The organism is Plantactinospora solaniradicis (assembly GCF_042658085.1).
Classification (GTDB): domain Bacteria; phylum Actinomycetota; class Actinomycetes; order Mycobacteriales; family Micromonosporaceae; genus Plantactinospora; species Plantactinospora solaniradicis.
The window spans coordinates 249,292-306,962 of record NZ_JBHSPR010000007.1 but is presented as its reverse complement, the minus strand read 5'-3'; the positions used below and the strand labels follow the sequence as shown (position 1 = coordinate 306,962).

The following is a 57,671-nucleotide window of genomic DNA, read 5'->3' as shown; positions in this document are numbered from 1 at the left end:
CTTGGTCGCGTCGGAGATCCCGCCCGTGATGTCCATCAGCTGGCCGGCCTTGACCATCGCGGCCATCTTGCCGCCGCCGCGCTGCATGAACACGTCAGGGGCGTCCCCGGAGTTCAGGGCGGTCTGCAGCTTGCCGTCCAGGTCCTCGTTCTGGATCGACTGAATCTCGATCTTCACGTTCGGGTTGGCGGCCTCGAAGTCGGCGACCGTCTTGTCCCAGAAGGCCTTGCCGGGACCCGTCGTCGCGTTGTGCCAGAAGCTCATCGTGACCTTGCCGCCGCTGGAGCCCCCGTCTCCTGAGTCCCCACCACAGGCGGCCGTTCCCAGAACACCCGTCGCCAGGACTACCGACACAGCGAGTAGTTTTCTTGCCCTCATCAACCTGTCCTCTCTGCCGAGTGCGCCCAGACGAACTCCTCTGGCGAACGGGAACGCCGGACCCGTTCATCCATCGTGGACGCGAGGGCTGCTGTCCCCTCTTTGTCGACGGGCCCCGTCCAGCGGCCGGGCTCACAGCCACTCGCGGCCGTCACCTCGACCATCGGACGTCACATCACCTGGCTATCGACGGCCAAAGACTTGCAGACCGATCCGAAAAATACAAGACACGTTTCTGAAACTTCCAGGACCCGAGGGAGTCGACCGTCGTTCCACCATCGGTGGTGCGGAATGCCAGCTCCGTCGCCTCCACCGGGGTGAACTTGACTACCCCACAGACCACCTCCTCGCGCCCGTCCGCGAGCGTCTGGTTCTGGCTCCTCCGAGAAGCAGGTGGATGACCGACTATCGGGTTGTGGCCGGCAAGGCCACGGCGTTCGTATCGGAGAAGTTCCGGAAGTTACGGTTTCGTGTGGGTGACGATGCGTGAGGTGGTGGTCGACCCTGCGACACTGGCGGCAGTCGCGCTGGCGTTCCGGGCCGCCGGCGTACGGCGAACGCCTGTGGGTTGGTGGCCATGACTTCTAAGCGTGGTGGCGGAACTACTGGCCGTGCTCACCGACGGGAAGTTCGAGGTGACCCTTGCGGATTCACGCGGTGTTGATGAGTTGGCCGGCGCGTTCGGGCTCGTCTACCTGTACGTAGTGTCGCGCGTCGAGTAGGTGCAGGTCCGCTTTGGGGAACAGTTCCGCGAAGCGCAGTGCGACCCGGCTGTTGAGATTCCGGTCCCGTGCGCCGAAGACGATCCGTACGGGTGGTGTGAACCGGCGCAGGTCCGGGATCCGGCTGCGCCTGCGCAGTAGTGTGCCGAGCAGGTCCTCGTTGAGGCGCCAGAACGCGGGCTGGGTGGGTGGGAAGTCTCGTACCATCTGCGGGACCAGTTCGCGGCGTACCTCGGGATCGCTGATGAATGTGCCGACCTGCCAGCTGTACAGCCGGCTTTGCACTGCGGGGCGACGGTGGGCCAGGGCGCGGGCGATGGTGCGCACTCCGGGGCGGAGAAGAGGGCGATCGCCGTTGGAAGGCGCAGAGCGGGAATCCATTGGTAGTACGTGTTGAGCAGCACCAGCGCCGCGATCCGGTCGGGATGGCGCAGCGCCCAGTCGATGGCGGGCGGCCCGGACGAGTCGTGCGCCACCAGGACCACCCGATCCTGGCCCAGGTGCTGCGCCACCGCGTCCAGTACCGCGGCGACGTCGAGTGTCTGGTTGTCGGCCGTATACGGGTAGCCCGCCGGCTTGTCGGAGCGGCCCCAGCCCAGAAGTCGAACCGCACCACCGGCCGCGACTCGTCCAGGTGCGGCATCAGCCGGTCGTACAGATGGAGGTTGTCGGGGAAGCCGTGCATCAACACGATGGGCACTCCGGTGCCCGGCCTCACCTCGTTGTACAGCCGATGCCCGCTACGCACCACCTGGAGCTGACTCACGGTCACCAGGCGACCGTAACAGCGGCATCGCGCGTGGTAAGGGCAGTCGCCGCAGATTGCCGGACGAGTGTATGCCGCAGCGATCATGTTGCTTTCCAGACCAGATCCGGCAAAGCCGTGGCTTGAGCGCTATGAGACAGCAGGCCGTGTTGTTCGTAGCTACGGTGAGCGGCGGCCCACGGAGGCGCTGTCACGACCACAGGAGATGCCACCCATGACGCACCCACAGACCAAGGTCCACCGCATGTTCGAGCTCGTCGAACCGATCGCCACGGTCACCTTCTCCGAGGTGCCGAACGAGGCGTTCCTGGCCATCGGCATGCGCAACTACTGGGACGGATACTTCGCGGGCCGGGCCGCGCCGCTGGGGCTGGCACCGGCCGCGGTGGTGCACGCGGTCTTCTACAACTTCGCCGACGGCGAGGTGGCGCGCCACATCCCGTGGGTGTGGGGGAGGACCACCCCGCAGGAGGCGATCGCGGTGCGCGAGCGGGGCAGCGCCGCCGCGCTGCGGCAGATGATCGGGCAGCTCGCCGACTCTCTCGATCTGGTGCGGGTCGCCGACCTCGCCACCCGAGCAGCGGTCAGCGCGCCGACCGAGGGCCGAGCGCTGTACGCCGGACTCCGGGCGCTCGACGTGCCCGCGGAGCCGGTGGCCAGGCTTTGGCACGCGGCGACGCTGCTGCGAGAGCACCGTGGGGACGGCCATAACGCCGCCCTCCTCGCCCACGGCATCGGCGGCACCGAGGCCCATGTCCTCCTCGCTCTGTCCCTCGGAATGCGGGCGGAGGAGTTCGGCCGGATCCACCACCTGCCCAAGGCGCAGTTGGCCGCTGTCGTCGACGGGCTGCGCGGCCGGGGCCTCGTGAGCGCCGCCGGCGAATTCACCGACGCCGGCCGGGAGACCAGGGAACGGATCGAGGCCCTCACCGATGAGCTGGCGGCGCCGGCGTACGACGTACTCAGCGCGGACGAGCTCGACGAGCTGGTCGCGGGGCTAGAGCCGATCGCCGTCGCGGTACAGGCCGTCGACGCCTGATCGAAACCATACGGAGCACCCAGCAGACGACAACGACAGGCAACGGCGTACAGAAGGGCTGTCGACCTCGATGCCAGCGCCCTCGGCGCGGCAGATGAGCATGCACCCGGCCCACCGCCCCAAATTCCGGGCCGTCAGTGTGACAGCACATTTGCTGTACTTTGGTGCCGTACCCCGTCCGGGGTACCGAAGGTTGATCGCCTCGATTGCGGTCTGGCGTAAGGCTTCGGATATGGATAGTACGTTTTCGGCGGCACGAGATCACGAGGTCGTCGCAGCGATACCTAGGCGTACAGGTGCGGGTTTGAGGGTCGTCGGTCGCGCCCCGCATGGGAGGCTCGACGGCGCGATCTACGCTGAGTGGCCCGACGGTTGACAAGCCGTGGTGACTCGTTTTCTGGGCCCACTTGCCGCGGCACAACCTATTAGATCCGGACACCTGCGTTCGGGGTCGTTGACTACACGCAGCGACGGGCGCCTGTGATCAGCGCGCGCCTTCACAGCGTCTACGGCCGTACGAGCGACCCGGTGGATGCGCACTCGGTCGCGATGGTCGCGCTGCGCGGCCCGAACCTCGTGCCCGCGAGTGTCGATGCGGACCTGGTTGTCATGGGAATGCTGGTTGACAGTCGCGATGAGCTTGGGCCGCACACGGACTCAGGCCGTCAACCGGTTGCACCGGTTGTTGTTGGACCTTTTCCCCGGTGGGCGAAGCAGTTCCTGTCCGCGCGCCAGCCACGTGCGTTGATCGCGATCATCAGACCCAGGGACATCGTGGGCAAGACAAGACGCCGCCTCGCCGTCGAACTGATCGGTGAGTTCGAGAGCACCGACAAGAATCGCCCTGGGAATGCTCGGCGCTCCATAATGGTGGATGGCGATCGGAGGGTGGGATGAGTCGGGCCACGCGGAAGTTGCAGCGGCAGTACGAGGCGCTGACCGGGCAGGCGGAGGCGTTACGGGAGCGCGGACGGACCGCCGAGGCGTTGGCTCGGTACCGGGAGGCGCTGGAAGGCGCGGAGCGGCTCGCGGCGGCCGACGGGCGGCACACGTTCGACGTGCTTCGGCTGCGGGCGGACATCGAGGTGCAGGAGGGAATTGCGCAGCTCGCGCGGGGATGGGGAGCATCCGCGGTGCTGCACCTCGACCGGGCGGTGAACGGGCACCTGTACCTGCTGCGGGAGAGCGGGCGGCGGGCCGACGAACGTCAGCTGGCGCTCGTGCTGTCGCGGTCGCTGCTGGTCAACGCCGAAGCGCTGATGCGGTACGGCGACCCGCAGCTTGCGGCGGCGGCTGCCGATCTCGGGTTTCGGGGCTACCTCGGGCAACATCGCACCCGTGGCTGGAATGTCGCCCACATGGGGGTTCTGGCGACGAACGCGTCGGCGATTCTGGCTCGAGCCGGGCGGCTGGCGGACGCCATCGAGGCCGACGCGATCGCGGTCAAGGCGGTCGGAGAGAGAGCGGAAGGCAGCGGAACCGGCGACGATCGGCGATGCCTGGCGACCACGCTGGCCACCTGGAGCATGCATCTACTGGCGACCGGTGACACCGAGCACCGTCAGCAGGCCGCTGCCTGCCTTGCCGACGCGCGGGCGCTGGACGCGGCGGCGTCCCGGGAGGCGCAGGAGGACTGGGAACGTATCCAGGCCTCGCCGCCAGCGATCACCCTAGCGGATGCGCTGCGGGTCGCCGAGCAGGAACTCGGGCAGATCCCCGCTGACCTGCCGGCCACGTACACCGATCCGCCGACCAACGTCGTCAGTCCGTCTGGGCGCACCGACCCGCACCTCGCCGCGATCGATGCCGCCAAGCTGGCCGGGATCGCGGTCGAATTGCTGCCCCGCTCCCCAGCCGAAGGCCTGCGGATCGGGCTGGAGGGCCACTATCTGTTCGCCGCCGGGGCGCTGACCGCGCCGCTCGGCGAGCGGGCGGCAGCGGTCTGGGTCGAGCTCATCCTGGCGTGCTGCCGCGTGCTCGACGACGAGCCGGACCCCTCGGTGGCGCTGCCGCTGGCAGTGGACCTCGCGTCGCATAACATCCCACTCATCGACGCGCTGTTGCCGACGGTCGGCGACAATTCCGCGCTCGGGCGGCTGCTGCGCGACTGCGTGGACCATCACGCGCAGCTACTGGACCGTGCCGGCGACCAGGCATCGGCGGAGCAACTGCGGTTGACGGCGGCCGGCCTCGGCCCCGCCTCATAGGCGTCCCGTGAGAGCAAGTCGGCATCGCCGGTGGTGAGCGGGTAGTGAGTTGAGACTCCCCGCCGGCTGCGTGCGGCGCGCGCGGGCTTCAGACGGTGTCACCACCAAGTCGTGCGGTCGAACAAGCGACTCAGGCCACGTCGAGCTGATGTCGCCGAGCCTGGCCACGATCTCGAGCGGTGCTCCACCCTTGCAGCCGTAACAATTCCGCCGGCCGGCGCTCATTCACCATGATGACTTCATTGACGTACTCAACTCGGCAGTTCCGGACGCCGACCGACACCAGAGCCCGGTCACGAAGCGTGACGACTCCGCCTGCGCGCGGCGCGCACGGACGGCGGCCTGGGGGTGAGTTGCGATGCGCCGATTCGGGGCGCGGACCGGGCCCGGCTGAGGGTGCGGCCCCGAGCACTTGGTGAGGACCATGTGGCGCCTGTCGATTGGGTCGTTCCCGGCTCCGTCCTGCTCACCCGACGCCCCGGCGGGGAAGTCTTGGGCTATGGGATAAGGAGCCAGCGACCGCGCTGGCCGCCGCTGGCGACCTTGGCGTACGCCGCCGCCGCGTCTGTGAGCGAGACGGTGCCGGCGATGCGGAGTTCGAGCAGTCCGTCGGCAGCGAGCTGGAGCAGCTCGCCCAGTGCGGCACCGTCGGGCTGGGTGACGACTGACTTGATCTGGATCCGCCGTACGGACTCGGCCGACTGTCCGGGATAACCGACGTACACGCCACCGTCGCGCACCGCCGGGATCGCGTCGTTCTGCAGCGCGGCGGCGTCGAGCACGACGTCGTATGCCGGCCCCGGGAGTTCGTTGACGACCTGGTCGGCGCCGGCGTTGCTGACGAAGTCCACGTCGCGTGCCCGGGCGAGCCCGGTGACCCGCCAGCCGGCCCGCGCCGCCAGGGCGACGGCATATCCGCCCACGGCACCGGCCGCGCCGGTCACCAGCAGGCTCCGCCCCTCGGGCGGGCCGAGGAGATCGAGCCCCTGGCGTGCGGCGAGTGCGTTGAGCGGTATCGATGCCGTAGCCAGAGGATCGAGACCGACGGGCACGCGGGCCGCATCGGCAGCCGCGACGACAATGCTCTCGGCGTGGGCCCGGCTCGGGGCGGCGGGGTCCCGATCGAGGGCTGCTACCCGGTCGCCAATGGCGAAGCCGTCGACCTGGGCGCCGGCTTCGATGACGGTCCCGGTGAGGTCCGAGCCCAGGCCGGTCCCGCCACGCAGGCCGAACACGGCCCGGCCCCGCTCGGTTGCCAGGAAGACGTCGATCGGGTTGACGGCGGCAGCGCTGATGCGGATCCGCAGGCCCGTAGGGCCGAGCGGTGCGGGCTCGACGTCGGTGAGCACCGGCGTGTCGGCGCCGGCACGAGTGATGAGTGCGCGCATTCGGTTCCTCCTGCATTTGGTTGCCACACCACCTTCGGTGACTTACATTCTTTTGGGAAGTAGGCACTTTGGAGTGCGGTGCGCACCTGGAGGTACGTCGTGGAGGTATCCGCCCAGCAGCCGAAGCCGCAGTTCAACGCCTTCGCAGCGAGCTGCCCCAGTAGGCGCCTGCTCGATACGATCGGCGACAAGTGGGTGAGCCTGCTGATAGTCGCGCTCGGCCTGCGTGGTCCGCTGCGCTACTCCGAGCTGTCCTCGCAGATCGCCGGGGTGAGCCAGAAGATGCTCACCCAGTCCCTGCGCCGGATGGAGCGCGACGGTCTGGTGACGCGCACGCTGACGCCGTCGGTGCCCGTCCGAGTCGACTACGAACTGACCTCGCTCGGCCAATCGCTGCTCGCAGTGATGAGTCACCTCAAGGAGTGGGCCGAGGTACACATGCCCCAGGTGGAGGCGGCGCGGGCAACCTACGACGCGGCCAATCGTTGATTCGAGCCCTCTCGACGTAGCCGCCCGGTGTATCGAGGCCGCCCCAGACGAATACCAAGGGCGCCAGCGATGCGCACGTGCATCGCTGGCCGCTATGCCCTGCCCACCCTCACCGATGCCGGCCGGGACAATGTCGTCGACACCGCCCCTGGCCACGTCGCGGAGGTCTGTGGCCGGCCATCGTCCGCTCACGAAGGCACAGGTAACGCAGCTCGCGGCCATCGGCGATTGGATCGACATTGGATCATCCCCGCATGCGCGGGGAGCAGACTCGGGAGCAGTACAGGATGGTGCGGGCGGCCGGATCACCCCCGCATGCGCGGGGAGCAGGACATCACCCCGATCCAAGCGGGGACGTTGGCGGGATCACCCCCGCATACGCGGGGAGCAGATAGCGGTCCACTGGACCGCGACATTCGACCAGGGATCACCCCCGCATGCGCGGGGAGCAGGCTTCCTGAACTGCTGCGCTAAAGATCAACTCTGTCATTTTTCTTCACTTTGGCCCGCAAGGTCATCTTTCCTCGGTGCGCCCCCAGAACGTGGCGTGGCCAGCTTGGAGGCTGGGTGCAGCGTACAGGGACCCGCTCAACGCTCACGGCCGAAATCGGGTGTACATCGACTGTTAGCACCTGCATCGGGCGGACACGTCACGCCGCCCCCGCCCGGATTCTCCACACGATCCTGTTAAGTACACGCTGGTCGCTGGCGCGAGGACGAGCATTCGCGACCGATGGCGGCAGGTAGATCGCGAGCTTTGCCCACTTAAGATCCGATAGCTCAAAACAGCGAATCACGGCTTACGCCATCCGACACCGAGATCCTATGAGGACGGATGTTAGCGTCTGGTCAGAGCGACAAACCCGTGCCACTGTCCAGGGCTGAAGATCAGGACGGGTCCCTGCGGGTCCTTGCTGTCCCGTACGAGGACCCGGCCGGGGAGGTTGTCGGCCACCTCGACACAATTTGTACTGTCGCTGCGCGTCGACTTGTGCCAGTTCGGGGCGGTGTTCACGTCCATTTCTCGGCCGTCCTCATGATCAGTTCGAGGCTTTGGTTACTAGGAAGAGCGTAGTCCCGGATGGCTTCCCAAGCGCCTTCCAGGTCCGTCGTGGCATCCGGGCTCTCGACGACGCGACCCTCCAAGTGTCCTTCCAGGAAGCCGACCGACCGGCCGTCCACGGTTGCGATCGCCAGCGGGCCATCCAACCCCACGTAGGGGCCGGCGTTGAACGGAACGACCTGCACCCGCACGTTGGGATGATCAAACGCCGCCGCCAGGGCATTCAACTGGGCACGCATGATTTCTGCGTCACCGACTCGGCGGTGCAGGACCCCTTCGTCTATGACCGCGACCAACTGGCAGGGGTCGGGCCGACGATGCAGGATTTCCTGCCGACCGACCCGCGTCGCCACCATGCCGTCCACGGAGTCCGCCTGGAGGCGACGCCCTGTCAGGACAGCTCGGGCGTACGCCTCGGTCTGGAGGATGCCCGGAACTACCAGCGGGTGATAGACCCTGAGCAGGCTCGCCCGGCCCTCGTGCTCTATGAAGGGTCGGTACCAGACCGGGATGAGTTCGCCCTTCACGAACATCCGGTAGAACTGCATGAACGCAGTGCCGAATGCGCGATCGACGGCTGCCAGATAGTCCGGGAGCGCTGGCCGCTCGCCTCGTTCCACGGCGCCGACGTGCTTAGCGGAGAAGTGGATTCGCTCTCCCCACGCCTCTTGGGTCAGCCCGAGAAGCTCCCGCGTCCGGCGAAGGTCCTCTACCAGATATTGACTCGCAGACATAGGTCTTCACGTCCCCCAAATCACTCCGGTCCTCATGGTCATCTCTAATGGCTTGCCGACGGGTTTCCCGCGCCCGACCAGCATCTTCCGGCGTAATGGACCCACAGTCCAGGGTGGAATTCGGGTTCCCGTCCGGCCCCGTGACCTTCCAATCCGGACGGGATTCCTACGAGGGCGGTGCCAATGTTCGGAGCCTGGCGCCGCCCTCGTCCAATTCCGCCGACGGGAGGCATAGATCATGAAACTCTGGCGCAGAATGAAGCCCTACCACCGACGGAACTGGCGCCGGCTTTGGCGCTACTGCCGATGCGGCTATCGGTGGCGCTGCCCGGACTCAGTCGAGTTGGTGCCGATGCCCTACCAGCCACCGCCACCGCCGCCACTTTCCCGCGCGGACTACCGGGCCGCCGTCCGCGCGGCGGCCTCCGCGCCGACGCGCACGGACACACCGTCCCGCCCCAGGGCGAGCAACCGTCGCCACGCCTGGGACGGCCCCGCCCACGCCCGTCTGGCCAACGGCCGCACAGGCGGCGTGACTCCGACACCGCAGCACCGGTCCCGGCGCACTACCGCCTGGGCGTAACCCGTGATCGGGCCGCAGGAGCGCTGGTACCGGGCCGCGCGACGGGCCGCACAACGGCGTTACCCGGCTGGCCGGCACAGCCCGGCGCGGACGTACCAGTGCCAGACCTGCCAGGACCCGTGGCCGTGCGCGGCGGCCCGCCTTGCCCTGCTGATCGGCTTCAAGGGGGACCGGGTGGGGCTGATGATGTACCTCGCCTCGCACCTCGCCCGCGCACTGCAAGCGCTGCCCGACACGCATCCCGCGCTGATCGCCGGTCAACTGCTCTACTGGGTGCCCCGGCGCCGCTGATCCGCCTCATCACCCCTGGCCCGCCCCGGACCGCCTCCCGCTGGTCCGGGGCGGGCTGCTTGCGAGCATGACGGCCCGACGGAAGCTATACGTCCGATGTATCGAGGCGATCTCACCGGGTGACCTGCCGGCAGAAGGTCCAAAAAGACCGTGGACAGGGATTGACGGATGCAAGACATCCAATGTTAACTGCAAATCACAGACATGGGTCGATGGTTACCCGGAGGTCAGTACGACCTCGGGGTGGCGACCGGCCCGGTCCGTCTCGACGTCGCTCCCCGTTTCGGCGGATGGGGAGCTGTACCGGCCTCCGGGGCGCGAGACATCATCCACCGGACGATCTAGAAGGGGATCGTGTCGATGAAGATGGACACGCCGATCCGCGTCATGCTCGCCGCCCTGCTCACCGGGGGCCTCGTCGCCACCGGCCCGGCAACCCCGGCCGCAGCGGCGCCCACGGACGCAGCGTTCAATTCGAGCACCGGCGCACTGAACGTCAACTACGCCAACTACCTGTCGAAGCACGACATCGTCTACAACCGGCCCAACACCAACCCGATCCACGGGCTGACCGTCGGCAACGGCAAGACCGGCGCGATGGTGTGGAACCAGAACGGCCTGTCGATGCAGGTCTCCGGGGTGGACCTGGCGCAGCAGTCGACGTACGCGGCCGGGAACGTCAACCTGTTCAGCAACCCGCAGATGGACACCGGCTACACCACGTTCCAACAGCGCCTGTCGCTCTATGACGGCACGCTCACCACGAAGTACGACAACAACCGCACGGTGACCGTCATGGGCTCGCCCAACTCCGAGGTGATGGGCATCCACGTCGAGGACACCCGCCCCGGCGTCACCAGCATCGGCCTCGACCTGAGCCTCTGGGACCTGAACAGTGTCCAGAACATCGCCGACGTACCCAATTTGACGACCTGGCGCACCGCGAGCACCTTCGCCGACGCCACCGGGGTCGGGATCAGCCGGGGCCAGGCCGACCCGAACAACTTCGGCTACACCCTGGCCGCGACGGTCGAGGGCGCCAGCTACACCTCGCAGGTGGTGAACGGCACCCGGGTCCGCCTGAACATCACCCCGACCAGCAGCTACACCATCTGGTTCACCGCCGCGTCCCGGATCAACTCGCCGAGCCAGAACTCGGTGCAGCAGGCGAAGAACCAGCTCGCCTCGGTGAAGAGCACCGGGTACGCCAGCACGCTCAACAACTACCGCAACTGGTGGCACAACTTCTGGGCGAAGTCGTTCGTGCAGTACTCCAACTCGGCTGGCGACGCCGACTACCTGGAGAACGTCTACTACCTGGCCACCTACATGATCGCGGCTGGCGGCTTCGGCAACTATCCGCTGCACTTCATCAACGGCGTCTTCCGGGCGACCCAGGACAACTCCAAGTGGAGCAACGGCTACTGGTACTGGAACCAGCGGGACGTCTACAACTCGTTCTACGCCTCGAACCACACCGACCTGATGGCCGGGTTCAACCGGCTCTACAGCCGCAACCTCGGCGCGCTGAAGTCGTACACCACCACCCGGTACGGCAGTGACGGGCTCTGGGTGCCGGAGACGATGGGCTGGGACGGCAACGCCCGGGGCACCATCAACAGCGACTACGTCAACGACCTGTACTCGACCGGCACCGAGGCCGCGTACAACATGTACCTGCAATACCGGTACACCAACGACGAGACGTACCTGCGGAACACCGCGTACCCGTACATGCGGGAGGCGGTGAAGTTCTACGAGGACATCCTGTCCCGGGACTCGGCCGGTCGGTACTTCATGGCCAACTCGAACGCGCACGAGACGTACTGGGACGTCAAGAACGCGATCACCGACCTGGCGGCGGTCCGGCTGCTCTTCCCGCTGACCATCGCGGTGAGCCAGCAGCTCGGGCTCGACAGCGGCCTGCGGGCCAACTGGCAGAACATCGTGAACAACCTGGCGCCGTACCAGATCTCGAACGGCGCGTACCTGCCGCACGACCCGCCGTCGTCGCCGACCCGCAACGGCGAGAACGTGGCGCTGGAGCTGGTCTGGCCGTACGACCTGACCGGCATCGGCTACCCCGACTATCAGACGGCGGTCAACACCTTCAACGTCCGGCCGCACCCGTACGGCAACGTCTGGGCCAACGACCACGTGCACGCCGCCCGGCTCGGCCTCGGCGAGCAGGCGTTCCAGGGCATGCGGACGATGTTGCAGAAGTACCAGAACTACCCGAACGGGATGACCAACAACACCAACGGGGTGTTCGAGTACCTCGGCATCCACCTGGCCGCGATGAACGAGTCGCTGATGCAGTCGTACAACGACAAGATCCGGGTCTTCCCGGCGGTGCCGAACGACTCCAGCTTCGTCGGCAAGTTCACCCTGCTGGCCAAGGACGGCTTCCTGGTCAGCTCGGAGCGGGAGGCCGGCGAGATCAAGTACGTCGGCCTGCGCAGCCAGTACGGCAAGCAGGCTCGGGTGGTCAACCCGTGGGGCACCCAGCAGGTCCGGGTCCGGCGTACCTCGGACAACGCCATCCTGGCGACCAGCACGGCGGGCGAGATCACCTTCGCCACGGCGGCGAACACGGTGTACGTGCTGGAGCGCACCGCCAAGCCGCTGACCAACTACACCGGCACCACCCTCACCGGCACCGCCAACCAGGGCGTCAAGTCGCTCCGCAACACCGCGTCCACGCTCGGCCTCGGCAGCGCCGGTGGCGGCGGCGGTAACGAGTTGGTCAACAACACCATGCTGACCTACGACGCGAACTGGCACCTCACCACCGCACGCGGGTACGGCGACTACAACGACGACACCCACCACAGCACCACGGTCAACGCGGCGGCGTCGTACACCTTCACCGGCACCGGGGTGGAGTACCTGTCGGAGCGGTTCAGCGACATGGGCAACGTCGACGTCTACCTCGACAACGTGTTCCAGGCGAACGTGAACCTGAACGCCTCCGGCGCACGCCAGGCCCAGCAGGTGGTCTGGAGCCGGACCGGGCTGACCAACGGCTCGCACACGATCCGGATCGTCAACAAGACCACCTCGGTCGGCATGATCGACGCGTTGCGGATCCTGACCGGCGGCGGCAGCACGCCCGGCGGCGGCTCCAGCCTGCGGGCCCAGGCCAACAGCCAGTACGTCAGCGCGGCGAACGCCACCACGCCACTGGTCGCCAACCAGGCCAGCACCGGCGGCACGACCCAGTTCGACGTCGTCGACCTGGGCGGTGGGAACGTCGCGCTGCGCTCCCGGGCGAACGGGATGTTCGTCTGCGCCGAGAACGCGGGTGCGGCGGCCCTGGTCGCGAACCGGGCCTCGGCCGGCGCCTGGGAGACGTTCGCCCTGGTCCGGAACTCCGACAACACGGTGAGCCTGCGGGCGCAGGTCAACAGCCAGTACGTGGCCGCCGAAAACGGGGGAGTGGATCCGCTGATCGCCAATCGGCCCTCGATCGGCCCCTGGGAGAAGTTCGACCTGGCAGCCGGCTGAACCGGGGCCGGCGTCGCCCTCACCCCGGCGCCGGCCCCGGCTTCACCCCGTACTCCTCGCCCCACCCCACCCCCACCCCCGCTCGACGCAGAGGAGCAAGCCATGCGTACCCGCGCGCAGACGTTGTTCGTCGTCCTGGCCGTACTGCTGGCCGCGCTGGGAGTCGCCCCGACTCCGGCCTCGGCCGCACCGCTGACCAACGTGCTGGTGTTCAGCAAGACCGCCGGTTTCCGGCACTCGTCCATCCCGAACGGGATCGCCGCGATCCGGCAGCTCGGCACGGCCAACGGGTTCACGGTGACCGCCACCGAGGACTCCGCCGCGTTCACCACCGCCAACCTCGCGCAGTACCAGGCGGTGATCTGGCTCTCCACCACCGGCGACGTGCTGAACGCCGCCCAGCAGACGGCGTTCCAGTCGTACGTCGCGGCCGGTGGCGGATACGTCGGCATCCATGCCGCCGCCGACACCGAGTACGACTGGCCGTGGTACGGCGGGCTCGTCGGGGCGTACTTCAGCTCGCATCCGGCGACCCAGCAGGCCACCATCCGGGTCGAGGACCGGACGAACCCGTCCACGGCACACCTGCCGGCGACCTGGCCGCGTACCGACGAGTGGTACAACTACCGCACCAATCCCCGCCCCAACGTGCGGGTGCTGGCGAACCTCGACGAGTCGTCGTACAGCGGCGGCAGCATGGGCGGCGACCACCCGATCACCTGGTGCCAAGCGTACGGCGGCGGCCGGGCCTGGTACACCGGGCTCGGGCACACCGAGGCGACGTACACCGATTCGAACTTCACCCGGATGCTGCTCGGCGGGATCCAGATCGCGGCGGGTGCGGTGGCCGCGGACTGCTCGCCCCGGACGGTCGAGCCGCCAACCGGCGCCAGCAACCTGCGTGCCCGCGCCAACAACCGGTTCGTCAGCGCGGCGAACACCAGCACTCCGCTGATCGCCAACCAGACCGCGATCGGCGCCACCACCCGGTTCGACCTGATCGACCTCGGCGGCGGCAACGTGGCGCTGCGATTCCGGGCCAGCAACACGTACGTCTGCGCCGAGGCGGCCGGCGCCTCCCCGTTGATCGCCAATCGGGCCACGGCCGGCGGCTGGGAGACGTTCGCGCTGCTCCGCAACTCCGACGGCACGGTCAGCCTGCGCTCCCTGGCAAACAACCAGTACGTCGTCGCGGAGAACGGCGGTGCCGCCGCACTGATCGCCAACCGGACCACCGTCGGCGCCTGGGAGAAGTTCGACCTCGTCACCGGCTGATCCCCACGCCCCGGGCAGCCCGCTCGTAGCGCCCGCCAGGACGCGTCCTCCGGTCGTCGGCGCCGACCGGCCACCACCTGGACCACCCGGGTCGGTCGATCCTGCCCACGGGTCGACCGGCCCGGCGTACCCGCACATGCCCGCCACCCCCCAGCGGTCGGTGTCGGCCCGTGCTCGCCGGCACGGTCCGCCGACCGTCGAGAAAGGACGATCATGTACCCGCAACCCCGACGCCGAGCGCGGCTGCTCGTCGCGGTCGGCACCACGGTCGCGAGCGTGGCCCTCGCGGTCGCCGCCGCGCCGTCGGCCGCCCAGGCGGACCCGATCCCCGCCGCCGACTACCAGCAGGTGGCCCTGGCCACCGGCTCGGCCGAACTCGGCGAGGCGATGTCGCTGGCCGTGCTGCCGAACCGCTCGGTGGTGCACACCGCCCGCAACGGCACGGTCCGGGTGACCGACGCCGCCGGCAACACCAAGGTCGCCGGCAACCTTTCGGTCTACACCCACGACGAGGAGGGGTTGCAGGGCGTCGCCGCCGACCCGAACTTCGCCGCCAACCGGTACGTCTACCTCTACTACTCGCCGACGTTGAGCACCCCGGCCGGTGACGCGCCGACCACCGGCACCGCCGCCGACTTCGACCGGTGGAAGGGGCACCTGCGGCTGTCCCGGTTCACGATGAACGCCGACGACACGCTGAACATGGGCAGCGAGCGGATCGTCCTCCAGGTGCCGAACGACCGGGGCCAGTGCTGTCACGTCGGCGGTGACATCGACTTCGACGCCGCCGGCAACCTCTACCTGACCACCGGCGACGACACCAACCCGTTCGAGTCCAACTCGTACACCCCGATCGACGAGCGGACCAACCGGAACCCGCAGTTCGACGCCCAGCGCTCCTCCGGGAACACCAACGACCTGCGCGGCAAGGTGCTGCGGATCAGGCCGCAGCCGGACGGCACATACACGGTTCCGGCCGGCAACCTGTTCGCGCCGGGCACCGCCAACACCCGCCCCGAGATCTACGCGATGGGCTTCCGGAACCCGTTCCGGATGAACGTCGACAAGGCCACCGGCATCGTCTACCTCGGCGACTACGGGCCGGACGCCGGCACCGGCGACGCCAACCGGGGACCGGGCGGGCAGGTGGAGTTCAACCGGATCACCGGGCCGGGCAACTACGGCTGGCCGTACTGCACCGGCACGAACACGACGGCCGAGACGTACAACGAGTACACGTTCCCCTCCGGCCCGTCGGCGGGCAAGTACAACTGCGCGGGCGGCCCGACCAACAACTCGTTCCGGAACACCGGCCTGACCACGCTGCCGCCGGCAAAGCCGAGCTGGATCAAGTACGGCGACGCGGGCTCGCCCCCGGAGTTCGGCGGCGGCTCCGAGTCCCCGATGGGTGGCCCGGTCTACCGGTACGACGCCAACCTGAACTCCAGCGTCAAGTTCCCGGCCTCGCTGAACGGCCGCTACTTCGCCGGCGAGTACGGCCGGCGCTGGATCAAGGCGATCGCGGTGAACTCCGACGGCTCGCCCGGGGAGATCTCCGCGTTCCCGTGGACCGGTACCCAGGTGATGGACATGGCGTTCGGCCCGGACGGCGCGCTCTACGTGCTCGACTACGGCACCGGCGCCAACAACCAGGCGCTGTTCCGGATCGAGTACATCGGCGGCGGAAACCGCAGCCCGATCGCGGTCGCCGCCGCGAACCGCACCTCCGGGCCGAGCCCGCTGACCGTGAACTTCTCCTCGGCCGGCAGCTCGGACCCCGAGGGTGGGGCGTTGAGCTACCTGTGGACCTTCGGCGACGGCACCACGTCGACGGCGGCCAACCCGACCAAGACGTACAGCACGAACGGGACGTACACCCCGACGCTGCGGGTCACCGATCCGACCGGGTTGTCGGCAACGGCGAGCCTGGTGATCACGGTCGGCAACGCCGCGCCGACGGTGACGCTGAACCTGCCGGCCAACGGGCAACTGTTCAACTTCGGCGACACCATCCCGTTCCAGGTCACGGTGAGCGACCCCGAGGACGGGACGATCAACTGCTCCCGGGTACGGGTCACCTACGCGCTCGGGCACGACAGCCACGCCCACGAGATCACCTCCTCGACCGGGTGCAGCGGCTCGATCCGGGTGCCCGTCGACGGTGAACACGACGTGGCGGCGAACATCTACGGGGTCTTCGACGCGTCGTACACCGACAACGGCAACCTCACCTCGCACAGCATCCGTACGCTGCAACCGAAGCACCGCCAGGGCGAGCACTTCGGCAGCCAGTCCGGGGGAGTGCAGATCGCCGAGCACGGCGCCGCCGAGGGTGGCCGGACCGCCGGATTCATCGACAACAACGACTGGATCGCGTACCAGCCGTACCACCTGGCGAACGCGACCCGGTTCGAGGCGCGGGTCTCCTCCGGCGGCCCGGGCGGCACCATCGAGGTACGGGCCGGCTCGGCCACCGGCACCCTGCTCGGCAGCGTCGCCGTGCCGAACACCGGTAGCTGGGACACCTTCGCGAACGTCTCCACGGCGCTGAGCAACCTGCCGTCCGCCTCGACCACCCTGTTCCTGGTCTTCAAGGGCGGCGCCGGCAACCTGTTCGACGTCGACGCGTTCACCTTCACCACCGGTACGGGCCCCGGCCCCGGTCCCGGACCGGTGATCAGCCTGCGGGCCCACGCCAACGGCCAGTACGTCACCGCCGACAACGCGGGTGCCGCACCGCTGATCGCCAACCGGGCGGCGATCGGGCCGTGGGAGCAGTTCGAGCGGCTCGACGCGGGCGGCGGCAACATCGCGCTGCGGGCGAAGGCCAACGGGTTGCTGGTGACCGCGCCCAACGCGACGTCCCCGCTGATCGCCAACGGCACCAGCATCGGGACGGCGCAGACCTTCCAGCTCGTCAACAACTCCGACGGAAGCGTGAGCCTGCGCGCCCTGGTCAACAACCAGTTGGTGGCCGCCGAGAACGGTGGCGCGGAACCGCTGATCGCCAACCGGGCGGCGATCGGGCTCTGGGAACGGTTCGACCTGATCGGTTGAGCACCCGACCCTGAGTGCGCCACTGCGGACCGGCGCGGCCCCGAGCGGCCGCGCCGGTCCAACTCTCGGCGCCCCAGCCGCCGGGGACGAAGCGGGTCGCGGCGGCGGCGTAATCTGGCGGAATGACCGGACAGCCGGATACCGCCGCGCCGCCCCGCCCGTCCAACGCCGGGGCGCTGTTCGACGCCGCCTTCATCGCCAACCCATATCCGGGATTCGCCGCGTTGCGCGAGGCCGGGCCGGTGCACCAGATCACCCTGCCGGACGGCGCGAAGGTCTGGCTGGTCACCCGGTACGCCGACGTACGCGCCGGGCTGGCCGACCCGAGGCTGTCGCTGAACAAGGCGAACGGCGACGGTAGCTGGAAGGGCTTCTCGCTGCCGCCGGCCCTGGACGCGAACCTGCTGAACATGGACCCGCCGGACCACACCCGGATCCGCCGGCTCGTCCGGCACGCGTTCGGCCCGCAGCGGATCTCCCGGTTGCGCCCCAAGGTCGAGGCTGCGGCCGGCGACCTGCTCGACCGGATCGCCCCGGCCGGCAAGGCCGACCTGATCGCCGAGTACGCCGGCCCGCTGCCCGTCACGGTCATCTCCGACCTGCTCGGCGTGCCGGAGTCCGACCGGACGGCGATGCGGGGTTGGACCGACGTGATGATCGCTCCGCCCGCCGACGACCCCAGGGCCGGAGCGCGGGCGATCATGGAACTACAGGACTTCCTGGTCCGGCTGATCGCCGACAAGCGGCGGAACCCCGGCGACGACCTGCTCACCGCGATGATCGCGGCCCGCGACGACGGATCGGACGACCCCGGCGCCGCCACCGACCCGGGCAACCGACCGGGCGGCGACCGGCTCAGCGAGGAGGAGTTGACGTCGCTCGCCTTCCTCGTGCTCTTCGCCGGCTACGAGAACTCCGTGCACGTGATCGGCACCGGCCTGCTGGCGCTGCTGCGCAACCCGGAACAGCTCGCCACGGTGCGGGAGGGTGCCGAGCCGTCGTCGGCCGCGATCGAGGAACTGCTCCGCTACGAGCCGCCGGGAACGGTGGCGCTACGCCGGTTCCCGCTCACCGAGCTGTCCATCGGCGGGGTCACCATTCCGGCCGGTGCGACCGTGCTGCTCTGCGTCGCCACCGCCAATCGGGACCCGGAGCGGTTCGCCGAACCGGACCTGCTGGACGTACGCCGGCCGGACAACGGGCACCTGACGCTGGGGCACGGCATCCACTACTGCGTCGGTGCGCCGCTGGCCCGGCTGGAGGCACAGATCGCGATCGGCGCCGTACTGCGTCGGTTCCCCAGGTTGGCGCTCGCGGTCGAGCCGGCCGAGCTGTCCTGGCGGCCGTCGTTCCGGACCCGGGGCCTGAGCAGCCTGCCGGTCACCTTCTGAGCTGATCCGTGCTGCTGCCGGCGGAACGTTCGCGGAGCAGCCGCACCGCGGCCGCGCCGAACTCCCGGGGCGTTGGCGTGGATGGCGAGGTGCCAGGGGAGGCAGCGGATGAAGAAGAGGCGGGAGGAGCCGGTCGTCTTCGAGACCGAGGTCCGGCAGCGCTTCCGGTTCCTCGTCGACGACTACGACATGCCCGATCCGACGTACACCGAGGATCTCCTGCCGGTCGTCTGGTACCAGCGGCCGGACCTGTTGGTCTCGGTGTCCTGGGAACGGGGTCCGCGCGACAGCGCGGGGATCGTGGTGAGCGCCGACCTGTTGATTCCGGACCAGCGATCCAGGGCCGACCTGCCCGATCTGGTCGAGGCGGCGGTGTTCGCGCCCCGGCACAGGGTGCCCTGGCAGTCCTACGGCGTCGAGGTGGTCCGAAGCACGCTGGAGCAGAACGCGACGTGGCTGCGGCGGCTGATGCCCCTGCTGCTCGGCCCGGACCGGGAGGAACTGGTGCGGAAGGCGAACGAGCAGCCGCTCGACCGGGCGGGCAACCCGAAGAGGCGCCCGCCCGGCATCACGTGGAAGTACGCCTGACGTCGTCACTCCCAGCGCACGAGAACCGACGCGGAGGTCCGGGAGAGGCGGTGGGCGGCCAGGACACCGGCGAGCGCGCCGGCCAGTACGGTCGCCGGAACGGCGGCGGCGAGCAACGCCCAGGAGGGCGGTTCGGTGAGCCCCGGACCGGCGCCGATGCCGATCGTGACCCGGTTGGCCAGCACGTACAGCAGCAGCAGGCCGATCGGCAGTCCGATGATCCCGGCGGCGAGGCCGAGCGCGGCGCCGCCGGTGGCGGACTGGGCCAGGGTCTGCCGGACGGTGAAGCCGAGGGTCCGGAGCACGCCCAGTGTGCGTGAGCGCTCGCGGGAGCCGGTCAGCAGCGTGGCGGCGAGGTTGGCGAGACTGACCACCAGGACGAGTACGGCCAGCAGCCGCATCGCCACGGTGAACATGCCGAGGTCGTCCGGGTCGGACTCCCGGGCGTGCACGGTGACGTCCGGCCCGAGCCTGTCCCGCAGGGCGGCGGCCAGCGCCTCCGGCGTACCGCCCGGGCCGGTCGACACCAGGTAGGCGTCGGGGGCCACCGTCGGCAGCATCTCCGCCCGGTACATCAGTAGTTCGCCGCTGTCCTCGGTTTCGCTGTACCAACCGACGATGGTGAGGGTGAGCGGGGTGTCGCCGGCCCGTACCGCGACGGTGTCGCCGACCTGGAGGCCGAAGCGGCGCAGCAGGCCGTACCCGGCGATCGCCTCGCCGGCCGCGCGCAGTGGACGGCCCTCGCGGACGACGAATCCGGCGTCGGCCGGGTCGCCACCGATCGCGCGCGACAGGAACGTCTGGTCGCCGAGGGTGGTGCGGCGGTCGATCTGGCTGTACCAGCCGGTCGCGCCGGGTGTGCCGGCGATCCTTCCGGCCAGCGCGGCCGGATCGGTGCCGTCGTCCACCACCACGAGGGCGTCGTAGGGATCGCCGGCCCGGGCCGGCTCGGCGATCAGCCGATCCATCGTGGCGGCGAAGCCACCGCCGACGACGATCGCCGCGACGGCGACCGCGAGCGCGGCGGCGGTCAGCGCCGAGCGTCCGGGCCGGGTGAGTACCGCGCCGAGGCCGTACCGGTAGGCGGGGCCGAGCCGGAGGCGGTCGAGCAGCCGGGCGACCCGGGCCGGGGCGACGGCCCGTGGTGGGGCGTTACGCAGCACGTCGGAGACCGGTTGCCGGGCGGCTCGCCGCGCGGGCAGCAGGGTGGCCGCGCCGAGGATCAGCCCGACGAGGGCGGCGGAGCCGACCAGCGAGAGCGGCTCGATCCGCAGGCCGGGGCGGCCCAGGGCACCACCGAGGCCGATCTGTAGGAACGGGGCGAGCAGGGTGCCGACCACCCAGCCGGCGAGTACGCCGACCGCACCCAGCAGCAGTGACTCACCGACGAGGCCGGTGATGATCTGCCGGGTGGTGTATCCGACCGACTGGAGCAGCGCGATCTCCCGCCGCCGGGCCAGCAGCCGGGCGGTGGCGGTGCCGGCGACCACGAACGCGGCGGCGAGGAGTACGAAGATTCCGAACCCGGCCAGCGAGGCCCCGAAGATCCGGTCCCGGACCAGGATGTCGTCCCGGGTGTCCGGCCAGGGTTGGACGCCCACGACGCCGTCCCGGGTGCCGAGCCGGGCGGCCACCGCGTCGGCCCGGTCGGGGTCGACCAGCCGGGCGATCAACAGTGCGCTCTGCGCGGCGGGGGCCGGGGCGGCGTCCGGGCCGGGGGCGAGGGTGGCCAGCGCGGCCGGATCGACGAACAGCCGGATCGGGTCGCAGTCGGGGTAGAAGCAGTCGGTCAGGTCGACCGCCGTGCCGACCACGGTCATCGTGGCCGGTCGGCCGCCGACGGTGAGTTCCACCTGGTCACCGGCCTGGATGCCCTCTTCGGTCGCCGCGGCCTGGTCGAGGACGACCTCGCCGGTGGCGCCCGGCCCCGGCCAGGCACCGGAACGCAGCAGCGGGTGGCCCACCCCGGCGGAACCGGCGGGAGGTGCGGCGATCCGCGCGTCGACCGAGTCCGAGCCGAGCGCGACCGCCGCGTCGACGAACGGGGTCACCGGGGAGGTCTCGGCGAACGCCTCGTCCCGGCGTAGCCCTTCCAGCGCCGATGGTGCGCCGTAGACGACCAGGTCCGGCCGGCCTGCCTGCTGGTAGATCCGGTCGACCTCCGGCCCGCCCTGGCCCTGGACCGAGAATCCGGCGACGACGCCGGTGGTGGCCAGGGCGGCGACCAGTACGGTGGCGATCGCGCTGGCCCGGTTGCCGCCCCGCAGGCCGGACCGGGCGAGCCGGAGGATGGCCGACACGGCTCAGCCCTCCAGGTTGATCAGGTTGGTGAACGCGGGTCGGCGGGACGACGTGGTCAGGTCGCGCTCGTCGACGATCTGCCCGTCGAGCATCGTGACCACCCGGTCGGCGGCCGCCGCGATCCGGTGGTCGTGGGTGACCAGGACGATGCTCTGGCCGTCCTCGTGTCGTCGGTGCAGCAGGTCGACGACGTTCTCGGCGGCGGCCGAGTCGAGCGCGCCGGTCGGCTCGTCGGCGAGCAGCACGTCGGGGCGGTGCACCACGGCCCTGGCCAGTGCCACCCGTTGCTGCTGTCCGCCGGAGAGTTCGGTCGGCGCGGCGTCGGCGGCCTCGGCCACGCCCAACTCGTCAAGGGCCTCCAGGGCCCGGCTCCGGGCCTCGCGGCGTCCGACACCCTGGAGTACGAGCGGCAGCTCCACGTTGCCGACGACGGTCATCGTCGGCACCAGGTTGAGGAACTGGAAGACGAAGCCCACGTGTCGGCGCCGGAGCAGTGCGCGCTCGCTCTCCGAACGGTTGTCCAGCCTGGTGCCGGCCAGCCACACCTCGCCGTGGTCCGGCCGGTCCAGGCCGCCGAGCAGGTGCAGCAGGGTGGACTTGCCGCAGCCACTCGGTCCGGTGATGGCGATCCAGTTGCCTCGGGCCACCTCGATCGAGACGTTTCGCAGGGCGGCGAAGGTCCGCGCTCCACCCTGGTAGGTCCGCTCCAGCCCGTGGGCGCGGAGCAGCGGGTCACTCATCGCCTTCTCCCTTCCAGGAGGTCTTGAGTTCGATCTCGGTGAGCTGCTGTTGGCACGCCTCCAGCCAGCGGAGTTCGGCCTGCAGGTGCAGCGCGGTCGCCTGCACCAGCAGGCCGCTGACGCTTCCGGTGGCGGTGCGGGCCGCCTGGTGGTCGAGTTCCCGCAGCGCCTCCAGGCAGCGCTGCCGGTGGCCGTTGATGACCGTCCGTGGGTCCACGTCCGGCAGCAGTTGGGCGGCGAGGCGGGCGGTGACCAGCCTGAGAAGTACGTCCGGCTTCACCAGCGGGGTGTCCGAGGGTGCGGACAGCCAGTCGCGGAGCACCGTGGTGCCCGCCTCGGTCAGGCGGTAGACCTTGCGGTCCCGCCGGTCCCCGCCCGACTCCGTCGTGTGCGCGACGAGTCCGTCGCGTTCCAGTCGGCCGAGGGTCACGTAGATCTGACCGATGTTGACCTCCACACCGGCGTCGGCGAACAACTCGTCGTAGCGCCGACGGAGTTCGTAACCGTGAGCCGGTCCGGCGGCGAGCAGTCCGAGCACGACATGTTTCATCGGTCAGCCTCCAATGCATAACGGTTAAAGCATAACCGTTATGCATCGCCCGTCAAGAGGTCCGTCAGCCGGTCGGCGCAATTGGACCGATCACCAGGTCACGACCGTGGACGGCGGAAATAATCAGCCCTGAGCGGGGCAGGTTCGAACGGGGGGAAGACCGGATGCCCGAAGTTTCCGTCGTGCTGCGGCAGCCCCGGAGGTTCACCGTACGGACAGCCGCCGCCCGACTGCTGGTCGCCCGCGCCGGGTTGGATTCCAGGTCGATCCGCGACCTGGACCACCCCGACGACAGGAGACGACGTTGTCCCGTACCCTTCCCGCTCTCGGCCTGGCCGGCCTGCTGCTGGCCACGGCCGTGGTCCTGCCGGTCGGCCAGGCCACCGCGCACGACCGCGACAACCGGCCGGGCCAGGTGACCGCTGACCGGCCGCTGGTGATCGCGCACCGAGGCGCCAGCGGCTACCGCCCGGAGCACACGCTGGAGGCCTACCGGCTGGCGATCCGGATGGGCGTCGACTTCATCGAGCCCGACCTGGTGTCCACCCGGGACGGGGTGCTGGTGGCCCGGCACGAGAACGAGATCTCCGGGACCACCGACGTCGCGGCCCACCCGGAGTTCGCCGCCCGCCGGACCACCAAGACCATCGACGGGGTCGCGGTGACGGGCTGGTTCACCGAGGACTTCACCCTCGCCGAGCTGCGTACGCTGCGGGCCAAGGAGCGGCTGCCCCAGGTACGCACGACCAACACCGCCTTCGACGGCACACTGCCGGTGCCCACCCTCCAGGAGGTCATCGACCTGGCCAGGAGCGAGAGCCGGCGCCTGGGCCGGACGATCGGCATCTACCCGGAGACCAAGCACCCGAGCTACTTCTCCTCGATCGGTCTGCCGCTGGAGGAGCCACTGGTGCGGGTACTCAACCGGAACGGGTTGACCAGCAAGAAGGACGGGGTGATCATCCAGTCCTTCGAGACCGCCAACCTCCGCAAGTTGAGCAAGCTGACCGACGTCCGGCTGGCCCAGTTGCTGGACGCCTCCGGCAGGCCGTACGACTTCACCGTGGCCGGGGACACGCGGACGTACGCGGACCTGGTCAAGCCCGAGAACCTCAAGTGGATCAGCACCTACGCCGACGGCATCGGGGCGAACAAGAACCTGCTCGTTCCCCGGGACACCACCGGCAAGCTGCTTGCGCCGACCGCCGTGGTCCGGGACGCGCACCGGGCCGGCCTGGTCGTGCACGCCTGGACCTTCCGGGCGGAGAACCAGTTCCTGCCGACCGACTTCCGGATCGGCGCCGACCCGAACGCCCGGGGCGACATCATCGCGGAGTACGAGCTCTTCTTCGGCCTCGGCCTGGACGGGGTGTTCAGCGACCATCCGGACACCGCGGTCGCGGCCAGGGCCGCACTGGACTGAGGCGTACCCGCGGGGACCGGCTGGGCAGGCTCGGCGAGGAGGTCGCTCCGCCGCGCCTGCCCGGTGCCCGTCGGGCGTCGACCGAGGTGGGTGTGAACCTCCCTCCGAGGCCCGCCGGTCGTGATATGACTGCCGAGTGGCGGTGCAAATCAGGATAAGACGGACCGTCCGTGGCGGGGGATAACCAGGTCGGGCACATCGGGGACTCCACCAGTCGGGGGCGGGCCACCTACCTGGAGCTTTTTCTCGATCTGGTGTACGTCTTCGCACTCACCCGGCTCTCCCAGCGACTGACCGACGACTACACCGTCAGCCGACGGACCCTGCTCTCCGAACTGGGGCAGACCCTGCTGGTCCTGCTCGCCCTGTGGCAGGTCTGGCTGCTCACCGCCTGGATGACCAGCAGGTTCGACCCACGCCGGGTCGAGATCCAGCTCCTGGTCATCGGCTCGATGTTCGGTGCCATGATCATGGCGGTGTCGTTGCCGCAGGCATTCGGCGAGCGTGGCGTGATCTTCGCCAGTACCTTCGTCGCGATCCAGATCGGGCGCTCGCTCATCCTGGTGCTGCTGTTACGCGGCCATTCCCGCCAGCCGGCCTCGACCCGGATCCTGTTCTGGGCGGCCGTCTCCTCGATCGGCTGGATCGCCGGAGCGCTGAACGGCGGGGCCGGACGCGGAATCTTCTGGACGGCGGCACTGATCCTGGAGTTCCTGGGCCCCGCCCTGCGCTGGCCCACCCCAGGGCTCGGCCGAACCGGGCACACCGAGTGGCGGATCGGGGCACCCCACCTGGCCGAGCGGTACCAGCAGGTGCTGCTCATCGCCCTCGGCGAGGCGATCCTGGTCAGCGGATTCGTGCTCAGCGCCGTCGGCTTCGCCGTCGAACGAACCGCCACGTTCGTGGCAACCTTCGTCACCACCGTCCTCTTCTGGCGCATCTACTTCTACCAGGCCCGTCATCCGCTGGCCTCGGCCTTCGACTCCTCTCGCGACCAGCTCCGGCTCAGCCGGTCCGCCGGCTACACCCACCTGGTGATGGTGTGCGGGATCGTCTCCACCGCCGTCGGGTACGGCCTGCTCATCGCCGACCCGTACCCGCCCCACGATTTGACCTGGATCTCGATCATCTTCGGTGGACCCGCGATATACCTCGCCGGCCGGGCCTGGTGCGAGTACGAGATGTCCCGGCAGATCCCCGTGACCCGGTGGTACGGCCTCCTCGCGCTCGCCCTCCTCACCCCGGTCGCCGCCGTCCTGCCGCTGCTGGCGGCGCCGTTCCTCGCCACCGCCGTGCTGGCCGGGATCGTCGTCGCCGACGTGGTGCGCAACCCGGGGGACCTGGCGATAGAACCGAATCCACCCGTCTGAGCACACCGGGGCCGCCGGCCGGAAGGATCAGGCGGAAAGCTGGCAGGATCGTACGACGTTGCCCGACGGACGGAGGATCCGATGCTGTTGCCGGCACTGGGTGGAGCACTGCCCGACCAGCGGGCGGCGGTGCGGGTCGGGGACCAGATCGCCTCCTGGGAGCAGCTCCGCGACGCCGCCGCCGGGGTCGCCGGGCGGATCGCCGGGGCACCCGCGGTCGCCGTACACGCCAGCGCCTCGCTGAACACCGTCGTCGCGGTCGTCGGTGGACTGATGGCCGGCGTACCGGTGGTGCCGGTGCCGGCCGACTCCGGTCCGGTGGAACTGGCGCACATCCTCACCAACTCCGGCGCCGCGCTGCTGTTGGCGGACGCGCCGCCGCCGGTCCCGGTGTCGGTTCCGGTCGAACCGGTCGACCGGGGGCGGCCGGGACCGTCCGCCGGATTCCCCGAACCTCCGGGTACGGCGCCCGCGCTGATCCTCTACACCAGCGGCACCACCGGGGCGCCCAAGGGCGTCCTGCTCACCCGCGACGCGATCGCGTACGGCCTGGACGCCCTCGCGCAGGCATGGGCGTGGACCCCGGACGACACGCTCGCCCACGGTCTGCCCCTGTACCACGTGCACGGGCTGGTGCTCGGCGTGCTCGGCGCACTGCGGGTCGGCTCCCCGCTGGTGCACACCGAACGACCCCGACCCGACCGGTACGCCACGGCCGGCGGCACCCTGCTGTTCGGCGTACCGACGGTCTGGTCACGGATCGCCGCCGACCCGGCGTCGGCACGGGCGCTGGCCCCGGCGCGGCTGCTCGTCTCCGGAAGCGCGCCGCTGCCCGTACCGGTCTTCGACCGGCTGCGCGAGCTGACCGGACACCGGCCGATCGAGCGGTACGGGATGACCGAGACCCTGATCACGGTCAGCACCCGGGTCGACGGCGAGCGCCGGCCCGGACACGTCGGGCTGCCGTTGCGGGGAACCGCCACCCGGCTGGTCGACGAGGCCGGCCGGCCGGTTCCGGAGGACGGGGAGAGCATCGGCGAGCTTCAGGTCCGGGGGCCGACCCTCTTCTCGGGCTACCTCGGCATGCCGGAGGCCACCGCGGCGAGCTACACCCCGGACGGCTGGTTCCGGACCGGTGACGTGGCGACGGTGGGGCCCGACGGGCAGCACCGGATCGTCGGCCGGGCCAGCATCGACCTGATCAAGAGCGGGGGATACCGGATCGGGGCCGGGGAGGTGGAGAACATGCTGCTCGCGCATCCCGGGGTCCGGGAGGCGGCGGTGGTCGGGGTGCCACATCCGGAACTCGGCCAGGAGATCGTGGCGTACGTGGTCGGCGACGGCGTCGCGGCGCAGTCGCTGATCGACTTCGTGGCCGGCCGGCTGTCCTGGCACAAGCGGCCGCGTCAGGTGCACCTGGTCGACGCGCTGCCGCGCAACGCGATGGGAAAGGTGCAGAAGCGGCAACTGCTGCCGTGACGAACGCGGCCGGCGGTCGGAGCCCGGACCGGCCGTTCCCCCTTGCGGGGTAGCCGGCTCACGCCACGGCGTGAGCCGTCGGACGGCCGGTCCGGCGAGGGTGTCGGGATGACGGTTGCGGACAGGACGAACTCCCGGCGCCGACGGCGGGTCACCAGGCCGGGGCCGGCCGGCGCCGGGCCGGTGACCGGTGTGGTCGGCCTCGGACGGGTGCGACGGGTCGCCGGCTGGGCTGCGGTGGCGGCCGCGGGGATCTACGTCGTCCTCAAGGTGCTGTGGATCTGCGGGAGCAGCGTCGGGATCAGCGACCTCGGCGGCGTCTCCCGGTCGCAGTGGGTGGTCGACAACGTGATCACCGGAGCGCTCGGAGTGATCGGGATGATCGCCGGCCTGGCCACGGTACGGCCGTGGGGGACCCGGCTGCCGGTGTGGTTGCTCGGCGTGCCGATGTGGGTCGGCGCCGGCCTGCTGGCCCCGTTCGTCGTTCTGGTCCCGGCGACCGGGATCTTCTTCGCGCTCGGCTGGTGGTCGCCGACGCCACCGGCCGTCGACCGCGCGGAGCCGGTGTTACGGCCATGGATCTTCCTGATCGTGTACGGCAGCTTCATCGTGCTCGGGGTCGCACTCGCCATCGCCCTGGCGTGCTACGCCCGTGACCGGTTCGGCCCGCTGGTCCGAGGGACCGTGGCGGAGGGCGGGGTCGGCGCCACGCACGGCGTACAGGTGCCGCTGGCTTGGCTCGCCGGGGCGCTGGCAGCGGGCCTGGTCATCCTGCGGCTGTACTGGGCCCTCGGCGGCACCGCCGGACTGGCGGTGGAGCCCCGCGCGGGCTGGCTCCGGTTCGGGGACACCGTCACGGCGCTACAGGTGGCGCTCGGCGCTGCGGGACTCCTCGGCATGGTCCACCGGTGGCCGACCCGGGTCCGGTTCGTCGTGCCGTTGGCCGCGGTCTGGCTCGGTGCCGGCGGCATGGTCGGTGCGGGCTTCCTCGCCATGCCGTCGATCCTGTCCGGCGACCGGTGGGCTCCGCAGGGACTGACCTTCGCCGTGCACGCCTACGGCACGTTCGGCACGGTGCTGGTCGGCTCGCTGGTCAGCGTCCTGACGCTGGTCATCCTGGCCGAACGGAAGGCGTCACCCGGCGTCGATCCGTGATCCACCCGGCCGGTCCCGACGGGGGCGCGGGTAGCGTGTTCGGGGGCACACCGACGACCGGCGGTCGCCACCGCGTCGGGGCGAAGTGCCATGGTGACGGAAGGCCTCGTCGAGTTCGTCGAGAGACCAGACAGCGTCAAAGCGGACCGGAGGAGCGCGCGTGCAGACCCGCACTGATCTCATCGAGGACCTCATGGGGCGCTTCCCGCACATTCCGCGCGAGGCGGTCATCAAGGAGGACCTGCTGCGCGGCGGGATGGCGTTCGACGACTCGGCGCTGACCGACAACGAGGGCGGCGAGGTGAAGCCGAAGTCCTACTTCATCTTCTCCTTCGACCACCGCACGCTGCCGGAACTGGGCTCGGCGGCACTACGCCGGCCGCCGGAGGAGATCGTCCTGACCGGCGGCCCGTACGAGCTGCGCCGTACCGTCGTCTCGGTCCGGGTCAACCCGGACTCGCCGTACCGGGTGAAGGACGGCGGCGACGGCGTGCTCCGGCTCTACCTGGACGACCGCCCGATCGCCGACGTCGGTCTGCCGCCGATGCCGGAGTACTACCGGCACACTCTCGGCAACGGCAAGTCGGTGATGGAGGTCGCACCCACCATCCAGTGGGGTTACCTGATCTACCTGACCGTCTTCCGGGTCTGCCAGTACTTCGGCGCCAAGGAGGAGTGCCAGTACTGCGACATCAACCACAACTGGCGGCAGCACAAGGCGGCGGGTCGGCCGTACACCGGGGTGAAGCCGGTGGACGAGGTGCTGGAGGCGATGGAGATCATCGACCGGTACGACACCGTCGGCGCCTCGCACGCGTACACCCTCACCGGCGGCAGCATCACCTCCAAGGTCGACGGTCTGGCCGAGGCCGACTTCTACGGCCGGTACGCCAAGGCGATCGAGGAGCGCTTCCCCGGCCGGTGGATCGGCAAGGTCGTCGCGCAGGCGCTGCCCAAGGCCGACGTGCAGCGGTTCCACGACTACGGCATCCGGATCTACCACCCGAACTACGAGGTCTGGGACAAGCGGCTCTTCGAGCTGCACTGTCCGGGCAAGGAGCGGTACGTCGGTCGCGAGGAGTGGCACCGCCGGATCCTCGACTCCGCCGAGATCTTCGGGCCGCGTAACGTCATCCCGAACTTCGTCGCCGGGATCGAGATGGCCGAGCCGTACGGCTTCCGCACGGTCGACGAGGCGATCCAGTCCACCACCGAGGGACTTCAGTACTTCATGTCCCGGGGCATCACGCCACGGTTCACCACCTGGTGCCCGGAGCCGACCACTCCGCTGGGCCGGATGAATCCCGCCGGTGCCCCGCTGGAGTACCACATCCGGCTGCTGGAGGCGTACCGGGCGACGATGGAGGCCAACGGGCTGACCAGCCCGCCCGGCTACGGCCCGCCCGGAGCCGGCAACGCGGTCTTCTCGGTCAGCTCGTTCATGGACACCCTGCCGGCGAACTGACGTCGTGGCGGCAGGCGCTCAGCGCAGCTCCTTGGCGAACCAGTGGTCGACATAGGGGTCGTCGTTGTACGCCGGTGTCTCCCGATAGCCGTGCCGGGCGTAGAGCCGGCGGGCCTCGACGAGGTCGTGCCGGGTGGTCAGGCGCAGTCGGGTGACGCCGTGCGCGCGGGCCAGTTCCTCCAGGCGGCGCAGCAGCCGGGAGGCGATCCCGTGACCGCGAGCCGTGGGCGCGACGAAGACCCGGTGCACCTCGGCGCCGTCCGCCGGTAGCAGCCGCAGACCGGCACAGCCGACCGCGACGGCTTGTCGCCGGGCCACCAGGAACCAGCCGTGCGGCGGGGCCAGGTCGTCGGCCGGGTTGTCCCGCAGCAGCGAGTCGATCCGCTCCGGGGCCACCGGCCGCCCGTCGTACCGGCTGACGATCTCGTGGAAGTAACACCGGAGCAGGTGGCGGGCCTCCGCCGACCCCGGTGACACCAGGGCGATCTCCCGAGCGGGTCCACCTGCTTCGGTCGTACTGGTCGCCACCATGGGAACCTCCGTCCGCGATCCCGCGCCGCTCACACCGGCATGATCCATCTGCCGGGACACCGGTTCCTCCCCCGTACGGGGGAGCCGCGTCCCCCGCTCGGGGCGGGCCGGGTGACAGCGGCGTGCCGGGGACTGATCGTCGTCCTGCCGCTCAGCCCAGGATCTCGGCGTCCTGCCAGTCCTCGACCCGTACCGGTCGGTGGTGCTCGAAGGCGACCGAGAAGCCGTACGGATCGCAGATCGGCAGCCGCCCCTCCTCGAAGAAGGCGCACCACTGCGCCCCGGTGTAGAAGACGAGCCGAGGTTCCCCCAGCGGAATGCTCCGGCTGGGAGCCTCGCGGTACGGCTCGACCTCCGCCTCGGTGAGTCCGAAGAAGGCGGGGTCGTCCAGCAGCTTCTGGTGTGCGAAGCGCAGGGCGTCCGCCAGGTGACGGTCCGGGTCGGCGACCACCTCGGCGATCAGCCCGAGGTTGGCGGTGTCGAGATCATCGGTGCCCTCCAGCATGATGTTGACCGGGACGACAGTGCCGAACAGCGTGCTGGCCAGCGGCGGCTGGAGCGTCCACATCCGCAGCTCGCCCGGCCCGTGCTCAAGCTCCAGAGTGCCGATCCCGGCCCGGAACGAACTCTCGACCCCGGTCATCTTCGCGCCGCTCCCTCGGTGTCCATGGCCGGACAGTATTGCCGGTCCGGGTGACATCGAACCGACCGTCGTTGTTGGATCATGGCAGCGACGTGTCGCGATGGGAAGAGGCAGCAGATGGAACAGCCAGAGAGCCAGGCGGACCGACCGGAGCGGGAATGGCCGCCGGCCGTACCCGACGGGGTGATGCCGGTCGCGTCGGATCGTGCGGTGCACCGGCGGCCGTGGCTGTGGATCGGCGGCGTGGTGGCGCTGGCGGCCGCGACCGTACTGCTCGGCGGGTTGTACGTGGACGCGGACGGCGACCGTCGTGACGAGCGACGCCGGGTGGCGGAGCTGACCGCGCAACAGGCCGAGTCGGCGCGGCAGGCGACGAACTCGCAGGCCCGGGTCGTCGAACTGGAGAAACAGCTTGACGCCGAACGGGCCCGGTTCACGGCCGTCGAGCCGTGCCTGCGGCAGGTGGTCTCACCGGCGCCGGTCGAGGTGATCTCCGAGGCCGAGTACGACCGACTGGTCGCCGACGCGATGCGGAATCTACCCACCCGCCCGGGTAAGACCGTCCGGCTGGGCGAACTCACGCTCTCCGGGGCCGCGCTGCCGGCCTGCAAGGACGTCGGAAAGCAGCTCAGGTAGCGGACAGCTCAGGTAGCGGACGGGCGGCAGACCTCATTCGGAGGCGGTGTTCTCCGTCGAGGGGACGCCGTCGGCACAGGTGATGGTCATGTGCACGGTCCGGTTCCCGTGCCGGAACGCGGCCGTGGCCGCCGCCGCAGGCCCGGCGTCGACCTGCTCGACCCGGTACGGCCGGGCCGCCGTCCAGGACAGCAGTCGCGCGTCCCCGTCCGAGGTGCAGGTCGCCCGGACCGTGCCGCCGTCCGACGACAGCGTCCGCTCCGCCGGCGGGGGTTCCTCGGGGGAGGCCGGCGGGGTGCCGGTCGTCGGAGCCGGCGTCGCGTTGTCCGAGGACGAGTCGGGTTGGCCGCTCTGCACCGTATTCGGGTCGGATCCGGGTGTCCCCTGCGGAGCGGGCGGTATGCCGATGACCGGGGTACCGCCGTCGGCGGGAGCCGACGGTGTACCGGACGCGGCACCGGGAGCCGTCTCGGGTGGCCGCTCATCGACGGCCTGTTCGCCGCTCGGACCTGGCCGCCCGGCTCCGGGCCACCGACTCTGCCCCGATCCGGTCGGGTCGGCGAGCCAGAACAGCGCACCGACCACGACCACCGTGGCCACGGCGCCGGCCAGGGCGACGGAGCGGCCTCGTGCCAACCGACCGGCTCCGCCGGCCCCGTTCGCCGGCCGGGGCACCAGCACGGTCGACGGCTCCCCGTCGACCGCCGCCGGGGCCAGCGAGTGCGCGAGTTCGTCGTCGACGATCCGCACCCTGGCCGCCCGGGCGAGGACGGCGGCCACCTCCCGGGCGGTCGGTCGCTGTGCCGGATCCTTCCGAAGGCAACGCTGGATCAGGTCGCCGACCTTGGTCGGAACATCGGGCAGCGGCGGAAGCGGTGCCGGCTCGACGTACACGTGCGCCCTGAGCATCTGGGTCGCGGTCTCCGCGCTCCACGGCGCCTGACCGGCCAGCAGCCGATAGAGCAGTACGCCCACGCCGTACACGTCGGAGGCCGGCTCCACCGCGTCGCCGCTGATCCGCTCCGGAGCCAGATAGCCCGGAGTGCCCAGCAACTCGTCGCCCCACTCGTCCCCGTCGTCGCGGTCCACCGCCGCAGCGATGCCGAAGTCGACGACCTTCGCGCCGGCCGGCGTGACCATCACGTTGCCGGGTTTGATGTCCCGGTGCACGAGGCCCTGGTCGTGGGCGGCGGCGAGCGCCGCGGCCACCTCGGCGCAGATCCGGAAGGCGACCTTCGGCGGCAACGGCCCGGCGGCGAGACGCTGCTCCAGGGTGCTCCCCGAGACGAGTTCCATCACGACGTACGGGATGTGGGTCAGGCCGTTGACGGACTCGCCGTAGTCGTACACCTGGGCGACGTTGGGGTGCGACAGCAGGGCCGCGGCCCGCGCCTCGTGCCGGATCCGCCGCCTCGACGACGGGTCCCGGGCGTGCGGACCGGCCAGCAGCTTGACCGCGACGGAACGTCCCAGTACCTCGTCGCGGGCCCGCCACACCACCGCCATGCCGCCCTGGCCGAGCTGGTCCTCCAGCCGGTAGCGACCGCCGAGCACCTGCTGGGAGTCCACCCCGACAGTCTCCTCCGAAACGACATCGACGCACCATCGCACACGCCGGGGACGAAGGCGGCATTGTGTCGGTAGTGCGCTTGACCTATTCGGGCAGGTGGATCGGCACACTGGTGACCACCACTCCGGGCAGGTCACGCAGGGCCCGGCGGAGCAGCAACTCGGTCCTGGTGTGCAGGAGCTTGTGCCACAGGTGTCGGACCACGATCTCCGGCACCACCACGGTGAGGGTGACCTCCGGCCGTACCGCGTGCAGGGCCTCGACGTACTGGGCCAGGGGCGCGATGACCGTCCGGTACGGCGAGATGATCGTCTCCAGCCGGAGGTGGTCGCCCCAGGTCTCCCACTGCTGCCGGAACCGGTCGGCCTCCTCCTGCTCGGGACTGAGATGTACGGCGAAGACCGGCTGCCCGAGCGAGGCCGCGTACGCCAGCGCCCGGAGCGCGGCCAGGTTGAGCCGGGCGACCGGTACGACCACCAGGTGTCGTACCTCCCGTGGCGTCAGGTCGACCAGCAGGTCACCCGGGCCGGTCGACTCCTCCACCCGGTTCGGTCGGCCCATCGGATCGGGCTCGCCGCCCCGCCCGGATCCACCCGGTCCGCCGGCCGGCTCCGGCCGCCCGGTGCCGGGCACTTGCGGCGGGGGCAGCGCGAGCGCCTCTCGCATGGCGTCGTAGTGCCACCTGATGTGCAGGCAGAGCAGCACCAGCAGCGGCACGGCCAGCACCACCACCCAGGCGCCCGCGACGAACTTGGTGATCGCCGCGGTGACCAGGACCAACGCACAGAGCAGCGCGCCGGTCGCGTTCAGCGCCGCCCGCCGGCGCCAGTTCCGGCCCCGGTGACGACGCCAGTGCGCCACCATTCCGGCCTGGGAGAGGGTGAACGCGAGGAAGACTCCGACCGCGTAGAGCGGGATCAGCGACTGGGTGTAGCCGCCGAACGCGACGAAGATGAGCGCCGCCGCCACCGCGAGCGCGACGATGCCGTTGCTGAACGCGAGCCGGTCGCCCATGTGGAGAAAGCGCCGTGGCGCGTAGCCGTCCCGGGCCATGAAGAACAGCAGCCGGGGAAAGTCGTTGAACGCCGTGTTCGCGGCCAGCAACAGCACGATCGTGGTCGCCGCCTGGATCAGCGCGTACCACGGGCCGGTGGGAAACGTCCGGCGGGCGAGTTGGGAGAGTAGCGTCTCGTCGCCCCCGGGGACCAGACCGTTGAAGTCGATCAGGATGGTCAGCCCGGCGAAGAGCACCACCAGGATGCCGACCATCCAGGTCAGCGTCGTACGGGCCTGTCGCCACTCGACGGGGCGGAAGGCGGGCACGGCGTCCGCGACCGCCTCGATGCCGGTCATCGAGGACGCGCCGGAGGCGAAGGCCCGGAGCACGACCAGCAGGCCGAGACCTTCCACGGCGCCGACCTGCGGCGGCGGGACCGGGGTGAATCCCCGCGCGGCCGCCCGGGCCAGGCCGACGGCGAACAGCAGCAGGACGGCGGCGATGAAGAGGTACGTCGGCGCGGCGAAGATCTTGCCGGCCGCCCGTACGCCGCGCAGGTTGCCGGCGAGCAGTCCGGCGATCACCAGCAGGCCGAGGGGCACGGTGAACGGGGTCAGTCCGGGCAGCGCCGAGGTGATCGCGCCGATCCCGGCCGCCACCGACACCGAGACGGTCAGCACGTAGTCGAGGATCAGGCCGGCGGCGGCGGTGAGGCCGGACCGGGGACCGAGACTGTCGCTGGCCACCAGGTAGGAGCCGGCGCCGTGCGGATAGGCGCGGATGGTCTGCCGGTACGACGTACCGACCGTGACCATCAGCACCACCAGTCCGGCGGCGATCGGCAGGGAGAGCCCGAGCGCGCCACTGCCGGCCAGCACCAGTACGGCCAGCATCGCCTCCGGTCCGTAGGCCACCGAGGAGAGCAGATCCGAGGAGAGCACCGGCAGGGCGACCAGCTTGCGCATCCGTTCCTGCAACACGGCGGCGCTGGCCAGGGGCGGCCCGAGCAGAGCGCGCCGGAGCCGGGCCGGGGCGCGGCGCAACCAGGTGCCGGAGGCGTCCGCCGATCCGGTCACGGTCAACTGGCCACGCCGCTCGGTCCGGAACATCTCGATCCTGGCCAGTCGGCCGAAGCGGCCCGGGGTCGGCTGCTGCCGGTACTGCTCGAGGCTGGGGTCCAGCGGCAGTACGGCGTCCCGGGGCGGATGCCCGCCCAGGTCCGCGTGCCACCGCTGGCCGACGTCGTGCAGCGCGGTCAGTTCGGCGTCGGTCAGCGGCGGGAACTCCGCCGACGGGCTGAAGGTGACGGGCGGGTGCTCCGGCGGAGCCGTCCCGCCCTCGTCCCGCTCCCGCCGCCGCCCCGCACCCATGCTCCGCCCCGTCCTCCGCCTCTCCCGCCTCGCACTTTCACCGATCCGGACGACCGGCGGCACGCGAATGGCGATTTCCGGCAGGAAGGAACGGGGGAGGGGGTAGGGGGAGGGGTGTCGGTAGGCGCCCTGTCCAGCGGACGGCTACCGCACGTGCTCCTCCCAGACTCGGAGCAGGGCCGAGAAGTCGAGGTCGCTGTCGCCGGCCGTGATCAGGTCGCCGACCATCGCGGAATCGTCGTCGTCCCAGTAGATCACCAGCAGGCGGGGCCCGTAGACGTACCTGACCAGGGTGCCGGACTCTGGTCGTTCACCGGTGAACACCTCACGGATGCCGTCGTACGCCTCGACCCGCTGGTCCCGGGACAGGTTCCGCTCGTTCCGGTCGTGCAGAGCCCGGAACTGGACCTCCCAGCCGTCGCCGGCACACGCGACGTACTCGGTCGCCCGCCCGCCGTACGTGTCCGGGGTGCGCTGTTCGCAGGCGGTGACGTGATCGAGCCACGGCCGGGCGAACGCGCGCAGCGGTGGGGACTGGATCACCTGCTCGTTGGCCAGTCCCTGCGCGCTCAGCGGGGGTTGCCGGTTCGCCCGTACCACCACCGCCACCACCACGGCGGCGACGAGTACGAGGGCGACGGCGACGGCGCCGATCCAGGTGCTCCGGCGCCGCCGCCGGGCCAGGGCGGGCCTGGTCGGCGGGCCGACCGGGGCCACCGGCTGCCCGGGCGTCGGGGCGCCGTTCGCCGGGCTGAACGGTGCGGAGACCGGTATGACGTGCGGCGGCGCGGCCGCGGTCCGGCCCGTGCCGGCCACGGTCGCGAGCAGCGCTCCCTGGGCGACGACCAGCTCGGGCTGTTCGATGATGGTGGGTGCCAGACCGAGCCAGCGGTGCAGGCTGGTGGTCACCAGGGGGACCCGGCTCGCTCCGCCGACCAGGAACAGCCCGGCCACCTGTCCCGGGTCGAGTCCGCTGGAGGACATCGTCGCGGCGGTCAGCGCCACGGTCCGCTCGATGGTGGCGTTCGCGGCGCTCTCGAACTCCTCCCGGGTGACGTGCACGTCCCGTTCGAAGATCGGCAGGTGCAACCCGGCCGTACTGCGCCGGGACAGTTGCTCCTTGGCCGCGCGGGCCTCCTCCCAGAGCGACTGCCGGTGCCGTAGGTCCGACACGGTGCCGGGTTGGGTCAGCCGCTGCCACCGCTGCACGTCGGAGGCCGCGACGGCGGCGCGGACCCGCTCGACGACGATGCCGTCCAGGTCGATGCCGCCCAGGTCGGCGAGGCCCTGGCTGTCGGCGACGTCCCAGCCGCCGTCCGGCCGACGGCGGAGGACCGCCGCGTCGAAGGTGCCGGCGCCGAAGTCGTAGACGATGACGGCGGCGCCGGTCGGCACGGACCTGGCCAGAACCGTGGTGAAGTAGGTGGCGGCCGCGACGGGTTCGGCCAGCAGGGCGGGTCGGGGCAGCCCGGCGCGTCCGGCCGCGTCGACGAGGACCTCCCGGCGCCGGGGTCCCCAGGCCGCCGGATGGGTCAGCACGAGTTCGCCGATCGGGTGTCCCGCGACCCGGACCGCCTCGTCCGCGCAGCGGCGCAGGACGGCGGCGACCACGTCCACGACGGCCACCTCCGTCCGGCCCAGCAGGATGCTGCCCTCGTCGATCCGTCGTTTCGGGTACGGCTCCAGGCTGCCCGGATCGGTCCGGCCGGCGCGCACCGCGTCCCTACCGACGAGCAGCCGGCCGGCGGCGTCGGCGAGTACCGCGGAGGGAAGTAGCGGAGAGGCGTCGAAGAGCAGCGGTCGGCCCTCACCGTCGCGCCACTCACACACCGCGACGGTGTGTGAGGTGCCGAAGTCGATCGCTAGTCGCGGGGCGCTGGCCACGGTGCAGAACAATAGCGAAGTCGGACATCCGGAGCCGGGGACCGACGCGGTACGGCGGCGGCCGACCGACCCGGGTAACCGGTGCCGGCCGGCCGCTGGCGACGTACGCCCCCGCTGGGCCTACGCCCGGTTGTACTCCATGACCCAGTTGGTCTCCCACGTCTGTCCACCGTCGACGGAGAATCGCTGTTCCCACCGCGCGGAGGTCGGGGTGATGTCGGACCACCTGAAGTGCGCCCGGATCGGGGTGCCCTGGTGCGTGTCGTCGCCGTAGAAGTCCCCGCAGCCGTCGGTGAACGTGCCGACCACCGGCGGGTAGAGCAGTCCGGTACGGCTGCTCGCCCAGTAGAGCGACCACTCCTTGCGTTCGAGGTCGAACAGTCGGAGGGTCAGGCCACGGTTGCCACGACCGGTGAAGACAATCTCCTCGGTGTTGCCGCCGCCCTCGAAAATCCGGTAGCAGGTGCTGGTGGAGGAGTAGGTCTCCCAGTCGTCGCTGCCGACGAGCAGCGTCTTGAGCTGGCGGTTGACTATGTTCCAGGAGCCGATGAGGAAATCGAAGTCGTTCATGCCGTCGATCTTGCCAGCCGTACCTGACAAGGCTCGTCAGGTTCCCGGCCCATTCTGACCGCCGATCGATGCGGCTGCCGGAGGAGATGTCCGGATACCCGGTGCCGACCCGTGGTGGCGGATGCCACCGGATCCGGGGCAGCTGGCACGTTGCGGCCATCAGTAGCATCGAGCCATGCCACACCAACCTCAACTCGCGGAGTCCGACTCCACCGAGGCCAACGGGGTGACTCCCGATGAGCAGCCAACCGGGGCACCGGCTCCCAAGAGACGCCGCCGCACCAGGCGGATCATCCTGATCACGCTGCTGGTGTTGGCCCTGCTCGGCGCCGGTGGTGCGGTCGCCGCAGGCCTCTATGTGCGTTCGGTGGAGGGCGGCATCGAACGCGTGGAGGCGTTCGACGAGGTGCCCGAGGAGTCGCGCCCGGTCAAGGTGGCGCAGGATGCCAAGAACATCCTGATCCTCGGCAGCGACACCCGTGACCCGGCGAACACCTCCGGTTCACGAAGCGACACCATCATCCTCGCCCACCTGCCGAAGGACCGGTCGAGCGCCCAACTGGTGTCGATCCCCCGGGATACCTGGGTGAACGTGCCCAAGAGCAAGAACGGCAAGCACGGCGGCCGGGATGCCAAAATCAACGCCGGGTACGCCTGGGGTGGGCTTCCGCTGATGGTGCAGACGGTCGAGAAGTTCACCGGGGTCCGCGTCGACCACGTCGCGATCGTCGACTTCGCCGGCTTCAAGGAGATCGTGGACGCGCTGGGCGGCGTGCAGATCAACGTCGAGGAGAGCTTCACCTCGACCCACTCCCTGCTGCCCTCCGGGCGACGGGAGTTCACCAAGGGCCCGCAGTTGATGGACGGTGCGGAGGCGCTGGACTACGCCCGGGAACGGTACGCCTTCAAGGACGGGGACTTCGCCCGCATCCGGCACCAGCAGCAGGTCATCAGGGCCATCCTGGACAAGGCGGCCTCCGGCGGCACGCTCGCCAACCCGGCGCGGCTGAACTCGTTCGTCAAGGCCTCCGCCGACGCCGTCTCGGTGGACAAGACGATGTCCATGCTGGACCTGGCGATGGAGCTGCGCCACCTGCGCAGTAGCAACCTCACCTTCATCACCAGCCCGACCAAGGGGACCGGCAACGTCGGTGGGGAGAGTGTCGTGTTCGCCAAGACCGACGAGGCCAAGAAGTTCTACGATGCGGTCCGCCGTGACGCCGTACCGGAGATCCTTAAGGCTGCGACGAAATAACCGCGCCGCCGTGATGGCCGGACCCCGGTGCGCCGTCACCGGCCCGACCGTCCGTCCTGGAAGCTGACGGTCCTGGCAATCCGGCTGGTCGGGACACTATCCTGCTGGCGGCTGCTCACGGCGCCAGTTGTCGCGCCGGGGTGCCACGGGGGAGGTCATGGATATGTCGAGCTGGCCGGCGGTGCAGCGCGGTCCGGCGGAACTGTCCGACGCCGACCCCGGTGGCCGACTGGCACCGGCCCCCGGCGCGGAGGTCGCGACGGCGGGCGAGGGCGACGGGCCGCGCGGCGTTCCTCGACCCCGTACCCCGATCGCGCCGGCCGTGCCGGCCCGGCCCCGGTCCGAACTCGACACCACCACCGTGCTGCCCTACGCCGGTTCGGTCGCGTCGAGACGTACCCGTAGCCTCCGTGCCTGGATGCTGGCCGCCCCGGTCGACCTTGCCGCCCTGCTGGCGCCGCTGCTGCTGTCGGACCGTTACTGGCGTGGCACCCTGTTCGCGGCCGGCCTCACCGTGGCCATCTTCGCGACCGGCGGACTCTACCGTGGACGTCGGCACATGAGCATCCTCGACGAGTTGCCCAATCTCGGCGGCCGGCTGCTCGCCTCCGCGGCCGTCGTGGCGATCATCGCGGCGATGCGGCACGGCTCGGTGGAGTACGTCGCCGGCTTCATGCGAGGAGTCGCCCTCTCCGCCGGCCTGGTGATCCTCGGGCGGGCGATCACCCGGAGCATGGTCGTCCTGGCCCGACGGCGACGCTGGGTGGAGCACAACGCCATCATCATCGGCAGCGGCCCCATCGCCGGTGAACTCGCCCGGCTGCTGCGGCGTTATCCCCAGTACGGCCTCCGGTTCGTCGGCTGTGTCGACGTCGACGACGAGCAGGCCCCGGGGGCACCCCCGCTGATCGGCACCCTCGACAACCTCGAACAACGGGTGGCGCTGGTCGAGTGTGACGTCCTCATCGTCGCGGACCCGCACTGCCTGGAGCCCACGGTGATGGAACTCCTGGCCCGTCCGGCGTACGCCCGCTGCGACCTGTGGACCGTGCCGAGGCTGTGGGGTTCCCGCTCACCCGGCGGGCTGCCCGACCACATCGGTGCGATCCCGGTCGTCCAGATCCGCCACACCACCCTGTCCGGCCCCCGATGGATGGTCAAACGCGCGTCCGACATCGTGCTGGCGTCGATCGCGCTGGTGGTGCTCAGTCCGGTCATCGCGATCTGTGCGCTGCTGACGCTCTGCGAAGGGGGACGGGGCATCTTGTTCCGACAGCAGCGGATCGGCCGGTACGGCAAGCCGTTCGACGTCATCAAGTTCCGCACCATGCGGGCCCGGGACGAGCACGAGTCGCAGACGAGATGGTCGATAGCGGGCGACCTCCGGGTCGGACCGATCGGCCGGTTCATGCGCCGCACCTCGCTGGACGAGTTGCCCCAACTCTGGAACATCCTCCGGGGCGACATGACGGTGGTCGGGCCCCGGCCGGAGCGGCCGTACTTCGTCGAGAAGTTCTCCGCCGAGCACCCGGACTACGCGATGCGGCACCGGGTACCGGTGGGGCTCACCGGTCTGGCCCAGGTGAGCGGGCTGCGCGGCGACACCCCCATCTCCGACCGGGCCCGGTTCGACAACTACTACATCGAGAACTGGTCGCTCTGGCTGGACACCAAGGTGCTGCTCCGGACGGTCGCCGAGGTGTTTCGCGGCGGCGGCCGGTGACCATCCGGGCTCGGGACGCCGGGCGGTACGTGGATCCGGGCCGGTTCAGTCGGAGGGTACGAACGGCAGCAGTTCTCCCTGGTAGCCGTCCAGGTACCGGGCCGGGTCGGCGCCCAGCACGGAGCCGAGCACCGTGCCGATGACGTTCCGGAAGTCCACCGTCGCCTTGAGATCGCCGTCGTCCAGATCGGTCAGGCTGGGCTGTTCGCCGTAGAACCCGCCCACCACCCGGGGACCCAGGACGAAGACCGGCCCGGCGGTGCCATGGTCGGTGCCGTCGGAGGCGTTCGCCCGCACCCGGCGGCCGAACTCGCTGTAGACCACCACCACCACCTGCTGTCCGGCGTCGGTCTCGGCCATCCTGGTCACGAAGCTCGTCAGGGCCTCGTCGAGCTGCTTCAGCAGCACCTCGTGTCCGGCCCGTTCCTCGGCGTGCGTGTCGAACCCGCCCAGGCTCACCGAGTAGACCTGGGTCGGCACACCGACCTCGACGCAGCGGGCCACGAGCGCGAGCTGGGTGGTGAGGGCGTTCTCGCCGCCGGTGCTGGTGGCCGGCACGACGGGTTCGTCATCGGCGTCGGGTGACTGGGTGGCCTGCCCGGCCCCACGGACGACATCTCCCATGGTGAGCAGGTCCGCGAACGAGGCTGCGGCGCGGGCCTGCATCTCCGGCTCGTTCGGCTGACCGCGACCCAGCCCGGCGACCAGGTCCGGGCTGATCCAGTCGGGCAGGGTGAGACCACGGTAACTGACGCAGGCGCCGATCCGGGACCTGCCGACCAGCAGTGGCGGCAGTACCGGCTCGAAGCTCACGGCCGCCTCGACAGGTGCGTTCACGCCGTCCAGCCACCGTCCCACCCAGCCGGTCGGCGCAGGGTTGGCCGGTGAGGCGGTCTGCCAGATGTCCATCGACCGGAAGTGGCTACGGTCCGGCTTCGGATACCCGACCCCGAGCACGATGCCGAGCCGGCCGTCGTCCCAGAGTCCCTTCAGACCACGCAGTCTCTGGTTCAGCCCGAGCCTGTCGTCCAGGCGCAGCACTTTCCCGGGCGCGTACGCCAACTCGGGCCGCGCCGAGTGGTAGGCCCGGTCTGCGTACGGGATGACCGTGTTCAGCCCGTCGTTGCCGCCGTACAGAGTGACCAGGACGACCTTGCTGGTCTGCCGGGCCGGAACGACGGGAGCCGCCTTCGACGAGGTGCCGAGCAGCCGGTGGAGACCGATCGCACCGGTGCCGGCGGCCAACGCGCCGCCGCCCAGCACCCCGGAGGCGACCAGGAACCGGCGTCGGGTGAGTGCGTCCACTTCAGGTCACCAGGTATTCGGGGCTGACGAGTCCGAGTGTCAGCAGCAGACGCGCGTTTCGTACGTCGCGCAGCACGGCGTAGGTCCTGTCGGTCCACTTGTCGATGCAGAGAATGTACGCGACGTCCTCCGGAGTCAGCCGGCTCGGCGTGAGCTGGCTGGCGAGTTTGCCGGCCAGGCTGAGCCTCAGTTGCGCACCGGCCGACGTCAACCAGGTGGCGCCGGCCGGCCATCCGCCGACGCTGGGCGGTGCGAACGGTCGCTGTCCGAGCCCGCCCAGTCCGTCGAGGAGCTGGGTCAGGGTCTCGGCGGGAATCCTCGTGGGCCGTAGCTCCAGTTGCCGCATGGCACCGACCAGCCACTCGATGGGCTGCTTCACCATCGTCCCCCGGGTGGTGGCGAACGCCTCGTCCGTGTACAGGGAACGGAGCATCGACATCGGTGCCGGAAACGCCCCTGCCATCCGCTCGCTGGTCCGCTCCGGAATGGGCAGGGTCGACGAGGCGTAGCGGAACCACAACCTGGAGGCGATGAACTGCACGCACTCGATCCGGCCCAGCAGCAGGTTCACCACGCTGGTGGCGGTGAACCTCTCGGTCGAGCCGAGGATCGTCTTCCGGCCGTCGTCGTGCTGGCGCCGGTCGAGGACCGATGTCGCCGACCCGAGGTTGATCCGCCACCCGGTCAGCGCCCGGCCCACCTCCTTCACGTCCCGCTCGGTGTACCGCCCGTGCCCCAGCAGGAACAGTTCGAGCAGCTCACGACCCAGGTTCTCGTTCGGTGCCTGCTTGGTGTTGAGGTGCCCGTCCAGCCAGTAGACCAGGGCGGGGTCGACGACCATCCGCCGCGCGGTCTCCGCGATGTCGCGGGACTCCCGCAGGGTGCGGTGCTGCGCCAGCATGAGCTGTGGACTCTTGACCTTCGTCACCGAGGTGGCCCAATGTCCGTGCCAGAAGAACAGCAGCTTCTCGACGGCCTGGTGGTTAGCCACCACCATACGTTCCAGCCACCACCGGGTGATCAGGTCCGTCTGCGTCTTCCGGATCCGGTCGGCCTCGGCGCGCTGCCGGGGCGTCGGATTCGGACGTTCGGCGTACGGGTCCGGGCCGAGGGCCGGTATCGGTGCACTGCTCGCCCCGATGTCCGGCCCGAACGGAGCGACGAGAGTCGACACGGTCGCCTCGTAACCGACCTGCCGCGCAGCGGTCAGTTCGGCGGCGGTCGGCCCGAAGCCGGCCCGACGCAGCAGCAACCCGACGTCGTCGGTCATGCTGCCACCATAGGTGCCGGGAATCCCGATCGGAACGCCGGGCCGAACCGTTCCGGCTCAACCCCCCTGGCCAGGCCGTCCGGCCAACTCCGCGACCGACGCCACTCACGGTCGGGGTCGTGGCGCTGCGGTATCATCCCGGGCTGGAACTGGCCGGTTCGGGTACCTGCGGGAGAGTCCAAGTTGGCATGTCATGGCGTCCGGCCCGCGAACCGTGCCTGCGCCGGTTGGTCTCCGTCGAAACCTCCGGCGACGTGATCCCGGCCGGGCGGCAGTCCGACCTCGACAGGTCTCCCGGATCGCGTCCGCTCCGTGGTCGTTCGGTCGCGCTGGTGCACGAGTGGTTCGGCGCGACGGGCGGATCGGAGGAGGTGTTCCGGCGGATCGCCGAGCTGGTGCCACACGCCGAACGTTTCGTCCTGTGGAAGGACCGGAACGTCTCCGAGCCCGGCCTTCGGGAGTCCTGGTTGGCCCGGACCCCGCTGGCCCGCAACAAGGCGTTGGCGTTGCCGCTGATGCCACTCGTCTGGCGTACGCTCACCCGCGAGCGCTACGACGTCGTCATCTCGTCCAGCCACGCGTTCGCGCACACGGTCCGGCTGGGCTCACCGGAGCAGACCCGGTACCTCAGCTACGTGCACGCCCCGGCGCGCTATCTGTGGAGCCCGACGTTCGACGGCCGCGGCTCGAGTCCGCTGCTGGCTCCACCCCGACGGGTCCTGCAGGCCGTCGACGTACGGCTCAGCCGGCACGTGCACGGTTACGCCGCGAACTCACGAGAGGTCCAGAACCGGATTCGGCGCTACTGGGGTCGCGACGCCACGGTGATCAATCCGCCGGTGGACACGGACTACTTCGCCGCCGCGCCAGCCGCCGACCGACGCCAGTCCCGGGACTACCTGCTCGGGGTCGGCCGGTGGATTCCGTACAAGAACTTCGACCTCGTCATCGCGATCGCCGAGGTGGCCGGGCTGCCGCTCGTGCTCGCCGGCTCCGGACCTGAGGAGACGAATCTGCGGCGGCTGGCGGGCCGGGTCGGCGTACCCGTCACGTTCGAGGTCATGCCCGGCAAGGAGAGGTTGCGGCAGCTCTACTGGGGAGCGCGGGCACTGCTGTTCCCGGTGCACGAGGACTTCGGCATGATCCCGGTCGAGGCCCAGGCATGCGGTACCCCGGTACTGGGACTGCGCCGGGGCGGCCTGCTGGAGACGGTGACCGACGGGGAGACCGGCTTCCTCGTCGACTCGTTGGACCCGGCGGAGTTCGGCCTGCTCGTCCGGCGGCTTCCCGAGCTGACGCCGGAACGGATCCAGGACCACGCCAGCGCCTTCTCCGGGCAGGAGTTTGCGGCGAGGATGTCGGCGTGGATCGACCATGAGTCGAACTGACGGCGACAGCCCGGAGCCGGACCGGTTGCTCACCCCGGCCGACGGCGACCCGGTCGACGGGTCGGCGATGACGGTGCTGCACGTCAGCCACACCGCCCAGCCGGGCGGCGCCGAACTCGCCCTCGTCCGGCTGCTCAGCCAGCAGCGGCGGCACTGGCTGGCCCGGCTGTGCGCGCCGGATAACGGCACCGCGTTCGACCGGCTGGCCGCGCACGGTGTCGAACTGGAGCGGAACCTGCCGGCGTTGCCGACCGGCGGCACCCGGGGCGGAAGTCTGCTGCTCGCGGCCCGTTACCTGCGTGCCCTGCAGGCCGGGGCCGGTGTCCTGGGACGCAGCCGACTGTTCCAGGACGCCGATCTCGTGCACGCGAACACGGCCGCCGCGGCGATCTGCGCCGCGTTCGCCGACCGGGGTGGGGCGAAGCCGTTGGTCGTGCACCTTCGTGACCTGGTCACGACCGACAGCCTGGGCCGGTTCGGCTTCCGGGCGTTCACCAGGATCGCGCTGGGGCGGGCCGACGGGGTTGTCGCCAACTCGCGGACGACGCTGGCGTCGGCCGAGCAGTGGCTGCGGCCCGGACTGCCCAGAATGGTGATCCAGAGCCCGGTCGGCATCGACCGGCGGGTGACGGCGCCCCGCCCCGACGCCGCCGTACGCCGGATCGGGATGGTCGGGCGGCTACAGCGGTGGAAGGGGCAGCACGTCTTCCTCCGGGCGTTCGCCCTGGCCTTCCGGGGCACCGACGTGCGGGCCCGGATCGCCGGAGCACCACTGTTCGCCGAGACGGCCTACGAGAACGAGATCCGTCGCCTCGTCGCCGAGTTGGGCATCGCCGACCAGGTGGACCTGCTCGGCCACGTCGACGACGTACCGGGATTCCTCGACTCGGTCGATATCCTGGTACACGCGTCGACCAGACCGGAACCGCTGGGACAGACCGTCATCCAGGGGCTGGCCCGGGCGCTGCCGATCGTCGCGACCGAGGGAGGCGGCCCGGGGGAGTGGATCCGGCCCGGCGTCAACGGCCTCCTCGTCCCCCCGAACGATCCCGAGGCACTCGGCCAGGCGCTGCTGAGGCTGGCGGACTCCACAGAACTACGGGCCGGGCTGGCGGCGGGCGCGGCGGCGACGCCGGGAATCCGCACCGACGAGGAGTGCCGGGCGCACCACGCAGGGTTCTTCCGGGCGGTCTGGCAGGCGCGACGCGACGCGGGCTGGAAGGAAGCCGGATGACGGATGGTCGAGCTGACCTGAGGGTCGCGTACATCCTGCTCCGCCCGCCGAGCTACAGCGAGACGTTCATCACGTCGGAGATCCGCGCGGTCCGGGCCGCCGGCGCCACCGTCGAGGTTTTCGTCGCCCGCCCCGGCGGCCGGCGTGCCGAAGTCGCCCGGGTCATCCGTACGCTGGTCCGCCATCCGGTCCGGCTGCTCGCCCAGGTGCGTACGCTCGGCGGCACGGATCTGCGGCGGGCGGTGCTGGCCGGCAGCCACGCGCTCGCGCTGTCCGAGGAGGTCGCGGCCTTCGCGCCGGACGTCGTGCACGCGCACTTCGTCAACCTGCCGACCGCGGTCGCGGCACTCGTGGCGAGGAAGCTCGGTAAGCCCGCGACCGCCATCGCACACGCCGCCGACTTCCTGCTGGACCGGAACCCGGTCGGGTTGGCCGGCCGGCTCGGTCTGCTCCGCCACCTGTTCGTCATCTCGGCCGCGACCGTCCGGCAGCTCGAGGCCCGAGGGGTAGCCATGGCGACGATCCCGCACGGCATCGTCCGGGCCGCGTTCGACGGCGAGCTGCCCGAGCCGGCGCCGCTCGGTCCGGCCGGCCCGGTACGACTGGTCACGGTCGCCCGCCTGGTCGAGAAGAAGGGTGTCGGCACCAGCGTCGACGCGGTGGCCCGGCTGGTGGCCACGGGTCTGGACGTCCAGTACGACGTCTACGGTGACGGACCGCTCCGGGCCAGCCTGGAGCGCCGGGCGCGGGAGCACGGTGTCTCCGCCGCCGTGACCTTCCACGGCGCGGTGTCGCACGCGGTGGCGACCGAGGCGCTGGCCGCCGCGGACGTGGCGGTGCTGGCCTGTACGCGCGGCAGCGACGGCGACCTCGACGGCATTCCGGTCTTCCTGATGGAGGCGGCCAGCCGGCAGGTGCCGGTGGTGACCACCGCGGTCTCCGGCATCCCCGAACTCGTCGAGGAGGACGGCGGCTGGTTGGTCCCGCCCGACGACCCGGCGGCACTGGCCGAGGCGGTGAGGCAGGTGGTGCGGGACCGGACGGAGGCGCGGCGCCGTGCGGGCACGCTCGCCGCCCGGCTGCGTACGGAGTTCCGCCCCGAGCGGCAGGCCGAGCGGCTCCTCGACACCTGGCACCGACTCGTCGATCCGGCCGGCGGCCGGCAGCGGGCGGCCGACGCCACCGGCTTCCGGGTGAGGCGCTAGGCAGATGGGACTGACAGTCGTCTCGACGTTTTTTCCGCTGCCTCCGGACCGGGGCGACCCGGTCCGGGTACTCATGATGCTCCGGGCGATGGCACGGATCCAGCCGTTCACCCTCGCGGTGGTGCGGCGCCCCGACACCACCGGGGACCAGGTCGACCGGCTGCGCGGGATGCTGCCGGAGGTGGAGGTCCGGGACTACCCGGCGACGCCGTACCGACTCGACCGGCTGGGGCCGTTGGGTCGCTATCCGGAGGCCATGGCCGACGGACTGCCACCGTGGATACGGAGTCGTTACAGCCGGCCGTTGCACGACGACCTGCGAACCCGGGACGGCGCGGGGATCGCCATCGGGGAGGCGGCGGCGGTGTATTTCCGGGGCACCCGACTTCGCTGGCACTGGGACAAGGCCAACGTGCTGGCCGGTAGCACCCGGGGGGACATCGCGGAGGCGGAGGACCTCGCACACCAGCTCCGGGCGCGGTACCTGGCCTGGATCTCGACCCGGTTCGAGTCGAGGGCGCTGTCGGAGTGCGAGACGGTCTCGGTGACCAGTGCCGAGGAATCCAGCCGGCTCGCCGAACACCATCGCCGGAGGGCGGACTTCACGTTGCCCAGCTCCGTACCGTTGCCGGTCGGACATGTTCCGCGATCGGACGAGCGCCACCTGGTCTGGCTCAGCAGCTTCTCGTACCGCGCCAACCTGGCCGGGCTGCGGCTCTTTCTCGGCCGGGGATGGCCGGCGCTGCGCGGTGCGGGCTTCCGGCTGACTCTGGTCGGATCGGGCCTCACCGATCGGGTACGGGAGAGTCTCGCCCCGATCGACGGTCTCGACGTACTGGGCTACGTGGCGGATCTCCGGCCGGTGCTCGCGCGGGCCAGGGCCGCCGTGGTTCCCCTCTGGAGCGGCGCCGGGGTCAAGCTGAAGACCCTCACACTGCTGGCGCACTCCGTCCCGGTCTTCACCACGCCGGTCGGCGCCGAGGGTGTTCCGGCGACGGAGGCCGTCCGGCTGGCCGACACCCCGGAGGCACTGGCGGCGGAGATCCTCGGTTCGTCGGTGGCCGAGTTGGACGCGATGGCCGCCGCCGGGGCTCGCCTGATCGAGCGCCAGTTCTCCGAGGAGCGGTTCGCCGAGCGTCTGGTCGGCGCGCTCGCCGAGTACGGCTATCTCGACGTTCCCGGGACCTCGTTGCGCGAAGGACCCTGATGTCGACGAGGAAACTGGTCTCCGCTTCCGTCGCGAACCTGCTGATCCCGATCAGCGGGCTTCTCGTCAGCCCGTTCCTCTCCCGGGAACTGGGGCCGGACGGTCGTGGCCTCTATGCCGCGCTCACCCTGCCGATCGTCGTCTGTGGCTGGATCGGCACGTACGGGCTGCAGGACGCCCTCAGCTACCACCTGCGCACCGGCAGGCTGTCGAAACGGAATGCCGCCAAGGTCAGTGTGATCGCGTCGGTGCCCCTCGGACTGCTCGGGATCGTCCTGCTCGCCGTGCTCGGGCTCTTCGTCTTCTCCGACGGTGACGGGCGCTACGGGCAGTTCCTCCTGCTCGCCCTGCTCGCGCCGCTGCACATTCTCGCCAACCTGCTCATCGGCGCGTTGACCGGCGCCTCCGACATCCGCGGCGTCAACCTGGTGAAGGTCGTGCCCGCGCTGCTCAGAACGGCACTGGTCGTCTTCGGCTGCCTGATGCTGGACCTGAGCGCGTACTGGGCCGGCCTGCTCTTCGTGGCCTCGGTGAGCGGTGGACTCGTCCTCGGACTCGTCCGGCTCCGTTCGGCGCCGGAGCGGGTCGACCCGCCGGGGGAGGGCGCCGGAGAACCGCCCGAGCCACCGGACGGGACGGTACCCGTCCGCTCACTGCTGGCGTACTCGCTGACCTGCCTGCCCGGTGTCCTGGCCGCGATCTCCAGTGCCCGGCTCGACCAGATCGTCGGGCTGCCGGTTATCGGGGCGCGGGAACTCGGCTACTACGCGGTGGCGGTGAGTGTCGCGGAGATACCGATGGTGATCGCGACGGCGGCCCGCACGGTGCTGATGGGCCGGCCGGGCAGTGACGACCGGCGTCGGGGCAGTGCGGTCGCCCGGCTCGCCGTGCTGGCGTCGACCGTCGCGAGCGGCGTACTGGCGGCGATCGCGGGCGTCGCCGTGCCGTGGGTGTTCGGTGACGCCTTCGCCCCGGCCGTCGTGCCCACGGTTATCCTCTGCGCGGCGACGACGCTCTACACCAGCATGGTGATCTTCAGTGCGGTTCTGTTGGCGAACGGCAGGGCGGCCTGGTCCTCCGGTGCACTGGTCGCCGGATCCGTCCTCGGCATCGTGTTGTTGTTCCTGCTCGCGCCGATGGGTGCGGTCGGGGCGGCGCTCGCCAGCCTGGCCGGCTACGGAGTGTCGGTGGTGGCCGCCGCCGCGATGGTGAGGAGAGTGCCGGAATTGCCTTCCCTGCGCGAACTGACGGTGCCGTACCGGGAGGATCTGCGTTCCTTCGGTGGGTTGGCTGTCGGGTTCGTCGGCCGCTTGCGCGGGCGAGCCACGGACGGTCCCGGTCCGGACGGTTCCGGTCCGGCCAGCTCACCCGGGCCCACGACCCCCCTCCGGCGCGCGGTGGGTACCCTCGCGCACCGGATCGACGTCGGCACCTTCGGGACGGGCCTGCTGTTCGTCCTCGCCTGGCTCCGGTTGATGGTGCCGTTGCTGATCCAGCTGCTCGATTCGGGACGTCCGGAGTTCAACTCCAGACAGGACCTCGTCCCCCCGGTCAGCGACCTCCTCGGCGACGCCCTCAGCCTGGCGTTCATCCTGGTCGCGGCCGTTCTCGCGGCGCACGGCGGCTACCGGCACCGACCGGTGCGGCTGTGGTCGCTGGCCGCCGTCCTCGCCCCGTTTGTCGCGATCGAGGCGGCCGGGCTCCTCAACCACCAGCGGCCCGGCCTGGTGTCGCTGGCACTTCCGCTCGCTGCGGTCGCGATCTGGCTACAGCCGGTCCGACGCGAGGTCCTGGGGGTGATCGGCATCCTGGGCGCGGTCACCGCAACCGGATCGATCCTGCTGGCGCTGGCCCGTCCCGATCTCGCCCTCATCTCCGGGACGGCGGCGGGAGACAAGAGCGGGGTGCTCGGCGGCCTGCTCGCCGGCCCCTTCCTGCACTCCAACGTGCTCGGGATCGCATTGGCCCTGAGCATCCCGTTCGTGTTCTGCGTCTCCCGTCCGCTGATCCGCCACGGCGCGCTGGTCGTCATGCTCTTCGCGCTGTTCTGGACCGGATCGCGCAGCAGTCAGTTGGCGGTCGCCGCCGTCCTCTTCACGTACCTGCTGATCCGGCTGTTCCCGACCCGGACCTGGGTGCTGTGGACCATGATGACCACCGGAGTCGCGGCCGTCGTGCTCGTGCCGCTGTTCACCACGGACCCGGAGGCGTTCACCCGCCGTGGCCGGATCTGGCGGACGCTGCTGCACCAGTGGGTCGAGCACCCCCTGCTGGGTTACGGACCCAGATACTTCCAGCGCGAACCGGACCTGGCGGTGGAGCTGGGAGGCGAGTTCACCCACGCACACAACGCCATGGTCCAGTTTCTCGTCGTCGGCGGCCTGGTCACCACGGCGGTGGTCGCCCTGCTCATCGTGCTCGCCTGGCGGCGGTCGGTGGCCCTGGCGACGGCCGGCTTCCCGGCCGCGGCGCTCTTCCTGGTCGCGTTCCTGTATGTCTCGTGGCTGGAGGCGTCGCACGTGCCGACCACACTGGCCGGACACGCGACCTGGCTTCCGCTGATCGTGATCGCGCGGCTCGGTCTGCCGGCCGGCGGCACACCGCCCGCCCCGGTCGAGGCGGACCGGGGCGGCCGGTCACGGGCCGGTGCCGCCGGCTGGTTGAACGGGACGGCGGGGGCGTTGCAACAGCGACTGACGAAGGGCTCGCCTCAGAAGACGACCGTGTCGCGGATGTAGTTGGCGATCCGCCGCAGCTGGTTCGCACCGTCGGGCGGCGCCGTCATCCGGAAAACGACCTGACGGTCGACCACTCCCTCGCTGCCGCTGCGCCAGTAGGCAACGATGATCAGGGCGTACCGCTCCTTGCCGTCGATGTTGAGCGAACTCCGCTCGGCGTAGGTGCTGTAGCGTCCGGTGCTCACCCACTGCAGGCCCCACGCCTCTTCGGCGTGCCGCATGGAGGTCTGCTGGTCCTGACCACACGGACTCGGGCAGTTCCGGACCACGATCTCGCCACCGATCTCCGGGTTCTCTCCCGGAGACACCCCGCAGTAGTGCTTGGCGTATCCGTCCGCCTTGCCGCCGGGAATGCACTGCCAGTCCCGGGGGACCTTGACGGTGAAGCCCAGGCCGTCCAGCTCGGTCAGCGTCCGGACGCCGTCCGTGGCCGCGAACCTGGGCCACTGCGCCGGCCAGGTGCCCTGCCTCGGCGGCTCCAGTCCCGGATTGAGGGCCGACGCGGTCGGCAGCGGCGCCGGGGGCTGGCTGGTCGCCGGCGCGCTCGCCTCGGTCGGGTTCGGGTCGTCGCCGCCCGACCGGTTCAACGCGAGGACCGCTCCACCACCAGCGAGGACGAGTACGACCAGCACGGCGATGCCGATCCACAGTCGACTCCGCGACGGCGCCGGCTCGGACGGCACGATGTGCCGGACCGGGGAGTAGAGCGGATCGTACGAAGATGGCGGGTCGTCGGAGATTCCGCCGGTCGGTCCCGGTCGTGGCATCTCCGGCAGCGGCTGCGGCGGTCCGGAGATCGAGTCCGGTGGTACGGAGATCTGGTGCGGCGGCACCGAAACCTGGTAGGGCGGCCCGGAGCTCTGGTGCGGCGGCACGGAGACCTGGTCCGGTGGTGCGGAGACCTGGTGCGGCGGCCCGGAGACCTGGTGCGGCGGCCCGGAGACCTGGTGCGGCGGCACCGAGACCTGGTGCGGCGGCGTGGACGTCGGCTCGGCGGTTGCCGGCGGCTGGGGTGGGCCGGCCTGCCAGGGACCGGGCGGGGCCAGGCCCGGCGTCAGCCGCGTCGTGGGCGTGACGAGTCCGTCCTCGTCCGCCCCGGGCGGAGCACCGACGATCGGCGTCTTGACGGTGACCGACTCGACTCCACCAAGCTCCGACTGGGTGGGTCGGCACTCCATGCCGAGCGCCGCGAACAGCCGCTCCGCACCGGGACCGTCGCTGCTGGCGTAGACGACCCAGGGCGCGGCGGCCGCGAAGTCGGCGTGCACGTATCGTGGCCCGCCCGCTGCTCCCGGCTGTGCCAACCCGTGGGCCGTGCCGGCGAAGGCGTCCCGCCACCGTTGATCGCCCGCCACGGTCGCGTCGAGTACGGCCACCGTGTACGAGTTTCCCTGCCCGTCGATAGCTGACCAGACGCTGCCCACCTGACACAGGCTGATCGCCTCGATGAACTGGTACGGACCCACTGGCTGCATCCCAACCCACTCCCGCGTTGTTCTGTGCGGATCCTAACGAGGCGACACCAACCCACCCGAGGCCCCTCCGGCGGGCCCACTGCCCAGTGGTCAGGGACGCCGCAGTAGTCCGGCGATAGTACATGTGCACTGACGGAGGGTGTTCGGGCTCACCCGGTGAGCGACGTGGACAGTGGTGCCGGCCGTCCGGCCGGTCAGCCGGGGGTACGGAGGAGCTCGGCGACCAGCCGTTCCCCGTCCGACCAGGGGCCGTACCCGCTGGCGGTCTCTATGTGCCCGGCGTCGCCCGCGTCGAACAGTTCCGCGCCCCAGTCCTCGGCGTACTGCTCGAACTGCGCGAACGTCGTGTACGGGTCGGTACGGCTGGCCACCAGGATTGCCCGGAACGGCAGTCGGGCCCGGGAAACCGGCTCCCGGACAGCGTCGACCGGTGGATCGCCTGGATCGGGTTTCCAGGCCGGGTCGATGTACGGGGGAGTGACCAGCAGCGCCGCCCGGACCGGCCCGACGTGCTCGGCCGCCCAGGCCACGACGGTGAGGCAGCCGGCGCTGTGCGCGACCAGCAGTGCCGGCGCCGGATCGCTTTCGATGGCCGCGTGCAGCGCGGTGACCCGCTCGGACAGCACGAACGGCGGACCCGGCGGCCGGGGCGCCCACTGGTACTCGGGGTTCGCGTCGGCCCAGCGCTGTAGCCAGTGTTCGGGCCGGGGACGTCCACGCCCCGGTACCAGCAGTGCCCGGATCACCGGTACAGGTTAGAACAACCGGGGAGCGGTGGGTCTCCTGTCGACTCGTCACGCGCGCCGGTGGCGACACACAGGACATCTTCTGGGGCTGGCCTGCGGGCCCTGATCGGCCCCTCCGGCACGCTTAGGATGTGGGTGGCGAAACATCGGTGGACCGGCGGGCAGTTCCGGCCGGGTACCCGTGGTGTCGGATCGGTCGACTCGACGGCGGCCGCCGTCGCCACCTGTCCGACGAGAGGATCGCGGAGCGTTGGGCGTGGACGGGTCGGGTGACTCCGACAACGAGGTGTCGACGCCGACCGGCACCCGGCCGGCGGTGTTCCTGATGAGTGCCTGTCTCGCCGGCACCCGGTGCGCCTACGACGGTGGCGCCGCGAAGCAGGAGGTGTCGGTCGGCGAGCGGGCCACCGTGCGTCTCGTCTGCCCGGAGGTGATGGGTGGGCTCGGCACGCCCCGCGATCGCGCCGAGATCGTGGGCGGGAACGGATTCGACGTCCTCGACGGTCGTGCGCGGGTGCTGACCCACAAGGGCGAGGACGTGACCGAGGCGTACCTGTCGGGTGCCCGGCAGGCACTCCGGATTGCCCAGGCGATCGGGGCGGCCGGAGCCGTGCTCCAGGACTACAGCCCGTCCTGCGGTTGCCGGCAGATCAGCGACGGGTCGTTCCGACGTAACCGGACGGCCGGAATGGGCGTCACGGCCGCGCTGCTACTCCGTAACGGATTCGAGGTCGTCGCCCATCACGAATACGACCCGTCGTCGTCCTTCCGCCCCGTGCCGAATCCGCCGGATTGAGCGAGCGGTGCCGGACCCACCGTCCGGCTCGGGCGGGAACGACGGATCGGTGACACTCGCACACTTGTCGGCCGTCACCGATGTCCAGCATCTGTCCTGCTCGGCGCCGGTCCGGGGGTGATCCGCCGGGCGTCGGGCGCGTGACGATCAATCGCGGGCGGCAAGAGTCGTGGATGTCTGCTCTGCCGTTATTGAAGCGTTACGGTGTACGGTTTGACTGCTCTGATGTTAGCGGTAACACTCGGCTCGCGAAGATGATCGCGACCACATCCATCCGGGCAGGCGGGAGCCGTGCCCCCAGCAGGAGAGGTGGACATGCCGCCGGCCAAGCAACCGCAGATCTGGTTCCTCACCGGAAGCCAGCACCTGTACGGCCCGGAAACCCTCGATCAGGTCGCGAGCCAGTCGCAGCAGATCATGCGCACGCTCACCGGCTCCGGTCAGGTCGCCGCGGAGATCGTCTGGAAGCCCGTACTCACCGAGGCGTCGGCGATCCGCGCGGTCCTGCTGGAGGCGAACGCCGACCCGGCCTGCCTCGGTGTGATCGCCTGGATGCACACCTTCTCGCCGGCCAAGATGTGGATCAGCGGGCTCGACGCGCTCCGTAAGCCGCTGCTGCACCTGCACACCCAGCTCAACGAGGCGCTGCCCTGGGAGTCCATCGACATGGACTTCATGAACCTCAACCAGGCCGCGCACGGCGACCGGGAGTTCGGCTTCATCCAGACCCGGCTCGGGCTGGCCCGCAAGACGATCGCCGGGCACGCCTCCGATCCGACCGTGGTCTCCCGGATCGACGAATGGGCCCGCGCCGCGCTCGGCTACGACCACCTGCGCAGTCTCCGGTTGGCCCGGTTCGGCGACAACATGCGGGACGTCGCCGTCACCGAGGGTGACAAGGTGGAGGCGGAACTTCGATTCGGCGTCTCGGTGAACACCTACGGCGTCAACGACCTGGTCGACGTCGTGGACCAGGTCGCCGACGCGGAGATCGACCGGCTGGTCGCCGAGTACGCCGACACCTACCGGCTCGCCCCGGAACTGGCCAAGGACGGTGACCGCCACGACTCGCTGCGGTACGCCGCCCGGATCGAGGCCGGCCTGCGGCAGTTCCTCACCGATGGCGGCTTCGGGGCGTTCACCACCAACTTCCAGGACCTCGGCGGGCTCCGCCAACTACCCGGACTCGCCGTGCAACGGCTGATGGCCGACGGCTACGGCTTCGGCGGCGAGGGCGACTGGAAGACCTCGACCCTGCTGGCGGCGGTGAAGGCGATGAGTGTCGGCACCGGCCGGGGTACCTCGTTCATGGAGGACTACACGTACCACTTCGGGCCCGGCGAGCCGAAGATCCTCGGCGCGCACATGCTGGAGGTCTGCCCCACCATCGCAGGCGGCCAGCCCTCGTGCGAGATCCACCCGCTCGGTATCGGTGACCGGGAGGATCCGGTCCGGCTCGTCTTCGACGCCACCCCCGGTCCGGCGGTGGTGATCGGTCTGGCGGACCTCGGAGAGCGCTTCCGGCTCGTCGCCAACGAGATCGAGGTCGTGCCGCCGGACGAGCCGATGCCGAACCTGCCGGTCGCGCGGGCCGTGTGGAAGCCGGCACCGTCGCTGACCACGTCGGCCGAGTCCTGGCTGACCGCCGGCGGCCCGCACCACACCGTGCTGACCCAGGCGGTCGGCTCGGCCACCCTGCGCGACTTCGCCGACATGCTGCACACCGAACTGGTGCTGATCGACGAGAAGACCACGACGGCGGACTTCCGGGACCGGCTGCGCTGGAACCAGGCGTACCACCGGCTCGCCCAGGGGCTGTCCGGCCGGAACTGACCCGAACGGGCCGGCCCCGGGCATGCCGGATCCATCGATCCGTGGTGGAGTAACGGATGTCCGACGTACGCCACCGGCCGGTTCCGCGGATCGCACAGCGCGACCCGCACCCGTACGAGACCCGTGGGTCGCGGCGCAAGCCCGTGTCCCGCAGCGGAGACCCGCACGCCGTACCAGGAATTTGGAGGAGTACATGAAATTCGCCCGGCTCGCGGCGGCGGCTGGCGCCATCACGCTCGCCGCCGCCCTCACCGCGTGTGGATCGAGCACGAAGACGGTGGACGAGGAGGGCAGCTCCGGCGACAGTGCCGGTGCGCTCGTCGGCGTCACCATGCCGACGAAGTCCTCCGAGCGGTGGATCCACGACGGCAACAACGTCAAGGCGGGGTTGGAGAAGCTCGGCTACCAGGTCGACCTCCAGTACGCCGAGAACGACATCCCGTCCCAGGTGAACCAGATCGAGAACCAGATCACCAAGGGCGCCAAGGTGCTCATCATCGCCTCGATCGACGGCACCGCGATCACCACCCAGTTGCAGAACGCGGCGGACAACAAGATTCCGGTCATCGCGTACGACCGCCTGATCCGGAACAGCCCGAACGTCGACTACTACGCCACCTTCGACAACTTCAAGGTCGGCGTCCAGCAGGCGACCTCGCTGCTGGTCGGGCTGAAGCTGAAGAAGGACGACGGCACCGACGGCGATGCCAAGGGCCCGTTCAACATCGAGCTGTTCGCCGGTTCGCCGGACGACAACAACGCCACCTTCTTCTTCAACGGCGCGATGTCGGTGCTCCAGCCGTACATCGACAAGGGCACCCTGGTGGTCAAGAGCGGGCAGAAGGACTTCAAGACCGTCGCCATCCTGCGCTGGGAGGCGGGTACCGCACAGCGCCGGATGGAGGACCTGCTGACCAAGACGTACGGCGGCGCGAAGGTCGACGGCGTGCTGTCCCCGTACGACGGACTGTCGATCGGCATCCTCTCGGCGCTGAAGAGCAACGGCTACGGCACCGCCGGTCAGCCGTACCCGGTGGTGACCGGGCAGGACGCCGAGGTTGCCTCGGTGAAGTCCATCATCGCGGGGGAGCAGTACTCGACCATCTACAAGGACACCCGGCAACTCGCCGAGGTCGCGGTCAAGATGGCCGACGCGGTGCTCAAGGGCGGCAAGCCCGAGGTGAACAACGAGAAGGACTACGAGAACGGCAACAAGGTCGTACCGTCCTTCCTGTTGCAGCCGGTGATCGTCAACAAGGCGAACTACAAGTCGCTGCTGATCGACACCGGTTACTACAAAGAGGACCAGCTCAAGTAGTCGATCCTTCGGCGGG

At 70.4% G+C, this 57,671-nt stretch carries 44 protein-coding genes and 1 pseudogene (1 of these 45 running past the window's edge); 26 read left to right on the top strand and 19 right to left on the bottom strand.

What is annotated here, in order from left to right; genetic code table 11:
- The 3 genes and pseudogenes from ACFP2T_RS07450 to ACFP2T_RS07440 all read right to left on the bottom strand — a co-directional run.
- On the bottom strand, positions 1-264 hold the 5' portion of the coding sequence (locus ACFP2T_RS07450) for an extracellular solute-binding protein (RefSeq protein WP_377418992.1). 918 nt of this gene lie to the left of the window's left edge; the window shows 264 of its 1,182 coding nt (coding positions 1-264); it begins with the start codon at positions 262-264; the stop codon falls past the left edge of the window.
- Between the two features lie 764 nt (positions 265-1,028).
- Positions 1,029-1,385: an alpha/beta fold hydrolase gene (locus ACFP2T_RS07445; RefSeq protein ID WP_377418989.1), complete on the bottom strand. Its 357-nt coding sequence runs from the start codon at positions 1,383-1,385 to the stop codon at positions 1,029-1,031.
- Between the two features lie 116 nt (positions 1,386-1,501).
- Positions 1,502-1,699 (bottom strand): annotated as a pseudogene (locus tag ACFP2T_RS07440) (alpha/beta fold hydrolase); the annotation flags it as partial.
- A 381-nt stretch (positions 1,700-2,080) separates the two neighbouring features.
- Between ACFP2T_RS07440 and ACFP2T_RS07435 the strand changes: the two are divergent.
- The 3 genes from ACFP2T_RS07435 to ACFP2T_RS07425 all read left to right on the top strand — a co-directional run bounded on the left by ACFP2T_RS07435 (position 2,081) and on the right by ACFP2T_RS07425 (position 5,112).
- Positions 2,081-2,905 (top strand): SCO6745 family protein, encoded by an 825-nt coding sequence (locus ACFP2T_RS07435; protein WP_377418986.1) that lies wholly within the window; start codon positions 2,081-2,083, stop codon positions 2,903-2,905.
- 528 nt (positions 2,906-3,433) lie between these two features.
- Complete coding sequence (locus ACFP2T_RS07430; protein ID WP_377418984.1) at positions 3,434-3,802, top strand: hypothetical protein; 369 nt, start codon at positions 3,434-3,436, stop codon at positions 3,800-3,802.
- Positions 3,799-5,112, top strand: coding sequence for a hypothetical protein (locus tag ACFP2T_RS07425; protein WP_377418981.1), 1,314 nt, complete (start codon positions 3,799-3,801; stop codon positions 5,110-5,112). Before ACFP2T_RS07430 ends, ACFP2T_RS07425 begins: the two co-directional genes overlap by 4 nt.
- Positions 5,113-5,609: 497 nt before the next feature.
- On the opposite strand, the gene ACFP2T_RS07420 is transcribed toward ACFP2T_RS07425, so the two are convergent.
- Positions 5,610-6,500, bottom strand: coding sequence for a zinc-binding dehydrogenase (locus ACFP2T_RS07420; protein ID WP_377418978.1), 891 nt, complete (start codon positions 6,498-6,500; stop codon positions 5,610-5,612).
- Between the two features lie 99 nt (positions 6,501-6,599).
- Between ACFP2T_RS07420 and ACFP2T_RS07415 the strand changes: the two genes are divergently transcribed.
- Positions 6,600-6,989: a winged helix-turn-helix transcriptional regulator gene (locus tag ACFP2T_RS07415; protein WP_377418975.1), complete on the top strand. Its 390-nt coding sequence runs from the start codon at positions 6,600-6,602 to the stop codon at positions 6,987-6,989.
- 838 nt (positions 6,990-7,827) lie between these two features.
- Here ACFP2T_RS07415 and ACFP2T_RS07410 read toward each other — a convergent pair.
- Positions 7,828-8,010 (bottom strand): DUF397 domain-containing protein, encoded by a 183-nt coding sequence (locus ACFP2T_RS07410; protein WP_377418972.1) that lies wholly within the window; start codon positions 8,008-8,010, stop codon positions 7,828-7,830.
- Positions 8,001-8,786 carry a helix-turn-helix domain-containing protein gene (locus ACFP2T_RS07405; protein ID WP_377418969.1) on the bottom strand — a complete coding sequence of 262 codons (786 nt, stop codon included), beginning with the start codon at positions 8,784-8,786 and terminating at the stop codon, positions 8,001-8,003. The genes ACFP2T_RS07410 and ACFP2T_RS07405 overlap by 10 nt, the downstream gene beginning before the upstream one ends.
- A gap of 586 nt (positions 8,787-9,372) precedes the next feature.
- On the opposite strand from ACFP2T_RS07405, the gene ACFP2T_RS07400 reads away from it, so the two are divergent.
- The 6 genes from ACFP2T_RS07400 (at position 9,373) to ACFP2T_RS07375 (ending at position 19,478) form a co-directional block, all read left to right on the top strand.
- Positions 9,373-9,660 carry a hypothetical protein gene (locus tag ACFP2T_RS07400; protein ID WP_377418966.1) on the top strand — a complete coding sequence of 96 codons (288 nt, stop codon included), beginning with the start codon at positions 9,373-9,375 and terminating at the stop codon, positions 9,658-9,660.
- A gap of 360 nt (positions 9,661-10,020) precedes the next feature.
- On the top strand, positions 10,021-13,167 hold the full coding sequence (locus tag ACFP2T_RS07395; RefSeq protein ID WP_377418963.1) for a glycosyl hydrolase family 95 catalytic domain-containing protein: 3,147 nt from the start codon (positions 10,021-10,023) through the stop codon (positions 13,165-13,167).
- 102 nt (positions 13,168-13,269) lie between these two features.
- Positions 13,270-14,442: a ThuA domain-containing protein gene (locus tag ACFP2T_RS07390; protein ID WP_377418960.1), complete on the top strand. Its 1,173-nt coding sequence runs from the start codon at positions 13,270-13,272 to the stop codon at positions 14,440-14,442.
- 213 nt (positions 14,443-14,655) lie between these two features.
- Positions 14,656-17,499 (top strand): PQQ-dependent sugar dehydrogenase, encoded by a 2,844-nt coding sequence (locus tag ACFP2T_RS07385; protein ID WP_377418957.1) that lies wholly within the window; start codon positions 14,656-14,658, stop codon positions 17,497-17,499.
- A 122-nt stretch (positions 17,500-17,621) separates the two neighbouring features.
- The gene (locus ACFP2T_RS07380) at positions 17,622-18,890 is read left to right on the top strand and encodes a cytochrome P450 family protein (RefSeq protein ID WP_377418954.1); all 1,269 of its coding nucleotides are present in this window, start codon (positions 17,622-17,624) and stop codon (positions 18,888-18,890) included.
- Between the two features lie 108 nt (positions 18,891-18,998).
- Complete coding sequence (locus ACFP2T_RS07375; protein WP_377418951.1) at positions 18,999-19,478, top strand: hypothetical protein; 480 nt, start codon at positions 18,999-19,001, stop codon at positions 19,476-19,478.
- Positions 19,479-19,483: 5 nt separating this feature from the next.
- On the opposite strand, the gene ACFP2T_RS07370 is transcribed toward ACFP2T_RS07375, so the two are convergent.
- From ACFP2T_RS07370 to ACFP2T_RS07360, 3 genes are read right to left on the bottom strand one after another with little or no spacing between them, the layout of a single operon-like run.
- Positions 19,484-21,778 carry an ABC transporter permease gene (locus ACFP2T_RS07370; protein WP_377418948.1) on the bottom strand — a complete coding sequence of 765 codons (2,295 nt, stop codon included), beginning with the start codon at positions 21,776-21,778 and terminating at the stop codon, positions 19,484-19,486.
- A gap of 3 nt (positions 21,779-21,781) precedes the next feature.
- Positions 21,782-22,519 (bottom strand): ABC transporter ATP-binding protein, encoded by a 738-nt coding sequence (locus ACFP2T_RS07365; RefSeq protein ID WP_377418946.1) that lies wholly within the window; start codon positions 22,517-22,519, stop codon positions 21,782-21,784.
- Positions 22,512-23,069 (bottom strand): helix-turn-helix transcriptional regulator, encoded by a 558-nt coding sequence (locus ACFP2T_RS07360; RefSeq protein WP_377418943.1) that lies wholly within the window; start codon positions 23,067-23,069, stop codon positions 22,512-22,514. The genes ACFP2T_RS07365 and ACFP2T_RS07360 overlap by 8 nt, the downstream gene beginning before the upstream one ends.
- 304 nt (positions 23,070-23,373) lie before the next feature.
- Between ACFP2T_RS07360 and ACFP2T_RS07355 the strand changes: the two genes are divergently transcribed.
- The 5 genes from ACFP2T_RS07355 to ACFP2T_RS07335 all read left to right on the top strand — a co-directional run bounded on the left by ACFP2T_RS07355 (position 23,374) and on the right by ACFP2T_RS07335 (position 29,961).
- On the top strand, positions 23,374-24,492 hold the full coding sequence (locus ACFP2T_RS07355; protein WP_377418940.1) for a glycerophosphodiester phosphodiesterase: 1,119 nt from the start codon (positions 23,374-23,376) through the stop codon (positions 24,490-24,492).
- A gap of 170 nt (positions 24,493-24,662) precedes the next feature.
- Positions 24,663-25,862, top strand: a complete 1,200-nt coding sequence (locus ACFP2T_RS07350) for a low temperature requirement protein A (protein WP_377418937.1) — start codon at positions 24,663-24,665, stop codon at positions 25,860-25,862.
- An 81-nt stretch (positions 25,863-25,943) separates the two neighbouring features.
- On the top strand, positions 25,944-27,341 hold the full coding sequence (locus ACFP2T_RS07345; RefSeq protein ID WP_377418934.1) for an acyl-CoA synthetase: 1,398 nt from the start codon (positions 25,944-25,946) through the stop codon (positions 27,339-27,341).
- 108 nt (positions 27,342-27,449) lie between these two features.
- Entirely contained in the window at positions 27,450-28,496 is a 1,047-nt protein-coding gene (locus tag ACFP2T_RS07340; protein WP_377418932.1) for a hypothetical protein, read from the top strand.
- Positions 28,497-28,656: 160 nt separating this feature from the next.
- The gene (locus ACFP2T_RS07335; RefSeq protein ID WP_377418929.1) at positions 28,657-29,961 is read left to right on the top strand and encodes a radical SAM protein; all 1,305 of its coding nucleotides are present in this window, start codon (positions 28,657-28,659) and stop codon (positions 29,959-29,961) included.
- Between the two features lie 18 nt (positions 29,962-29,979).
- On the opposite strand, the gene ACFP2T_RS07330 is transcribed toward ACFP2T_RS07335, so the two are convergent.
- Complete coding sequence (locus ACFP2T_RS07330) at positions 29,980-30,492, bottom strand: GNAT family N-acetyltransferase (protein WP_377418926.1); 513 nt, start codon at positions 30,490-30,492, stop codon at positions 29,980-29,982.
- 151 nt (positions 30,493-30,643) lie between these two features.
- Entirely contained in the window at positions 30,644-31,135 is a 492-nt protein-coding gene (locus ACFP2T_RS07325; protein ID WP_377418923.1) for a hypothetical protein, read from the bottom strand.
- 117 nt (positions 31,136-31,252) lie between these two features.
- Between ACFP2T_RS07325 and ACFP2T_RS07320 the strand changes: the two genes are divergently transcribed.
- Entirely contained in the window at positions 31,253-31,771 is a 519-nt protein-coding gene (locus tag ACFP2T_RS07320) for a hypothetical protein (protein ID WP_377418920.1), read from the top strand.
- 33 nt (positions 31,772-31,804) lie between these two features.
- On the opposite strand, the gene ACFP2T_RS07315 is transcribed toward ACFP2T_RS07320, so the two are convergent.
- The 4 genes from ACFP2T_RS07315 to ACFP2T_RS07300 all read right to left on the bottom strand — a co-directional run bounded on the left by ACFP2T_RS07315 (position 31,805) and on the right by ACFP2T_RS07300 (position 38,162).
- Positions 31,805-33,340, bottom strand: coding sequence for a serine/threonine-protein kinase (locus tag ACFP2T_RS07315; RefSeq protein ID WP_377418917.1), 1,536 nt, complete (start codon positions 33,338-33,340; stop codon positions 31,805-31,807).
- An 85-nt stretch (positions 33,341-33,425) separates the two neighbouring features.
- Positions 33,426-35,708, bottom strand: a complete 2,283-nt coding sequence (locus ACFP2T_RS07310) for an APC family permease (RefSeq protein ID WP_377418915.1) — start codon at positions 35,706-35,708, stop codon at positions 33,426-33,428.
- A 144-nt stretch (positions 35,709-35,852) separates the two neighbouring features.
- Entirely contained in the window at positions 35,853-37,592 is a 1,740-nt protein-coding gene (locus tag ACFP2T_RS07305) for an Hsp70 family protein (RefSeq protein WP_377418912.1), read from the bottom strand.
- Positions 37,593-37,712: 120 nt separating this feature from the next.
- A complete protein-coding gene (locus tag ACFP2T_RS07300) occupies positions 37,713-38,162 on the bottom strand; it encodes a hypothetical protein (RefSeq protein ID WP_377418909.1) in 450 nt (149 codons plus the stop codon).
- A gap of 175 nt (positions 38,163-38,337) precedes the next feature.
- On the opposite strand from ACFP2T_RS07300, the gene ACFP2T_RS07295 reads away from it, so the two are divergent.
- Positions 38,338-39,417, top strand: a complete 1,080-nt coding sequence (locus ACFP2T_RS07295) for an LCP family protein (RefSeq protein WP_377418906.1) — start codon at positions 38,338-38,340, stop codon at positions 39,415-39,417.
- Positions 39,418-39,835: 418 nt separating this feature from the next.
- Positions 39,836-41,140 carry a sugar transferase gene (locus ACFP2T_RS07290; protein WP_377419929.1) on the top strand — a complete coding sequence of 435 codons (1,305 nt, stop codon included), beginning with the start codon at positions 39,836-39,838 and terminating at the stop codon, positions 41,138-41,140.
- A 45-nt stretch (positions 41,141-41,185) separates the two neighbouring features.
- Here the strand turns inward: ACFP2T_RS07290 and ACFP2T_RS07285 are convergent, their stop codons facing one another.
- Together ACFP2T_RS07285 and ACFP2T_RS07280 are read right to left on the bottom strand one after the other, a co-directional pair.
- Positions 41,186-42,445: a DUF1501 domain-containing protein gene (locus ACFP2T_RS07285; protein WP_377418903.1), complete on the bottom strand. Its 1,260-nt coding sequence runs from the start codon at positions 42,443-42,445 to the stop codon at positions 41,186-41,188.
- Position 42,446: 1 nt separating this feature from the next.
- The gene (locus ACFP2T_RS07280) at positions 42,447-43,715 is read right to left on the bottom strand and encodes a DUF1800 domain-containing protein (RefSeq protein ID WP_377418900.1); all 1,269 of its coding nucleotides are present in this window, start codon (positions 43,713-43,715) and stop codon (positions 42,447-42,449) included.
- Between the two features lie 188 nt (positions 43,716-43,903).
- On the opposite strand from ACFP2T_RS07280, the gene ACFP2T_RS07275 reads away from it, so the two are divergent.
- From ACFP2T_RS07275 to ACFP2T_RS07255, 5 genes are read left to right on the top strand one after another with little or no spacing between them, the layout of a single operon-like run.
- Complete coding sequence (locus ACFP2T_RS07275; RefSeq protein WP_377418897.1) at positions 43,904-45,103, top strand: glycosyltransferase; 1,200 nt, start codon at positions 43,904-43,906, stop codon at positions 45,101-45,103.
- Positions 45,090-46,337, top strand: a complete 1,248-nt coding sequence (locus tag ACFP2T_RS07270) for a glycosyltransferase (RefSeq protein WP_377418895.1) — start codon at positions 45,090-45,092, stop codon at positions 46,335-46,337. The genes ACFP2T_RS07275 and ACFP2T_RS07270 overlap by 14 nt, the downstream gene beginning before the upstream one ends.
- Complete coding sequence (locus ACFP2T_RS07265) at positions 46,334-47,542, top strand: glycosyltransferase (protein ID WP_377418892.1); 1,209 nt, start codon at positions 46,334-46,336, stop codon at positions 47,540-47,542. The genes ACFP2T_RS07270 and ACFP2T_RS07265 overlap by 4 nt, the downstream gene beginning before the upstream one ends.
- A 4-nt stretch (positions 47,543-47,546) precedes the next feature.
- Positions 47,547-48,749 carry a glycosyltransferase family 4 protein gene (locus ACFP2T_RS07260; RefSeq protein ID WP_377418889.1) on the top strand — a complete coding sequence of 401 codons (1,203 nt, stop codon included), beginning with the start codon at positions 47,547-47,549 and terminating at the stop codon, positions 48,747-48,749.
- A complete protein-coding gene (locus ACFP2T_RS07255) occupies positions 48,749-51,487 on the top strand; it encodes an O-antigen ligase family protein (RefSeq protein WP_377418886.1) in 2,739 nt (912 codons plus the stop codon). Before ACFP2T_RS07260 ends, ACFP2T_RS07255 begins: the two co-directional genes overlap by 1 nt.
- Here the strand turns inward: ACFP2T_RS07255 and ACFP2T_RS07250 are convergent.
- Together ACFP2T_RS07250 and ACFP2T_RS07245 are read right to left on the bottom strand one after the other, a co-directional pair.
- Positions 51,460-52,962, bottom strand: a complete 1,503-nt coding sequence (locus ACFP2T_RS07250; RefSeq protein ID WP_377418883.1) for a hypothetical protein — start codon at positions 52,960-52,962, stop codon at positions 51,460-51,462. The two genes, ACFP2T_RS07255 and ACFP2T_RS07250, sit on opposite strands and share 28 nt — an antisense overlap.
- Before the next feature lie 194 nt (positions 52,963-53,156).
- Complete coding sequence (locus ACFP2T_RS07245; protein WP_377418880.1) at positions 53,157-53,708, bottom strand: RBBP9/YdeN family alpha/beta hydrolase; 552 nt, start codon at positions 53,706-53,708, stop codon at positions 53,157-53,159.
- 256 nt (positions 53,709-53,964) lie between these two features.
- On the opposite strand from ACFP2T_RS07245, the gene ACFP2T_RS07240 reads away from it, so the two are divergent.
- The 3 genes from ACFP2T_RS07240 (at position 53,965) to chvE (ending at position 57,655) form a co-directional block, all read left to right on the top strand.
- Positions 53,965-54,504, top strand: a complete 540-nt coding sequence (locus tag ACFP2T_RS07240; RefSeq protein WP_377418877.1) for a 2-thiouracil desulfurase family protein — start codon at positions 53,965-53,967, stop codon at positions 54,502-54,504.
- 315 nt (positions 54,505-54,819) lie between these two features.
- Positions 54,820-56,337: an L-arabinose isomerase gene (araA, locus tag ACFP2T_RS07235; protein WP_377418873.1), complete on the top strand. Its 1,518-nt coding sequence runs from the start codon at positions 54,820-54,822 to the stop codon at positions 56,335-56,337.
- Between the two features lie 193 nt (positions 56,338-56,530).
- Positions 56,531-57,655 carry a multiple monosaccharide ABC transporter substrate-binding protein gene (gene chvE, locus ACFP2T_RS07230; RefSeq protein WP_377418871.1) on the top strand — a complete coding sequence of 375 codons (1,125 nt, stop codon included), beginning with the start codon at positions 56,531-56,533 and terminating at the stop codon, positions 57,653-57,655.
- Positions 57,656-57,671: the final 16 nt, after the last annotated feature.

Bases quoted from the DNA above. Each gene is read 5' to 3' on its own strand.
- ACFP2T_RS07435 (WP_377418986.1), top strand. From the start codon at position 2,081: ATGACGCACCCACAGACCAAGGTCCACCGCATGTTCGAGCTCGTCGAA.
- ACFP2T_RS07425 (WP_377418981.1), top strand. From the start codon at position 3,799: ATGAGTCGGGCCACGCGGAAGTTGCAGCGGCAGTACGAGGCGCTGACC.
- ACFP2T_RS07420 (WP_377418978.1), bottom strand. From the start codon at position 6,500: ATGCGCGCACTCATCACTCGTGCCGGCGCCGACACGCCGGTGCTCACC.
- ACFP2T_RS07410 (WP_377418972.1), bottom strand. From the start codon at position 8,010: ATGGACGTGAACACCGCCCCGAACTGGCACAAGTCGACGCGCAGCGAC.
- ACFP2T_RS07405 (WP_377418969.1), bottom strand. From the start codon at position 8,786: ATGTCTGCGAGTCAATATCTGGTAGAGGACCTTCGCCGGACGCGGGAG.
- ACFP2T_RS07395 (WP_377418963.1), top strand. From the start codon at position 10,021: ATGAAGATGGACACGCCGATCCGCGTCATGCTCGCCGCCCTGCTCACC.
- ACFP2T_RS07390 (WP_377418960.1), top strand. From the start codon at position 13,270: ATGCGTACCCGCGCGCAGACGTTGTTCGTCGTCCTGGCCGTACTGCTG.
- ACFP2T_RS07385 (WP_377418957.1), top strand. From the start codon at position 14,656: ATGTACCCGCAACCCCGACGCCGAGCGCGGCTGCTCGTCGCGGTCGGC.
- ACFP2T_RS07380 (WP_377418954.1), top strand. From the start codon at position 17,622: ATGACCGGACAGCCGGATACCGCCGCGCCGCCCCGCCCGTCCAACGCC.
- ACFP2T_RS07375 (WP_377418951.1), top strand. From the start codon at position 18,999: ATGAAGAAGAGGCGGGAGGAGCCGGTCGTCTTCGAGACCGAGGTCCGG.
- ACFP2T_RS07365 (WP_377418946.1), bottom strand. From the start codon at position 22,519: ATGAGTGACCCGCTGCTCCGCGCCCACGGGCTGGAGCGGACCTACCAG.
- ACFP2T_RS07360 (WP_377418943.1), bottom strand. From the start codon at position 23,069: ATGAAACATGTCGTGCTCGGACTGCTCGCCGCCGGACCGGCTCACGGT.
- ACFP2T_RS07345 (WP_377418934.1), top strand. From the start codon at position 25,944: ATGCTGTTGCCGGCACTGGGTGGAGCACTGCCCGACCAGCGGGCGGCG.
- ACFP2T_RS07340 (WP_377418932.1), top strand. From the start codon at position 27,450: ATGACGGTTGCGGACAGGACGAACTCCCGGCGCCGACGGCGGGTCACC.
- ACFP2T_RS07330 (WP_377418926.1), bottom strand. From the start codon at position 30,492: ATGGTGGCGACCAGTACGACCGAAGCAGGTGGACCCGCTCGGGAGATC.
- ACFP2T_RS07325 (WP_377418923.1), bottom strand. From the start codon at position 31,135: ATGACCGGGGTCGAGAGTTCGTTCCGGGCCGGGATCGGCACTCTGGAG.
- ACFP2T_RS07320 (WP_377418920.1), top strand. From the start codon at position 31,253: ATGGAACAGCCAGAGAGCCAGGCGGACCGACCGGAGCGGGAATGGCCG.
- ACFP2T_RS07310 (WP_377418915.1), bottom strand. From the start codon at position 35,708: ATGGGTGCGGGGCGGCGGCGGGAGCGGGACGAGGGCGGGACGGCTCCG.
- ACFP2T_RS07300 (WP_377418909.1), bottom strand. From the start codon at position 38,162: ATGAACGACTTCGATTTCCTCATCGGCTCCTGGAACATAGTCAACCGC.
- ACFP2T_RS07295 (WP_377418906.1), top strand. From the start codon at position 38,338: ATGCCACACCAACCTCAACTCGCGGAGTCCGACTCCACCGAGGCCAAC.
- ACFP2T_RS07290 (WP_377419929.1), top strand. From the start codon at position 39,836: ATGCTGGCCGCCCCGGTCGACCTTGCCGCCCTGCTGGCGCCGCTGCTG.
- ACFP2T_RS07280 (WP_377418900.1), bottom strand. From the start codon at position 43,715: ATGACCGACGACGTCGGGTTGCTGCTGCGTCGGGCCGGCTTCGGGCCG.
- ACFP2T_RS07275 (WP_377418897.1), top strand. From the start codon at position 43,904: ATGTCATGGCGTCCGGCCCGCGAACCGTGCCTGCGCCGGTTGGTCTCC.
- ACFP2T_RS07270 (WP_377418895.1), top strand. From the start codon at position 45,090: ATGAGTCGAACTGACGGCGACAGCCCGGAGCCGGACCGGTTGCTCACC.
- ACFP2T_RS07265 (WP_377418892.1), top strand. From the start codon at position 46,334: ATGACGGATGGTCGAGCTGACCTGAGGGTCGCGTACATCCTGCTCCGC.
- ACFP2T_RS07260 (WP_377418889.1), top strand. From the start codon at position 47,547: ATGGGACTGACAGTCGTCTCGACGTTTTTTCCGCTGCCTCCGGACCGG.
- ACFP2T_RS07255 (WP_377418886.1), top strand. From the start codon at position 48,749: ATGTCGACGAGGAAACTGGTCTCCGCTTCCGTCGCGAACCTGCTGATC.
- ACFP2T_RS07250 (WP_377418883.1), bottom strand. From the start codon at position 52,962: ATGCAGCCAGTGGGTCCGTACCAGTTCATCGAGGCGATCAGCCTGTGT.
- araA (WP_377418873.1), top strand. From the start codon at position 54,820: ATGCCGCCGGCCAAGCAACCGCAGATCTGGTTCCTCACCGGAAGCCAG.
- chvE (WP_377418871.1), top strand. From the start codon at position 56,531: ATGAAATTCGCCCGGCTCGCGGCGGCGGCTGGCGCCATCACGCTCGCC.